The 56,423-nt window shown below is 51.8% G+C and carries 63 protein-coding genes and 1 other annotated feature (2 of these 64 only partly in view); of the genes, 9 read left to right on the plus strand and 54 right to left on the minus strand.

Annotated elements, in window-relative coordinates:
- Positions 1-175 (minus strand) — a binding site (T-box leader) (it extends 82 nt beyond the left edge of the window).
- A gap of 202 nt (positions 176-377) precedes the next feature.
- The 9 genes from ACKGJP_RS22440 to ACKGJP_RS22480 form a co-directional block, all read right to left on the minus strand.
- A complete protein-coding gene (locus ACKGJP_RS22440) occupies positions 378-1,019 on the minus strand; it encodes a hypothetical protein (protein ID WP_409341025.1) in 642 nt (213 codons plus the stop codon).
- Positions 1,020-1,283: 264 nt separating this feature from the next.
- The gene (locus ACKGJP_RS22445; RefSeq protein WP_409341026.1) at positions 1,284-1,790 is read right to left on the minus strand and encodes a DNA topology modulation protein FlaR; all 507 of its coding nucleotides are present in this window, start codon (positions 1,788-1,790) and stop codon (positions 1,284-1,286) included.
- Positions 1,791-1,880: 90 nt separating this feature from the next.
- Positions 1,881-1,928: an excalibur calcium-binding domain-containing protein gene (locus tag ACKGJP_RS22450; protein WP_409347232.1), complete on the minus strand. Its 48-nt coding sequence runs from the start codon at positions 1,926-1,928 to the stop codon at positions 1,881-1,883.
- 30 nt (positions 1,929-1,958) lie between these two features.
- Positions 1,959-2,240 (minus strand): copper amine oxidase N-terminal domain-containing protein, encoded by a 282-nt coding sequence (locus tag ACKGJP_RS22455; protein WP_409341027.1) that lies wholly within the window; start codon positions 2,238-2,240, stop codon positions 1,959-1,961.
- Between the two features lie 262 nt (positions 2,241-2,502).
- A complete protein-coding gene (locus ACKGJP_RS22460) occupies positions 2,503-3,069 on the minus strand; it encodes a hypothetical protein (protein ID WP_409341028.1) in 567 nt (188 codons plus the stop codon).
- Entirely contained in the window at positions 3,066-3,593 is a 528-nt protein-coding gene (locus ACKGJP_RS22465) for a hypothetical protein (protein ID WP_409341029.1), read from the minus strand. The genes ACKGJP_RS22460 and ACKGJP_RS22465 overlap by 4 nt, the downstream gene beginning before the upstream one ends.
- Positions 3,550-4,746: a hypothetical protein gene (locus ACKGJP_RS22470; RefSeq protein ID WP_409341030.1), complete on the minus strand. Its 1,197-nt coding sequence runs from the start codon at positions 4,744-4,746 to the stop codon at positions 3,550-3,552. Before ACKGJP_RS22470 ends, ACKGJP_RS22465 begins: the two co-directional genes overlap by 44 nt.
- 180 nt (positions 4,747-4,926) lie before the next feature.
- Positions 4,927-5,067 (minus strand): hypothetical protein, encoded by a 141-nt coding sequence (locus ACKGJP_RS22475; RefSeq protein ID WP_409341031.1) that lies wholly within the window; start codon positions 5,065-5,067, stop codon positions 4,927-4,929.
- A 250-nt stretch (positions 5,068-5,317) separates the two neighbouring features.
- Positions 5,318-5,824: a hypothetical protein gene (locus tag ACKGJP_RS22480; RefSeq protein WP_409341032.1), complete on the minus strand. Its 507-nt coding sequence runs from the start codon at positions 5,822-5,824 to the stop codon at positions 5,318-5,320.
- Between the two features lie 548 nt (positions 5,825-6,372).
- Here ACKGJP_RS22480 and ACKGJP_RS22485 point away from each other — a divergent pair.
- Entirely contained in the window at positions 6,373-6,897 is a 525-nt protein-coding gene (locus tag ACKGJP_RS22485) for a GIY-YIG nuclease family protein (protein ID WP_409341033.1), read from the plus strand.
- Between the two features lie 709 nt (positions 6,898-7,606).
- Here ACKGJP_RS22485 and ACKGJP_RS22490 read toward each other — a convergent pair.
- The 13 genes from ACKGJP_RS22490 to ACKGJP_RS22550 form a co-directional block, all read right to left on the minus strand.
- Entirely contained in the window at positions 7,607-8,218 is a 612-nt protein-coding gene (locus ACKGJP_RS22490; RefSeq protein ID WP_409341034.1) for a hypothetical protein, read from the minus strand.
- Between the two features lie 14 nt (positions 8,219-8,232).
- Positions 8,233-8,544 (minus strand): hypothetical protein, encoded by a 312-nt coding sequence (locus tag ACKGJP_RS22495; RefSeq protein ID WP_409341035.1) that lies wholly within the window; start codon positions 8,542-8,544, stop codon positions 8,233-8,235.
- 67 nt (positions 8,545-8,611) lie between these two features.
- Positions 8,612-9,100: a type IV toxin-antitoxin system AbiEi family antitoxin domain-containing protein gene (locus ACKGJP_RS22500; RefSeq protein ID WP_409341036.1), complete on the minus strand. Its 489-nt coding sequence runs from the start codon at positions 9,098-9,100 to the stop codon at positions 8,612-8,614.
- 252 nt (positions 9,101-9,352) lie between these two features.
- Positions 9,353-9,586, minus strand: a complete 234-nt coding sequence (locus ACKGJP_RS22505; protein WP_409341037.1) for a hypothetical protein — start codon at positions 9,584-9,586, stop codon at positions 9,353-9,355.
- Between the two features lie 215 nt (positions 9,587-9,801).
- The gene (locus ACKGJP_RS22510) at positions 9,802-10,050 is read right to left on the minus strand and encodes a hypothetical protein (protein ID WP_409341038.1); all 249 of its coding nucleotides are present in this window, start codon (positions 10,048-10,050) and stop codon (positions 9,802-9,804) included.
- A 415-nt stretch (positions 10,051-10,465) separates the two neighbouring features.
- Positions 10,466-10,759: a hypothetical protein gene (locus ACKGJP_RS22515; RefSeq protein WP_409341039.1), complete on the minus strand. Its 294-nt coding sequence runs from the start codon at positions 10,757-10,759 to the stop codon at positions 10,466-10,468.
- 93 nt (positions 10,760-10,852) lie between these two features.
- Complete coding sequence (locus ACKGJP_RS22520; protein ID WP_409341040.1) at positions 10,853-11,248, minus strand: ArpU family phage packaging/lysis transcriptional regulator; 396 nt, start codon at positions 11,246-11,248, stop codon at positions 10,853-10,855.
- Between the two features lie 13 nt (positions 11,249-11,261).
- A complete protein-coding gene (locus tag ACKGJP_RS22525) occupies positions 11,262-11,945 on the minus strand; it encodes a helix-turn-helix domain-containing protein (protein ID WP_409341041.1) in 684 nt (227 codons plus the stop codon).
- A gap of 9 nt (positions 11,946-11,954) precedes the next feature.
- Complete coding sequence (locus ACKGJP_RS22530) at positions 11,955-12,155, minus strand: hypothetical protein (protein ID WP_409341042.1); 201 nt, start codon at positions 12,153-12,155, stop codon at positions 11,955-11,957.
- Positions 12,156-12,455: 300 nt separating this feature from the next.
- Entirely contained in the window at positions 12,456-12,821 is a 366-nt protein-coding gene (locus ACKGJP_RS22535) for a helix-turn-helix domain-containing protein (protein WP_409341043.1), read from the minus strand.
- Positions 12,822-12,876: 55 nt separating this feature from the next.
- A complete protein-coding gene (locus tag ACKGJP_RS22540; RefSeq protein WP_409341044.1) occupies positions 12,877-13,128 on the minus strand; it encodes a hypothetical protein in 252 nt (83 codons plus the stop codon).
- Positions 13,129-13,293: 165 nt separating this feature from the next.
- On the minus strand, positions 13,294-13,596 hold the full coding sequence (locus ACKGJP_RS22545; protein WP_409341045.1) for a hypothetical protein: 303 nt from the start codon (positions 13,594-13,596) through the stop codon (positions 13,294-13,296).
- A 205-nt stretch (positions 13,597-13,801) separates the two neighbouring features.
- Positions 13,802-14,035 carry a helix-turn-helix transcriptional regulator gene (locus tag ACKGJP_RS22550; RefSeq protein WP_409341046.1) on the minus strand — a complete coding sequence of 78 codons (234 nt, stop codon included), beginning with the start codon at positions 14,033-14,035 and terminating at the stop codon, positions 13,802-13,804.
- A 146-nt stretch (positions 14,036-14,181) separates the two neighbouring features.
- Here ACKGJP_RS22550 and ACKGJP_RS22555 point away from each other — a divergent pair, with 146 nt between their 5' ends.
- The 4 genes from ACKGJP_RS22555 (at position 14,182) to ACKGJP_RS22570 (ending at position 18,015) form a co-directional block, all read left to right on the plus strand.
- Entirely contained in the window at positions 14,182-14,628 is a 447-nt protein-coding gene (locus ACKGJP_RS22555) for a helix-turn-helix domain-containing protein (protein WP_409341047.1), read from the plus strand.
- Positions 14,629-15,155: 527 nt separating this feature from the next.
- Positions 15,156-16,364, plus strand: a complete 1,209-nt coding sequence (gene xerC / locus ACKGJP_RS22560; RefSeq protein ID WP_409341048.1) for a tyrosine recombinase XerC — start codon at positions 15,156-15,158, stop codon at positions 16,362-16,364.
- Positions 16,365-16,869: 505 nt separating this feature from the next.
- Positions 16,870-16,956: a putative holin-like toxin gene (locus ACKGJP_RS22565; protein WP_409347233.1), complete on the plus strand. Its 87-nt coding sequence runs from the start codon at positions 16,870-16,872 to the stop codon at positions 16,954-16,956.
- Positions 16,957-17,235: 279 nt separating this feature from the next.
- On the plus strand, positions 17,236-18,015 hold the full coding sequence (locus tag ACKGJP_RS22570) for a M55 family metallopeptidase (protein WP_409341049.1): 780 nt from the start codon (positions 17,236-17,238) through the stop codon (positions 18,013-18,015).
- A 161-nt stretch (positions 18,016-18,176) separates the two neighbouring features.
- On the opposite strand, the gene ACKGJP_RS22575 is transcribed toward ACKGJP_RS22570, so the two are convergent.
- The 8 genes from ACKGJP_RS22575 to ACKGJP_RS22610 form a co-directional block, all read right to left on the minus strand.
- Positions 18,177-19,310, minus strand: coding sequence for a glycoside hydrolase family 88 protein (locus tag ACKGJP_RS22575; protein WP_409341050.1), 1,134 nt, complete (start codon positions 19,308-19,310; stop codon positions 18,177-18,179).
- Between the two features lie 71 nt (positions 19,311-19,381).
- The gene (locus ACKGJP_RS22580) at positions 19,382-20,044 is read right to left on the minus strand and encodes a bifunctional 2-keto-4-hydroxyglutarate aldolase/2-keto-3-deoxy-6-phosphogluconate aldolase (RefSeq protein WP_409341051.1); all 663 of its coding nucleotides are present in this window, start codon (positions 20,042-20,044) and stop codon (positions 19,382-19,384) included.
- A 62-nt stretch (positions 20,045-20,106) separates the two neighbouring features.
- Positions 20,107-21,063, minus strand: coding sequence for a sugar kinase (locus ACKGJP_RS22585; protein WP_409347234.1), 957 nt, complete (start codon positions 21,061-21,063; stop codon positions 20,107-20,109).
- A 27-nt stretch (positions 21,064-21,090) separates the two neighbouring features.
- Complete coding sequence (gene kduD / locus ACKGJP_RS22590; RefSeq protein ID WP_409341052.1) at positions 21,091-21,846, minus strand: 2-dehydro-3-deoxy-D-gluconate 5-dehydrogenase KduD; 756 nt, start codon at positions 21,844-21,846, stop codon at positions 21,091-21,093.
- A 13-nt stretch (positions 21,847-21,859) separates the two neighbouring features.
- On the minus strand, positions 21,860-22,612 hold the full coding sequence (locus tag ACKGJP_RS22595; protein WP_409341053.1) for a DeoR/GlpR family DNA-binding transcription regulator: 753 nt from the start codon (positions 22,610-22,612) through the stop codon (positions 21,860-21,862).
- Position 22,613: 1 nt separating this feature from the next.
- On the minus strand, positions 22,614-23,447 hold the full coding sequence (kduI, locus tag ACKGJP_RS22600; RefSeq protein WP_409341054.1) for a 5-dehydro-4-deoxy-D-glucuronate isomerase: 834 nt from the start codon (positions 23,445-23,447) through the stop codon (positions 22,614-22,616).
- 295 nt (positions 23,448-23,742) lie between these two features.
- A complete protein-coding gene (locus ACKGJP_RS22605) occupies positions 23,743-24,534 on the minus strand; it encodes a type II CAAX prenyl endopeptidase Rce1 family protein (protein ID WP_409341055.1) in 792 nt (263 codons plus the stop codon).
- 136 nt (positions 24,535-24,670) lie between these two features.
- The gene (locus tag ACKGJP_RS22610; protein ID WP_409341056.1) at positions 24,671-26,647 is read right to left on the minus strand and encodes a stalk domain-containing protein; all 1,977 of its coding nucleotides are present in this window, start codon (positions 26,645-26,647) and stop codon (positions 24,671-24,673) included.
- Between the two features lie 259 nt (positions 26,648-26,906).
- Between ACKGJP_RS22610 and ACKGJP_RS22615 the strand changes: the two genes are divergently transcribed.
- From ACKGJP_RS22615 to ACKGJP_RS22625, 3 genes are all read left to right on the plus strand, one after another.
- Positions 26,907-27,776 carry a class I SAM-dependent methyltransferase gene (locus ACKGJP_RS22615; protein ID WP_409341057.1) on the plus strand — a complete coding sequence of 290 codons (870 nt, stop codon included), beginning with the start codon at positions 26,907-26,909 and terminating at the stop codon, positions 27,774-27,776.
- Positions 27,776-28,492: an RluA family pseudouridine synthase gene (locus ACKGJP_RS22620; RefSeq protein WP_409341058.1), complete on the plus strand. Its 717-nt coding sequence runs from the start codon at positions 27,776-27,778 to the stop codon at positions 28,490-28,492. Before ACKGJP_RS22615 ends, ACKGJP_RS22620 begins: the two co-directional genes overlap by 1 nt.
- Positions 28,493-28,608: 116 nt before the next feature.
- The gene (locus ACKGJP_RS22625) at positions 28,609-29,289 is read left to right on the plus strand and encodes an SOS response-associated peptidase (RefSeq protein ID WP_409341059.1); all 681 of its coding nucleotides are present in this window, start codon (positions 28,609-28,611) and stop codon (positions 29,287-29,289) included.
- A 119-nt stretch (positions 29,290-29,408) separates the two neighbouring features.
- On the opposite strand, the gene ACKGJP_RS22630 is transcribed toward ACKGJP_RS22625, so the two are convergent.
- The 5 genes from ACKGJP_RS22630 to ACKGJP_RS22650 all read right to left on the minus strand — a co-directional run bounded on the left by ACKGJP_RS22630 (position 29,409) and on the right by ACKGJP_RS22650 (position 35,054).
- Positions 29,409-29,696 carry a stage VI sporulation protein F gene (locus ACKGJP_RS22630; protein WP_409341060.1) on the minus strand — a complete coding sequence of 96 codons (288 nt, stop codon included), beginning with the start codon at positions 29,694-29,696 and terminating at the stop codon, positions 29,409-29,411.
- A gap of 185 nt (positions 29,697-29,881) precedes the next feature.
- Entirely contained in the window at positions 29,882-31,933 is a 2,052-nt protein-coding gene (gene recG, locus ACKGJP_RS22635; RefSeq protein WP_409341061.1) for an ATP-dependent DNA helicase RecG, read from the minus strand.
- Positions 31,930-32,796 carry a DegV family protein gene (locus ACKGJP_RS22640; protein WP_409341062.1) on the minus strand — a complete coding sequence of 289 codons (867 nt, stop codon included), beginning with the start codon at positions 32,794-32,796 and terminating at the stop codon, positions 31,930-31,932. The genes recG and ACKGJP_RS22640 overlap by 4 nt, the downstream gene beginning before the upstream one ends.
- 60 nt (positions 32,797-32,856) lie before the next feature.
- Complete coding sequence (locus ACKGJP_RS22645) at positions 32,857-34,635, minus strand: DAK2 domain-containing protein (protein WP_409341063.1); 1,779 nt, start codon at positions 34,633-34,635, stop codon at positions 32,857-32,859.
- A gap of 59 nt (positions 34,636-34,694) precedes the next feature.
- Positions 34,695-35,054, minus strand: a complete 360-nt coding sequence (locus ACKGJP_RS22650; RefSeq protein ID WP_409341064.1) for an Asp23/Gls24 family envelope stress response protein — start codon at positions 35,052-35,054, stop codon at positions 34,695-34,697.
- A gap of 282 nt (positions 35,055-35,336) precedes the next feature.
- On the opposite strand from ACKGJP_RS22650, the gene rpmB reads away from it, so the two are divergent.
- Positions 35,337-35,525 (plus strand): 50S ribosomal protein L28, encoded by a 189-nt coding sequence (gene rpmB / locus ACKGJP_RS22655; protein ID WP_409341065.1) that lies wholly within the window; start codon positions 35,337-35,339, stop codon positions 35,523-35,525.
- Between the two features lie 513 nt (positions 35,526-36,038).
- On the opposite strand, the gene spoVM is transcribed toward rpmB, so the two are convergent.
- From spoVM to ACKGJP_RS22750, 19 genes are all read right to left on the minus strand, one after another.
- On the minus strand, positions 36,039-36,119 hold the full coding sequence (gene spoVM, locus ACKGJP_RS22660; protein ID WP_036658759.1) for a stage V sporulation protein SpoVM: 81 nt from the start codon (positions 36,117-36,119) through the stop codon (positions 36,039-36,041).
- Positions 36,120-36,513: 394 nt separating this feature from the next.
- Positions 36,514-36,804, minus strand: coding sequence for a hypothetical protein (locus ACKGJP_RS22665; protein ID WP_409341066.1), 291 nt, complete (start codon positions 36,802-36,804; stop codon positions 36,514-36,516).
- A 42-nt stretch (positions 36,805-36,846) separates the two neighbouring features.
- On the minus strand, positions 36,847-37,503 hold the full coding sequence (gene rpe, locus ACKGJP_RS22670; RefSeq protein WP_409341067.1) for a ribulose-phosphate 3-epimerase: 657 nt from the start codon (positions 37,501-37,503) through the stop codon (positions 36,847-36,849).
- 2 nt (positions 37,504-37,505) lie between these two features.
- A complete protein-coding gene (rsgA, locus tag ACKGJP_RS22675; protein WP_409341068.1) occupies positions 37,506-38,417 on the minus strand; it encodes a ribosome small subunit-dependent GTPase A in 912 nt (303 codons plus the stop codon).
- A 3-nt stretch (positions 38,418-38,420) separates the two neighbouring features.
- Entirely contained in the window at positions 38,421-40,481 is a 2,061-nt protein-coding gene (gene pknB, locus ACKGJP_RS22680) for a Stk1 family PASTA domain-containing Ser/Thr kinase (RefSeq protein ID WP_409341069.1), read from the minus strand.
- Entirely contained in the window at positions 40,478-41,245 is a 768-nt protein-coding gene (locus ACKGJP_RS22685) for a Stp1/IreP family PP2C-type Ser/Thr phosphatase (protein WP_409341070.1), read from the minus strand. Before ACKGJP_RS22685 ends, pknB begins: the two co-directional genes overlap by 4 nt.
- 6 nt (positions 41,246-41,251) lie before the next feature.
- Complete coding sequence (gene rlmN / locus ACKGJP_RS22690) at positions 41,252-42,301, minus strand: 23S rRNA (adenine(2503)-C(2))-methyltransferase RlmN (protein ID WP_409341071.1); 1,050 nt, start codon at positions 42,299-42,301, stop codon at positions 41,252-41,254.
- A 142-nt stretch (positions 42,302-42,443) separates the two neighbouring features.
- Complete coding sequence (rsmB, locus tag ACKGJP_RS22695; RefSeq protein ID WP_409341072.1) at positions 42,444-43,823, minus strand: 16S rRNA (cytosine(967)-C(5))-methyltransferase RsmB; 1,380 nt, start codon at positions 43,821-43,823, stop codon at positions 42,444-42,446.
- Between the two features lie 83 nt (positions 43,824-43,906).
- Complete coding sequence (gene fmt / locus ACKGJP_RS22700; RefSeq protein WP_409341073.1) at positions 43,907-44,857, minus strand: methionyl-tRNA formyltransferase; 951 nt, start codon at positions 44,855-44,857, stop codon at positions 43,907-43,909.
- 5 nt (positions 44,858-44,862) lie between these two features.
- Positions 44,863-45,345, minus strand: coding sequence for a peptide deformylase (gene def / locus ACKGJP_RS22705; protein WP_409341074.1), 483 nt, complete (start codon positions 45,343-45,345; stop codon positions 44,863-44,865).
- Between the two features lie 58 nt (positions 45,346-45,403).
- Entirely contained in the window at positions 45,404-47,944 is a 2,541-nt protein-coding gene (gene priA, locus ACKGJP_RS22710) for a primosomal protein N' (protein ID WP_409341075.1), read from the minus strand.
- Positions 47,944-49,155 (minus strand): bifunctional phosphopantothenoylcysteine decarboxylase/phosphopantothenate--cysteine ligase CoaBC, encoded by a 1,212-nt coding sequence (coaBC, locus tag ACKGJP_RS22715; protein ID WP_409341076.1) that lies wholly within the window; start codon positions 49,153-49,155, stop codon positions 47,944-47,946. The genes priA and coaBC overlap by 1 nt, the downstream gene beginning before the upstream one ends.
- 212 nt (positions 49,156-49,367) lie before the next feature.
- A complete protein-coding gene (rpoZ, locus tag ACKGJP_RS22720; protein WP_409341077.1) occupies positions 49,368-49,580 on the minus strand; it encodes a DNA-directed RNA polymerase subunit omega in 213 nt (70 codons plus the stop codon).
- Positions 49,558-50,223 (minus strand): guanylate kinase, encoded by a 666-nt coding sequence (gene gmk / locus ACKGJP_RS22725; RefSeq protein ID WP_409341078.1) that lies wholly within the window; start codon positions 50,221-50,223, stop codon positions 49,558-49,560. The genes rpoZ and gmk overlap by 23 nt, the downstream gene beginning before the upstream one ends.
- A complete protein-coding gene (remA, locus tag ACKGJP_RS22730) occupies positions 50,213-50,473 on the minus strand; it encodes an extracellular matrix/biofilm regulator RemA (RefSeq protein WP_009672664.1) in 261 nt (86 codons plus the stop codon). Before remA ends, gmk begins: the two co-directional genes overlap by 11 nt.
- A gap of 270 nt (positions 50,474-50,743) precedes the next feature.
- Positions 50,744-51,625 carry a YicC/YloC family endoribonuclease gene (locus tag ACKGJP_RS22735; RefSeq protein ID WP_409341079.1) on the minus strand — a complete coding sequence of 294 codons (882 nt, stop codon included), beginning with the start codon at positions 51,623-51,625 and terminating at the stop codon, positions 50,744-50,746.
- 37 nt (positions 51,626-51,662) lie between these two features.
- The gene (locus ACKGJP_RS22740) at positions 51,663-53,582 is read right to left on the minus strand and encodes a bifunctional homocysteine S-methyltransferase/methylenetetrahydrofolate reductase (protein WP_409341080.1); all 1,920 of its coding nucleotides are present in this window, start codon (positions 53,580-53,582) and stop codon (positions 51,663-51,665) included.
- Position 53,583: 1 nt separating this feature from the next.
- The gene (gene dapF, locus ACKGJP_RS22745) at positions 53,584-54,420 is read right to left on the minus strand and encodes a diaminopimelate epimerase (RefSeq protein ID WP_409341081.1); all 837 of its coding nucleotides are present in this window, start codon (positions 54,418-54,420) and stop codon (positions 53,584-53,586) included.
- 790 nt (positions 54,421-55,210) lie between these two features.
- Positions 55,211-56,423: the end of a calcium-translocating P-type ATPase, SERCA-type gene (locus tag ACKGJP_RS22750; RefSeq protein ID WP_409341082.1), read on the minus strand. 1,571 nt of this gene lie beyond the right edge of the window; 1,213 of the gene's 2,784 nt are visible here — the last part of the coding sequence; its start codon lies off the right edge, out of view — the gene reads right to left on this strand; it ends in the stop codon at positions 55,211-55,213.

The raw sequence follows: 56,423 nt of genomic DNA on the forward strand, positions 1-56,423 counted from the left end.
ACTATGTTTGAATGCGCGTCTCTTGTAACGACGAGACTTTCGCCAAAGCCTACTCAATGAATTTTCGGTTTGGATGCTCAGAAGCCCACTTCAACATAATCCCTACACTGATTCACACCAACCATCAGCTCTCTGGAGTATTCGTTATGCTTACTCTCTTCATCACCGCAAAGTTATATATAATTATATTACTTAATTTTTACACCACAATTGAGTTTTTGTCAAATACTAGGTGATTACCTTAAATCAAAAATAAAAAACATAACTTGACCCCACCAAGCTGCTACCATGCAAAACTGCCCGTTAGTTGAGAAACGGCAGCCGATCGTTCTGGCGGGCTGCCGTCGTGTATCTATTGAGCTAATGTACCCGTTAGCTTAATCGACCAAAGCATTTTCATCGAACCAAATATCTTGTTCTTTTTCTGATATATAAAATCTATATCCATAAGGTAAAGCGAAATATTTGATTATCTCTGGCCTCATAAATGCTACATGGTGATAATGGACCGTCATCAAAGATTCCACGTTATCGTCATACAGGTCAGTTGTAAGCCACCATCCCGACATATGCTCTGGTGAAGGATATCTCAATGCTTCGACCGCTAGTCCTTCATACACACCTTTAGAAATAACAATCATTTGATTAAATATCGGAAATATAGGCGTTGCCCCGTACTTCTGACATAATTGTTTTTGTTCTTGAACTACTTTAATTGCATAGTCGGCACCTTCTACAAAACCTTCACCATTACTTTGAACTTCCCTTATCTCATAATAAAGTTCAGAAAGTACACAACATTTCACCAGCCAAGAATGGTATGCAATGGTTTGGTCAGGCGTAATTGTTGGCTTAGAATCAATTACGTAATTAATTAAGTATCTGATTAGCTCGATATACTCATCTTGTAACATTTTTTTAATAGATATCATGAATTCTTTATCAATCAATTTATACAGTCCATTTGTCCGAATGTATCCATTTTCAAACAAAATTTTTATTCCACGATATTCAATCATTCATTTTCCCCTTATATCAATGTCTATGCTCTTTTACCCTTTTTTACAGTTGATTAGTAATTCTAGTTCCATTTCAAATTTCCCTTTTCATTAAACTAATCTGCCCGTTAGCCATCCATGCTGCACAAAGCGCAGCACCACAGAGAGTGAAAGTTAATCCGTTCTTTCATAGTAGTTGAGAAACGGCAGCCGGTTGTTCTGGCCGGCTGCCGTTTCAAGTTTTATTGAGCTAATGTACCCGTTAGCTTAACAAGAAAAACCAAGTCACATCAATTGAAGTTCAAGAAGATCCAAATTATTGCGAACGAGGATCATTTTGTCCTTATCTTCCCAATGGTCGATCAAGTTGGGTAGCTTCGTCAGATTGTAGTCTTTATTCCATGCCAACAAGTTGTGGATGCCTTCAAGCGTCTCGCGCTTCTTGCTTGGGACGATGCCCGCAATGCGCTCTTCATAACGCTTCCAGATTCGTTCCTCCTGAACGGACAACGGCGTCATCAGTACGACGATCTTATCTGCAGCGGCAAAACTCGGCCCTACCCACGACCTGTATACGCCTTCTGCGATCCACGAATCGAGACCGATGATTTCTCTGAGCCGGCGGTCACGCTCATCCTCCGGTGCCTTTACGCCATATTCGTTGGATTGATGATCCCAGAAAATATCGTCTAGATCATAATGCGGGATCCGGAGCTTATCGCTCAACAACGCCGCAATATAGGATTTACCGCTTCCTGAGCCGCCGATGATATGGATTCGGATTGCAAACACCTCTTTCTTCCAGTTCTTTCGTGGAACTACCTATGTTGAGAGTATTTCGTCGTATTGTTTAAACTATCCTGCCCGTTTAATGGGCATATATTATTTCTCACAAGCAATGCTGTCACCGTCTCGATCGAGCTTCGGCAGTACTCTGGATCACCTTTATAGAATGAAGCCTTACCGGAATCCTGCCGAGCTGATAGTAATGGTCTTGGAGGATCCTTCCCATCCGACTGTAGCCCCGAGAGATTCCCCTACTAAGCGGAGAGGTACAAGCGTCGATCCGTCTTTTACATGTCCAGTAACCACTATTGGGTTTGCTTTTCCATTCTTTGTGTAATAATCATGCCCAACCGTATAAACGATTTCAGTTGTATCTTTCGTAGCTGTTACCGTCTTAGATTCTTGTTCCCAAGCTACCGTAGCGCCAAGTGATTCAGATATCTTCCGAAGCGGCACAAGCGTCTACCGTCAACTATCCTATGCTCCACTTCAAATTCAAGCTTCTTGCCGTCCAAGAACACGGCGGGAGCAGCCTCGCCATCTGCGTAAAACAACGGTACAGCAGTTAATATCAAAGCAAGACATAATGTATCTGCAAATAATCTTCTGAACATCGAGTATACAGCCCCTCCATAAATTTGTTTGCGGGTTCCAATATAAACACATATGGTTTTCTTTTATTGAAAAAATAATAACCCCACTACTCGGAGCAGTGGGGTTATTTGTTTGCTCTAATAAATTCATCAAGTTTTCTAGTGCAGTCATCACATTGAAATTTCAATCTTTTTATTTGGTCAATAGAAATATCGCTTTGTATTTCATCGTGTGGCATCGTTTGAAACAATTGTATCTTCCTATAGAGAGTATTCAAACTTATAAAAAGAACCTCATCAAGTTTATGTACGAATTTTGATGAGAAAAACATCCATGCTTCTCTTGTAAGGTTATACTTTATTAAAGACGGGTCTAACTCACCGCTATCAACGATAGATTCCAGCGTCATTGAATTATTTTTTAATTCTTCCTTCAGTATCACAGCTACATTATTCGCTTCTGCACGTTCCTGTTGAAGGTCGCGCGCCCTTGCCTCGTCAATCTGATACTTTGCAACAAAATATGCGATGAACCCTCCGAGAACTCCCCCTATTATATTACCTAATGACCCAATTAACGAGCCTACCCAATCTTTGTTCGCTTTTGCATAAGCCACGATTAGTGCATTACTTGTGCTAATTACTACAACCAAAAGAATTAACCCAATTATACCGACCATATATTTTCTCATTGTGCTGCCTCATATCGATTATCTAATGAAGTAAATAGATGCCTTCGAGCACTACTAGGCTTTTTTACAACATCAGATACCCGAAGGCTTTGCGCATTTCCCGAATTAGTCATTTCATACTTTTTTATAGGGGCATTTACCAATGGTTCATTCGGCTCTAGAGTTCTTTCAAAAAAAATCTCAACATACTCCAATCGGTCGTGTGGATTAAAAATTCTTTCACAATCTTTGCAGCAAACATTGTTTGGAACAACCGATAGTGAACTATATGATCCATTATGTCTATCACAATGTGGACATATAACCTTGTACACTGCCCGTAGTACACCTATTTCTTCTAATGATGCCAATGCGAACATATCAATTGCTAAATCTGTATCTACTTCAGTTTGTATTGAAAATTTAATTGGAGATAGATTGGCAAGGACCGCTTTCCTTTGAATAGCAAGCCAATCATCAAGCAAGTCGATAGCCATACCGCTAATTTGGTACTGCCCTAAACGTCTCAATGGAGGAAAATACATATTCTTGTTCCACCTCTGAATGATAACTATAAAAATGTATCACAAAATATTTTGTGGTCGCTTCCAACTTTGTATATGTCTTTTTTCCAACTGAAGCTCCAGGAATAAACCAATTGATCCAGAGCTTATTAAAGGTCTTTTGGTCGTCAATTGTCTCTCTTGTATCAAAATATATATCACAAACTTCGATTCCTTCACCATCATTTGCCGAAGCGTTTACACGAGCGCCAGTATCATCTGAATAAAAGAATTTCTCAACGGTTCCTATCTTCCCCTCTGAGTACCCTTTAAAGTTGAAAAAATCGTTTTGAATTAAGGCCCTCTCTAAAAGTCTGCGAATTCTAAAAGGCAAGTTCACAGGATTGTTGCTACTTGGCAACCCTAAAAAAGTAGCGTACCTATCACTTAAATCAGATATTTCCGATAGTAAAGGCTCTACTTTCTCAACGTATGGTTTCTCTGCTTTTGTGGTCAGCTCTCTAAATATATTATACAGGGTGTTTTTCATTTCGTCGTTTGAAAGATACCTCAAAGAGAAAACCTCAGTCAAATACGATGTATAGATTTCGAAAACTTGATACGACCTAGTAGATGTTTCATTAGTGTTACTTCTCGGCCTTACTGATATAGTTAATTGCCCCTGTGGAACATCGATTGTAATCCAAACATAATCTGTATCTTCGACTTGTATGGATTCATTTTCATCAGTTATTTTACTGATCATTACCATGGACGCAAAGCACATTATTACTCTTTGAACCCCATTTTCAATTTCCGACTTTTCAAAATGGACTAAAACTGGCTCATCAGAGTCCGGTGTAAAGTGAATATTATTTATGATTTGGCATTCCGACAAGCCAGCCGTCATCATGGCCTGTTTAATTAGTTTACTATTTTTTACTTTAAATAGGGAAGCTGGATTAATCCTTGTGCAATATAAAGTACGATTATGACCATATCTAATTTCATTCGCTAGAAATGATTCAAAATCATTTTTATCTAACTCCCCCGATGAAATCCCCTCTTCAATCCTTTGTATAAGTTCAGGTTTTGTTCCAGATGAATTCAACGGAGATGACCTTAAGTACCTTCTTAAAGAATCAAAATTCAAATACTCTCTTAATCTGTGATTCAATCTGAATATAGAATTCAAAAAAATCTCTCCTAAATAGTCAATATCCCGTATTTTTCGACATATTTTCCCTATTTAGATAATCACTTATATTGTAAATAATTTCAATCGGAACATACGTACTAATCACAGGTATATCTCTAATCCACAGGCAAATTGGGATCCAATCTAAAATGTTACTGAAGCGACGAACTCATTATTTTACTCTCCCGACAAGTTCAGGGCCTTGTCCCACTTCAGCTGGCGTATCCATTGAGGCGTTTTGCCAACGATTGCGGCGAGTTCAGAGGTTGATACTCCCTTGATTTGCAGCTGCTCGGCATGCGATTTTGGTTTCGCCAATTTAACCCACCTCACTTTCGCTTTTCGCTCATTCTCAAAAGTAAATGAAGTTTATCGCATTAGATGAAGCGGTAAATTAAAATCGCCCTGCCAGTTATCCGGCAAAGCGAAAGGGAAAGTAAATTTTCAAAATAAAATCTAGCTATATTTCGCGCTCATACGCACCCGCAGGCAAAACTCTCTAAGGAAGGACCCATAAACCTGTGTCACCTGACTGACTTTTATACCTTAAAGTTAATCTATGCGATAGTTAAACATATTCAAGTAAAACAGCCATATTTCCCTGCCCTTTTTGGTAATATGCTTTTGATATCGTAGCTACCCCTATTAAGTCTAAATCAGGAATATCTTTTAATTTATTAAACAATTTTTGACCATTCTCATTATCCCTTGCTACGTATACATACCAAGCTTCCGAATTATCATATGGAGTAATTTTGATACTAAAAGCATCTTTTTCTAAGTTTTTATAGCCATAATTATAATATTTACTTAATGAAGCTTTACCCTGTATGATAAATTTTTTTCCAATACTGTTCTCAATGTCGAATTCTATATCTCGGTGTATTAAATTTACACCTGTAGCCTTTTTATAATTTTTTAAATTCTCATCTTGTAACTTGATTATTTCTTGTTTTGTTGCTTCATATTCCTGTTTTAATTTAGCGGTATCCTTATCGAGAGTTTTATCTCTAGTGTTACAAGCAGTAATAATAAAAAGTACAAGTACAATCATGACGATAGAAAGTTTCCTCATTGATTCCTCCTGGTTGAATATGTCATCCCAACTAACATTACCATAAATAGGGATTGTTGTGTACAAATAAGGCTAACACATATACAAATCCAGCACAGGTTGCCTCCATGTTCTTCAGTTCGCTCCTATCACTTATCGAATGAGCATTAATGTTTTATTTAATTTCCTTTCTCTTTCCTTTCCTTTCCTTTCCTTTCCCCGTTTATTCCGGTTGAAACATCGTTAAATGATAGTTTCCGGTGGAAGAAACTCCGAATAAGGTACGTTTCCGGTGGAATTAACCCTGTTATGGTAAACTTCATCATCTTGTCAAAATGTACTCGTTTGCACCGTTTGAATAGATTCAAGAGGCCAATATCGGGCTCAAAACCCACCTGTTCTTGATGGTAGAATCATTTACGCGTCGGAAACTCCAGATTATCGAGGTTTCCGTCTTCCGAATTCGACCAAAACTACATCTTGTGGCTTGTCGAAAAACTCTTCTCTACATGTTGATTATTTTATGGTAAAATATCACATAAAGGTATAGGAAGGAGGTGAACAAGTCAATGAATGTTACTTTTAGCGAACCATTATTTTTTGCACCATTTTCGAAGAAGTTGCTACCAGAGTCGGCAGGTTTGTACATGCTCTTAAGCGAGAAACGTCTGAACGGTAAATATGATGTTCTCTATGTTGGCCAATCAGACGATTTAAAGCGGCGAATCGGCGAACATTTGAATAGCGAGGACTCAAGAATCCGGCAGCACGTCAAACATTTCACCGTTTCATTTGAGCCCTCGTCCAGCCTAAGAGATAGTAAAGAAAGAGAGTTAATAGCATTTTATGGCCCGCCTATCAATAAGCAACTATTGGGGCTTTCGGCCAAAAATGTTCCTAGTCCGGTACCGCCTAGACTCGAATCGAAACTGCCGAGGCTGCCGTTCCGCTCCGAAATGCCAGCAGATAAATCGGCTATTCCTACTCCACCCAAACCAGATGATCTGATTCAGAGATTAGTACGGGCAAGGATGGAAGAGGAAAAAAGAAAGCAAGAAACATTAAATTCCGTACTCAAAAAGCTAATGGGATAGGGAGTTCAGGACATGTACACTAGCGGTTACATACTGCGTACCTCTGCCGATTTCGACAATGCCGTCTTCTTTCAAAAAGCTGTGACCGTTTTGCAGAACGGTACAATTTTGAGTTCCGGCGAAAAAATACAAGCCCATTCTGACTTATCTGTTACTATGGAAGATGGGAGATACCTAAAAGCCGCTTGCGTGTTCAAAATACGCTAAGCGGCTTTCTTTTGTCATTTGATGCTCCAAGCAAACCATATCCGGCAATGTCGCAGTAGGGCGATTCTCCGAAAGCATCCATTCGCGATACTATCCGCATCTGCTTGTAAAAATTGCGAACCATGCATTGAGCAACCGTGTACTGCTCCGGCTGGATGCCGTTCGAATAGAACAACCTGAGGAAATCGCTGGCTTTCGCAAATGCTTGACCCTTGGCCACATTCTTTTCTTCGGCGAGCTGCCCAATAACCGGAAGGCAATCCCATTCAAAGAATCTCCCTGCACTGTCTTATAGGTCATCATGCCATCGTCACCCATCTTTGCTGCTGGAGCATCGGCTGGAACCGTCGCTCGAAGTCATCCTGAGATTGCTACTATAGCATGTCTAGGAGCAGCGATATAAGTAGACTTCCCTCCCTAATCCGCCCTGGCATTGAGTTTTCATCCTCGGATTAAGTAGGGCCCCTATCGATTTTGAAAGGGGCCAACTCTGAGAGTGTAGTCAATATCTGAGATTGGTATCGAAATATTCTTCCGAGCTCTGTCCTTGAATCCAGCCGCGCAGGAATGATTCTGTATCATAATACGCAGTACCCGGCTTTGCCAAGCGAGGTTCAATCAATGGCAAAATCTTTGTAAGGACTGGTACCTCCCTATCTATATTGGCTTCCTGGTACTCTTGTTTCACCTGTTCAATACGCCGCTCCAGCTCCTTCACTTGCTGGTCCAATTTATTTCGTTCGGTCTGAATCTTGGGGATTCGATCCAAGCGTTCTTTATTGATTTTTGCCGCCACTTCTCGTATCCGGGAGATTTCTTTTTCCCGAGAAGGATTGATTTCCAACTGTCTCATATAGCCGGCAATCCAATCCTCAGTTTCAGCCAAAGACGTCCGAAGCTCACGAATCACCCTTCGACAATTGTCGACCTCAGCCTCATTTTCGCTTAATTCATATTCGACCATGATGCTGGTCTGCTCAGTTATCTTTGCTTGAATACCTCGGCTGCTTTGCTCGAGCTCCGCAATCTTCGTATCGATTTTACGCTTCCGTTCTCTTTCCTTGTCCAAAAACTCCATTACGACCTGGTTCAAATCGTTGTTTTTACCGAACATCTGCAATCACTCCCTTATTGGAATTTGTCTCTATTTTTGTTCATGGCCGCGGCTATCATGTCCACGTCTGAGCTGCCTACTTGACGCCCTGATCGATCGGCGTTAGATAACGGACCGGTCTCTTGCTTGCGGCCGGCATTCATCGCATCTACGATCGCTTGCACGGATTCCCCTTCTTTTGCTCGGTTCAACAGAATTTCATGAGCCACTTGACCAGCGGTCCTGCCGTCACGCTTGGCAGCCTCAATCATTTCTGCATTTTCAGTGTTTTTGATCATGTCGAGTTCTTGGATCCGTTGTTGCTCTGCTTGAGTTGTTCTATTCAAAGTCCTGACACCTCTCAATATGGGGAAGTTGTACCCCATCAAATTTTCCAGTACCTGTCTGTGATTGCTACTCCGGAATATATTCCGCCAGCGCTGTCAGGCATAATCGAATTTCTTCTGTCAGCATGTCCGTCATGACAGCCAAATCATGGACATGAACCGCGTGCGGACCGATAGCCATAGGCAGAGCAAGCAAGCGAGAACGTATTGAATTGAGCATATCGTTCATGACCGCCTTAACATCCTCGGCCCGATGCAATTCCCCGCGCATCACCGCTAAATCCAACTCCGCCATTTGCCTCTTTATCTGCGTCAGCTGCGCCCGCTCGTCGTTCAGGCGCGGCCGATTGTCCTCTGTAGCGCCGCCAGATGCGTGCTCGATGTATGCTTTGACTGCCTCACCGAGCAAATATTTTCCGCGCCCGACCTGCTTCAACACGCCATCACTCGTTAATTGCCGTATCCAACGGTCAGATTTGCCTACGATCGCGGCCAGTTCGCCAGTTTGAACTACTTGTTTATGCTGTGCGATTCCTTCCGCTTTTGCTTTCGCCATCGTCACACCCCTTGTTTCGCTTCTGCGATGAAAATACGCAGGTTCAATTTCAGGGCATTAATTCGAAGCTAAATTTCATATCCATTCCGTTCCTCCGGCCCCACATCGGAAGCGGAAGTTAAATTTTAAAATTGTGCCTAGCCAGATTTCGGGCTCATACGCACCCGCAGACCTATAGGGTTCCAGAAGGACCCACACTTTGCAATGGCCTGCCGAGTCGAACCTTACAGCTGGATACCCGCTGCCTCCTCTTTACTCAGCACGAAAACCCTCCATCTTCCCAACTCGAATGCCGCCCTTGTTAAGGCTGGCCAGACGGGCCGCTTCCATTTCAGAATTCTTGTAGTAACTAATGATGACCGTGCCGCCGTATAACCGTGCGTTCTCGATCGTGCAGTCCGGATGTTTCTTTGCCCATTCTGCTACCACTTCGGCCTTTGGCTTATCGGTAAAGAATGTGGATTGGTGCACTTGTGCAGCCTCCATATGCTCGTTCACCCCCTATGTTTTATGCCGTGATAAACCATGACCTGCAGGCGGTGCACGCCCTCTTATTCGCAAACGCTCGCTCAGTTCATATCACCTCGCACCAACATATTCACGCCTATAGAACCTAAATCGTTTATAGATTTAAACTATGGAGAGAACAGATAACCCCCTTTACGGTCATTAATTCCATGTGATACAATGATGCCAATGGGTTAAACGTTGACGCCTCCGCTGTTCGCTGCAGCTGGGCGTTTTTCTTTTGTCTCGATCAGCCCCAACAGATAGCCCTCTGGTAAACCGAGCACGATTTCGAGTTTGTACAGGTCTATCACCTTCCGGCCGTGCTCGTCCGTCTCGGATACCTGTGTATGAGCTTGTACGAACTCGGTCCGGCCTATGCCATTTCGGGATAGCCTATTCGTCAGTCCCTTCACTTTCGCTTCGAAATCGATCAACTCCATGGCGCTCCCTCCCTTATATCCTCCGGTTCAAATTGCCGCTGAAAAATGTTCAGCAAATCCGGCTCGATTGGTGCTGACGTTGATGATCCGCAGCGCATGCAGCGTAACGACAGCTGAGGATTCATTTTCACGCCTGGCTCGTCCGGTTCAAATGATACGATTCTTCGCATTGATGCTCCGCAACATTGCATGGTATGACCTCCTCGAAGTTGGCTATAATCTCGTCACGCTCACGCCGGAGCTGGTCCAGACGATCAATTAACGTCGACATTTCTTTTATGCCCATTGACCTAAACTTTCGGGCGTCGCTGATCTGCCTCGCTAGACTTGTGTGCTCTCGAGCAATTTCGACCAGTCTATCGCCCTTGTCGCTGTTGACTGCAATCCAAACGGCGCGTTTACTGTGTGACAATCTTCATCTTCCTTCCAAGTACCTTTTTAGGCGTCTATTGGTTACATCCGGCGCATTCATGACGGCCTTATTAGCTGAAATCAAAACGGCATCATCCGGAAGACCGAGAATTTGTTGTAGCTCAGTTGTAAATGTCAATGCGTCGCGCAGGTTGACGCGCTCCGGAAACGTCTTGCATTTGCCGTTCGGGTGAACTTTTGAATGAATAGAATAAAGTCCGTCGTCGTGCGCTTCCGCTATTAACCAGATATGGTCGGGGAAGCTGCTAAAAATCGATTTCGATTTATTTTGTTCCATGGTTATCCCCCCTTTATGAAATTTTGACCACGTTTGTTCAAGGCTGGGCATGCGGTCCGCAGGAGAGGGGTGAAATTTTTCGCCCCCCGTGCCTTACGTTCCATTTGCACCTAAATCAATTTGATGTTGGATCCCGAGCAATTCCGCCAGCTTCAGGAATGCGCGTTTTCTGTATTTCATGAACGTGCCTTCACAAATCTGCATTTCCGCATAGACTTGATAGTCGCGTACATATTCGCTATCGCATTGCATGTAGCGCTTCGTTATGAGCTCCTGTTCTACTGGTGCCAAGCATCCTATAGCCCTTTCGATACGTTCAACAAAAGCTCTTTGCTGCTGCCGTGTCAGTGCATACCTTTGCTGCTTTTCTTCATCCGCAAAGCCTATGAATACATCGGGCACACCATCGTCAAGAATGGTTTTAATGAATTGAGCGCGAACTAACAGTTCCTCGACCTTCTTCTTAAATGTTTTGCCCAGCGTAATCACCTCCCGGCATTATTCAAATTTCAAAGTGCCGTCTCCACGCGTGGAGAAAGGGGAATATCTTGCCATCGTTCTTTTCCGGAAGGTTTTCAAAGTGACGTTCGACTGCTTCCGTAAATGTTTCATTGTCGATATCGATGCTTTCCAGTTCTCTGCATTGACTCAGAATGGAGTCTCTTTGCTCCTCGGTAATAGGCGGATGATTTTTGTTGAACTTCTCCCAATAACCGAATCCATAGATTTCGAGAAAAAAATGCGCGTCGATTGGGAAATCGATGTATGTCTTTTCTTTATCTGTTGGTTCTTTATACAGTAGTTCTTTATACAGTGCATGTGGTGCATGGGGGGGGTGCATGTCATGCATGGGGGTTAGTGCATCATGTGCATTCACCTGTTCCGAATAACCCCCTCTATCACTAGGATCGATGACCACATACATATTACTCTCGCTGCCCTTATCTCCCCAACGTCTTTGCTTTTTCAGAAGCCCCATGCTCACCAATTCGTTAACGACATCTTTTGCCTTTCTCTCTCCCATCCCACTTTTCTCTGCAATCGTAGGAAAGCTCGGGAAAGCAGCCCCCGAGTTATTGTTACAACGGGTAAGATAAAGATAAATTGACAATTGATAGGTATTCAGGCCAAGATCGAAAGCGCTGTTTGGTGCCATGAAGAAACTGACTTTTTTCTTTTTGTTCAATCACCCCACCTACTCTCTTTCCACCAGCCTGACGTGAACTTCAATATTTTGATTTGCATCGAGCTCTTGTTTGACCGCCATTTGTAATACGCCGGTTTCATCATGATTCATCCAGGTAGCGGAGAAATACTTCACTTCTCCGGTCACCTTGTCTAGGAGCATGACCTCCATTCGTTCAATTTCCGGGTATAGTTCATGCTCGTTCTTCACCGTCCCGCCTCCTCTGCCTTTTCATCCGGCGAACCTCGATTAATCGTTCCTGCAGTTGCTCCATACACTCATGCAAACTACAGTCGCCATACACCCACCAAGTCATTGGTTCACATAGCCAACAAACGGATTCGTCATTCCGGCCGACGCCGTTTACTTGAAGAACTGTAAGCATCAGCTCCGCTTGTGTAGATTCCAGTGATGACACGGTTACACCGCAGGCCCCTAGCCGCCTCATATCGGTTTGCATCTGTTTTGCCAGCTTGAGCAGACTGATCGTGACGCGCCGATTTTGATAGGTCATGATTGCCGCCCTCTCATTTGTTCTTGAACCCATTTTTCGATTTCCCGCCTTCTGAAAAAGATACGGGACCGGACGCGGAAAAACGGTAATGAACTCTTGCGAACCATATCGTAAACAGTCCAAGCGGAAATTCTGAGGTACTCAGCTACCTCATTTGCGTCCATCGTTTCTTTCTCCGGCGCAATTGGTTGTTCATCAATCGCCGGTATCGCCGGTACCGCCGCTTGCTGCTGGGACTGGAGCAGCTGAATAACCTGTAAGAGAAGCATTTCTACGCTTGGCTTTGCTGGTTGCATTTCGAACAATTGCGGCATTTGAATGACGGTCGATGCCTTGTCTGCTATTCTTGCTTGTCTGCTCATTTGTACTTACCTCCCTAGTGGACTGTTATAGCCTGTTTAAGGCGTGTTACAGACGTTAAAGCGATATCTTGCTATGGATGTATTCTTCGATGCGTTGAATATCACTAACAAGCTCCTGCAGCGTCGTAGCCGTCGATTGCTTCACTTTCATTTTCACAAGATGCTTCGCTGCGCCGGCAAGACTGAGAAAATACCCGTGAGTGGTGACTCTCTCGGCCTTACCATCATTCCTCGTTTTGTACTCCCGAATCATGAAATTATGAGTATCGCTCTCGATGAACAAATTCTCTTCGATTTGAACCTTCATCTTTGCTTTCTCCCTTCTACCATTCGTTTCAAAGCTGTTTTGAGCTCATTTGAAGCTGTTCAGATCGCTCGTGTGCCAATCAAGGCGGATTGTACTAACCGGAACAAATAAGCCCTCCAACAGCTCATAACACGCTAAGAACAGCCTTTTATTTAATGTTTCGAACTACCCGAACCTCAGCCGGATCGCCTCGAAAGCAAGCTCCTTGTTTCTTGTATCCAAATAATCCATGATGTGAAGGTTCACAAGGTGACGCTCATTAAATAAGTGCAAAGCAAGCTCGAGCATGAACCGTTCGGATTGGCTCCAAGGCTTGGTAAGCTGCCTCAACCCCGTGGTCCTTATCTCGCCTTCATCGAAATCAAAATATTGCGATGTCATACAGCGCTGCAGCTTATCGTGCTTCGTAAACAAGTGCAGCGTCCCCCGCCAATAGCGGTCTTTCAGCAAATGTGCCGGTATCTGCATGGTGACTGTACCTCCTTCTGTTTCAATTTAAAATTTGCGGCTAAGGCAGCCTGAGTCGATTGTTTGTCGCGCTTGATGCGGGGAATGATTCGAAGCTTAATCACTTTCCTGCCAGTAGTTGCAGAGCGATAAGATTGCCGGATCAGGTGCGGACGTAAAGCCGGCCGCCGATCGATACGTCGAAGTAGGTCATGCGATGGCCTCCTTACTTTGCAGATGCTGCCGGTGCTCGCTCAATCACGAAAATATCATCGAACTCGACCTCCAACACTTCGGTCATACGCTTGGCCGTCTTCGGGCTTGGGCTGCGGTCACCGTTTACGATCTGGATCGTCATCGGCTGCGACATTCCGATCTCTTTGCTGAAATCGGTTTTGGTGAAGCCTTTCCGGATGATTAGTTCGTTTAAGCGGTTCGCGTCCTTCACTTTGACTTTCATTGTATTCATCACCTCATAACACTTGTTATTGATTGCTTGTGTTATGAGTATAGTTTATCTCAAGAACAATTGCAATGGGTTTTCGTAAAAAATAATTGCAATCGTTATGACTTGGATATACTATTGAAGTGAGGAAGGTGAACGAATTGGAAGCGAAAGATTTTGGAAGATATTTAAAGAGACTACGGGAAAACGCCGGCTTATCAATGGGGCAACTATCACGATTAGCAAAACTATCACAACCGTACATTTCACAAATCGAAAGTGGTCAAAGAGGCATACCTTCACCAGAAACATTAAAGAAGCTTGCTCAACACCTTGGAAAGACTCATGCTGAATTGATGGTAGAAGCAGGACACTTTAACATCTACGACTGGATACTAACACCCGAAGAAGAAGCGGAATTGGCAAAGAAGGAGCGAGCAGACGCATACTCAATAGAGAATGCCGAAAATGAACGAAAACAATTGGATTACGAGCTAACTGATATCCTTCAAAACAACAATATCACCTACCACGGCCACCCTCTCACCGATGACGACCGCCGGCGCATTCTCGACATGCTGGCCGTTCTGTTTCCGGATCGGAAATAAAGCTCAAACGGGGTTTCTACCTACGGAAACGTCATACAAGCAGGGTTTCCGGCGCGGAAACTGTTCCAAAACGGGTATACTCCAAAACGCGGACGGTCCGACTAAAATCCGACTCTCCAAAATCGGCGGCAAAATCCGCAAGGGGTGGGTCAAGTTAACCAATTCTGAGCTTCGGAAGTCGTTCTCAATCTGTGCAATTTTGCGTCGGTCGGTGGTATCTTGAAAGCTCAAGACCCCCGAAATCTGGGGTAGTTAAGCAAGGGGATCGTTCCAAATGAGGTCATCCCGGGAGGGCCTCCCCAAAGTTGGTGACACCCTACTGACCCTAAATTTCGGGGTAGCTAACCAATTCAGAATTGGTTAGGTTAGCGGCGTGCAGGAGTCGATCGGTAAAACCGAAACTTGTCGTAACGCAGTTTTGCGTTTTAATCACTCAGCGCAAAATTGCGCTTACTCGAGAACGGAATTTTTCGTTTTCAAAAAAGAATGTATGTTCAAAATACCCCCTTAAAGGAGGAGTCAGTACAATGGCAAGCATCCAGAAACGCGGTACCAACTCATGGCGCCTAATCGTGGAACTCGGATACGACGCCAAGGGTAAGCGAGTCCAAGAGAAAAAAACGATTAAGGTGGACGATCCCACTTTGCTCCGGGCGCCAAAGCGGCTCGAGAACTATCTCGACTTAGAACTCAAGAAGTTTCAAATCGAAGTTGAGGCTGGAACGTATGTCCGGCTGGAGAAGATGACGTTCGAAGCATTTGTTGAACATTGGATTAAAAAATTCGTGGACGTTGATCTAGAGGAAAAGACCATAGACAATTACATCTATCACACAAACCGACGAATCCTCCCTTACTTCGGCCATATGCACCTCGATCAAATCAAAACCATGCACATCAACGACTACCTCGAATATTTACGAAGCCCTGCAGCTCGTCTTGACGGTAAAGGCAAGCCGCTCGGATCGGCCACACTCGTCTATAATTACCGTGTGCTGCGAAGCATCTTTTCAAAAGCAGTCGAATGGCGCGTGATAAAGGATAACCCCATGATCGGCGTTAGCAAGCCCAAAGAAGACGATGTGAAGGAAATGGAAATTTATGACGAGAAGGAAATTGCCACTCTGTTCCAAGCGCTAGAAGGCGAACCACTGCATTTGCGCGTATTGGTTATGCTTGCAGTCACAACAGGACTCCGCCGTGCTGAATTAGCTGGATTAGAGTGGAACAAGCATATCAATTTAGAGCAAGGAACCTTAGAAGTAAAACAGACCATCCCCAAACTAAAGGACGGCGCGCCAGTAATAAAGGGACCGAAGAACAAAAAGTCCGCTCGGAAAATCGCGCTCTCCCCTTCTGTCATTAAAGAACTCGAAGATTATTATTTCGAATGGCGGAAGGATCGCCTTCAAATTGAGGATAAATGGGAAGGCGGTCAATATGAGTTTCTGTTTTGCCACGAAAACGGCAAACCTTATGATCCACAGCGACTAACGAAACGATGGATTGAATTCCACCGCGACCATAAATTAAAACCGATTAGGCTGCACGACCTCCGGCATACATCCGTGTCATGGATGATATTCAAGAAGGTCCATTCCGAGGCTATCGCCAAACGAGTCGGTCATTCGAATACAAAGATGATGGAGATATACGGCCACATCTTCGAATCGGTTGATAAGGCAGCCGCGAGCGTCTTCGACGATATCGTTGTACCTATGCGGAAAAAGGCGTAAAAAGCGGGCACCGAAATGGGCACCGATTGGGCACCAAATTCGCAAAACCAAACAAGTGTTCCCCCTTTTCCCACTACTAGCCTTTTTGACAGAACCCGCATATAATAAGGCATTCCAACTTTCACCCAACCCCAAAATGAGCCGAATTTCACATCTCCCATGAAAGGGTCTCGTCGAAAGACGGGGCCCGATTTTTTTTCACCGAAAACCCTGAAACTCTTATCCATATCCTAAAATAGCGCCTCAAGATCTCTCATCCGCTCGTGATGACCACGCCTTTTTCCCGTCCGAACACGACAAAAAGCCCCCAGCCTCAAACCGGGGACATCAGGATTCCTATCGAACGCAATCCGTTTAGCGAATAAACAAGGAATTCATCGAAAAATAAAACGGCATTCTCGCCAAAAAAGTACTTTAGACACTGCTAAACTTTTCCACGCCGTCATATATTCCTAGTACAACTACCTCTGCCGGTGGAGCACCTTCTGAAAGGAGGCGCCTCTCCATGGATGCTTTCCAAACGATTACGGTTATGTTTGCGTTCGGGATGTTTATTCTCACGTTGCTAACTTACATCGATAAGAGAAAGTAATCCGCTTTCGTTCGCCGGCATTCGTTCCGGTTTCTCAATCAGCTGCCCCACCGAAAAGGTTAGTTGCATTAGAGTTAGGTCTGCCCACCTGACTCTATTTTTATTGTGGCCGCCTTCAAAATATGACTCCCGATTCCCCATTTCGGATTGCCGACGTTAATCGTCCATGCTTGAACCGCACCAACAGGCAAAAACGGTTGACAAATGATTTCTAATGATGTTTATTGTAAAGTTATGCCAAGCAAAATTCGGTAAATCTAGACATGGCGGGTGTTTCGGATGAGGAAATTTTTCGTATTGACCGATATAGAAGGCGCAGCCGGTGTGGACAGCTTTACGCAGACACGGCCGGGAGACGGCTTTCCGGAGCGGTATGAAGCTGCCAAGAAGCTGCTGGCAAACGAGGTGAACGCATGCGTGGAAGGCATTCGCTCCGTATATCCGGATGCGCACATCGATGTTTGGGACGGGCACGGTCCCGGCGGACTGAACCGTGAAGACATACGGGACGCCAACTATTTGCGCGAAGGTCAGCCATACAAAAAAATAGCAGGTTACGACGCCATGCTGTTCGTAGGGCAGCATGCGATGGCGGGCACGTTTCACGCGCCGCTTAACCATACCTACTCCTCCAAAACGGTCGCCTATTACAAGCTGAACGGCACGTTTATCGGCGAGTTTGCGGCGAGAGCGTACATTGCGGGCGTTCAAGGCGTACCGACCGTTTTCTTGTCCGGCGACGATAAAGCCGCCTTGGAAGCGAAACTATTCGTTCCGGACATCGAGGTTGCCGTCGTCAAGCAGGGATTGGGTACGGAAGCCGCAAACCATTTGGAGGCCGGCGAAGCATGCTCGGTCATTCGCGACGGCGCGGCCCGGGCAGTAAGGCGTCTGTCCGAAATCGCCCCTTTCACCGCATTTCAGGCACCCTACGAAATCGAGATCGGGTTTCTTGCGGATGAGAATCCGGATCACATCAAAGGCACCGGCGTCGAATGGCTGAACAGCCGGACGGTCAGCATTCGCGAGCGCGATATCATGAGCTTCCCTTTTTTATAACCCCTTGCCGTACAGGCTAGGTTTTGCCAGAATCTATCCTTGTCGCAACATAAGGTTTTTTGATTAGCATTCCTCAACCATAACCGTAACTCGTAACGGACGAAAAGGCTGCTCCTGGTCAAGCGACCATGAACAGCCTTTTTTCGTAAATCCCGATTATTTTATCGATTATACCAATATCCCTTGATCCCTTTTTCGATGCGCATTAGCGCCTCGAGATAGTAATAGTCGCCCCAGATCATGAAATCGTCCGGCGAGCTGTTGCCGCGAACATGATACGATCCGCGTTTGATCAAGCCTTCCGCATCCGCTTCGCCGACTGTCGAGTAGTTGTCGACAAGCGATTTCAGCGAGCGCTCCAGCCATCCCTCGAAATAAGCGCGCTCCGGATCGTTCGCGTCCAAGTGATCCAACAGTTCGAGCAGCCCGGCGCAAACGATCGCGGATGCCGAGCTGTCGCGGTACGTCTGCTCGTCTACAGGCACATTGAAATCCCAGTATGCGACATTGTCTTCCGGCAAATGCTGCAGGAAATAGCGCGCCAAACGGCGGGACGTTTCCAGGAACGCCGGATCTTTCGTAAATTTATAAGAGAGCGCGAAGCCGTAAACACCCCAGGCTTGGCCGCGGGTCCAGGTGGAGCCGTTCTGATACCCTTGATGCGTCGTGCCGCCGATCGGTATACCGGTGTCCTGCTCGAAATAGAACGTATGATAGGAAGAATCGTCTCCGCGCACGAGGTAACGGCGGCTTTTCTCCGCATGCTTAACCGCGATTTCGCGGTAACGGTCGTTGCCGGTCATTTCCGACGCCCAATAGAGGAGCGGCAGGTTCATCAGACAGTCGATAATGATGCGCCCGCCCTGTTTCTCGTCGCCCAAGGGGCCCCAAGCCTGGATCAGCTGCGCTTCTTCGCGCCAGCGTCCCAGAAGCTTGTCGGCCGCCCGCAGCGCCAGCTGCTTGGCCGCTTCGTCCCGTTCGATAATCCAGCCCGCTTTGGCCGATAACGAATACAAAAAGCCGATGTCATGATGCCCCAGCGCGACGTCGCCGGCGAGGCGTTCGTCGAAGCTTTGAATGTTGCGCTGCGCCGCTTCGCGGAACGCTTCGTCTTTCGAGTACTCGTAGCAGAGCCACAGCATGCCTGTCCAGAAGCCGTCCGTCCAATCCGTATTCGGATTCAAGTTTTTCGTGTAACCGCCGCCGTCCAAGCCGACATGCGGGAATTGGTCGCCGAACCGTTCTATATTTTTGCGCGTTTTGGCAATGGCATCTTCAATCGCTTGTTTCCACATGGGTTCGATACACTCCTTATTGTAAGCACGAGTCTTTTCAAGCAACGGAAATCATTTTTCCTCTTGAAAGCTTATCGGACAGCCGCTCGGTACGCTTCCATATATTGCGCCGCCCGCTTCGCGACCAGCGAGAAATCGTTCTCTTTCACGGCTTCCGCGGTCAAATCGGAGCCGATCCCGACGGCAACCGCTCCCGCTTTGACCCACTCGCCCAGATTTTGCAGGGAAACGCCGCCCGTAGGCATAATGTTCGCTTGCGGAAGCGGGCCTTTGATCGCTTTGATCATCGCCGGCGAGAACATATTGCCCGGGAACAGTTTGACGATGTCGACGCCGAGTTCCAGCGCGGTCTGGATTTCCTGAACCGTCATGACGCCGGGCATGACCGGCACGCGGTAACGGTTGCAGAGCGCTATCGTTGCAGGGTTCAGCGACGGCCCGACGACGAATTCGGAGCCGCTCAGTATCGCCGCTCTTGCCGTTTCCGGATCGAGTACGGTGCCGACGCCGATGATCGCAAACTTGTCCGGGTCGGACGCGGTGCTGGAGTAGCGGGTCGCCAGACGCTCGATCGCTTTCAAGGCGAACGGAACCGTCATCGTCACTTCGATCGTCTTCAGACCGCCGGCAATCGCCTGCTCCGCCATTTCCACCACTTCATCCGGCGTTTCTCCGCGAAGTACCGCTACAACGCCTTCGTTAACGATTTTTTCGATCAGCTTCAATTTTTTCATAGGTTCCATCCGTTCCTTTCGATCAATCAGCCATCTCTCATCTGCCTGACTATGCTGCAGATTTAACGTTCCACATGCTTCTTGTTGCCGAGCACGGCTTCAACCTGCTCCCAAGTCGGCAAGCCTTGCCAATCGCCTTCCACTTGTACGACCATAGCCCCGATCAAACTGCCGATTCGCACGGCTTCCTTGCTGCTCATCCCCCGAAGCACGCCGGCCAGAAATCCGGCGCAAAAGCCGTCCCCTGCGCCAACCGTATCTACGACTCGCTCCACCGGGAAGAAAGGGACGGATTCGACTGCGCCGTTCTCCACGACGAACGTTTCCGCTTCTCCGCCCTTCACGATACAGACGCTGCCGAGCTGATGCAGGTGGCCGAAAATTCGATCCGTATCATCCGTATCGTACAGCAGCTTGAGCTCGTCGAGTCCGGGCAGGAAGTAATCGGCTTCCTTCGCGATCGGCAGCAGCGTCTCGCGGGCTTCTTCGATCGTCCACAGCTTAAGCCGCAAATTAGGGTCGAAGCACACTTTGACGCCGTTCCTTTTGGCCATGCGCACAGCTTCAAGAACCGTTTCCCGGCACGTGTCGCTGAGCGCCGTCGTGATGCCCGTTATATGCAGCAGTTTGGCTCCGGCAATGTACGATTCGTCAAGCTGCGCCGGCGTCATCGTGCTCGCCGCGGAAAACTTGCGGTAATAATAAACGGATGTCTTGCCGGCGACAGCCTCCCGCAGCATAAGACCGGTCGGCGAGCCTGTTACGCGCGAGGAGCGGCTGACGTCGACGCCTTCGCCCCTCAGGCGCTTCTCGATGATGTTGCCGATCGGATCGCTGCCGAGCAAGCCGAACCAGCCGATGCGGTGGCCAAGCCGGGCGAGCCCGATGGCGAGATTGCTTTCCGCGCCGCCGAACGATTGCTCGAGCAGCGGGCTGTATTCAAGTCCTTTGGAGCCGGTCGGAAACAGGAGGCCCATCGTCTCGCCAAAGGTTACCACTTCAGGCTGGTATTGCCGCATATCCGTCATGGAACGTTCCACCTCTTTTTATCTTGTCATCCAGCCGCCGTCTACGCATAATACTTCCCCGCTCATATAATCCGATGCCCGCGATGCCAGGAATACTGCTGGACCCTGCAGGTCCTCCGGCGTACCCCAGCGGCCGGCCGGGATTCGCACCATGATTTGCGAGTTGCGCTCGGTATCCGCCCGCAATGCGGCCGTATTATCGGTTTCCATATAGCCCGGCGCTATCGCGTTCACATTGATGCCCTTGCCGGCCCATTCGTTGGCGAGCGCCTTCGTAAGGCCCGCGACGCCATGCTTCGAGGCGGTGTAGCCGGGGACGTTGATGCCGCCCTGGAAGGTGAGCATCGATGCGATATTGATGATTTTGCCGGAGCCCTGCTTCAGCATTTCCCGTCCGGCGAGCTGGCAGAGGAAGAACACGCTGTTCAGATTCAGATCGATCACGTCATGCCAGTCCTGCGCCGCATGATCGGCTGCCGGCGTACGGCGGATGATGCCCGAATTGTTAACGAGAATGTCGATCTTGCCGAATACGGACAAGGTTTCGCTTACGACGCCCGGCAAATTTTCTTCCTTGCTCAAGTCCGCTACGATAATATGCGCTTTACGGCCCATAGCGAGTATTTCGTCGTGCACCTCGCGATTTTTGCCGCTGCTTGTCACGATGGCGATGTCCGCTCCGGCTTTGGCCAAGCCGATCGCGATCGCTCCGCCGAGACCTTTGGCGCCGCCGGTCACGATCGCCGTTTTCCCTTGCAAATCAAACAAGCTCATATGGTCACCCCGTTTATTTTTCAATCGTCAACCCGTTGGCTCTGTACCTGTCCGCCACCTCATCCGCCAGTCCGCTGTCCGTAATGATCGTATGCACCTCGGACAGCTCGGCGAACGTCATCAGCGCGTACTTGTCGAATTTGGTCCTGTCGGCAACGCAAATCGTTTCTTTGGCGCAGGCCATAAGCGCCCGCTTCTGCTCCTGCAGCTCGCTTGTATAGATCGTAAAGCCGTAGTCCGCATGAATGCCCGAGGTCGTCAGAAAGGCTTTCTGAATGTTCAGCTTGCGAATGAAACCGATTGCGTCGGCGCTGATCAGCATATTGCGCTGCCGGTATCCCCCGGGCACGACCAGATGAATGCGGTCCTTGCGGGCGAGCTCGCTAATGATAAAGAGGTCGTTCGTAATGACCGTAAGCGGCGCGTTGTCGAGCAGCTTGGCGATTTCGAGCGTCGTACTCCCCACGTCAAGCGCGATGATATCGTTCGGTTCGATCAAACGCACCGCCTTGGCCGCAACCTCCGCTTTCTCTTCCAGCTGCTTGGCATTCGGCTCATGAGATGGAAGCAGGCCGCGGTCGGCGTCGTTCTTTAGAACGGCGCCGCCATGTATGCGCACAAGCAATCCCTGCTGCTCGAGCTTCTCCAAATCTTCTCGTACCGTTTTGCCGGTTACCTGAAGACGCTCGCTAAGCTCCGAAACCTTGACCTCCCCTTCTTGAAGAAGAACGGCCATAATGCTTTCATGGCGCTTCAAGCTCGACATGCTACTTCAATTCCTTCATCGCGACGGCGTCCATATCGGCAAACTCTTGGTTTTCGCCGGCCATTCCCCAAATGAACGTGTAGTTGCTAGTGCCCACACCGCTGTGAATCGACCAGCTAGGAGAAATAATCGCTTGCTCGTTGCGTACGACAACATGACGGGTTTCCGTCGGCTCGCCCATCAAGTGGAAAACGACGCCGTCCTCCGGCATATCGAAATAGAAGTACACTTCGGAACGGCGGTTATGCGTGTGACAAGGCATCGTATTCCACATGTTGCCCGGCTTCAGCAGCGTCATTCCCATTACGAGCTGGCAGCTCTTGATCCCTTGCTCGTGAATGTATTTGTAGATCGTTCTTTCATTCGAGTTGGTGATGCTGCCGAGATGATTCGGCTCCGCTTCGCTAATAGCCGCTTTAACGGTCGGATATTCTTTATGCGCGGGAGTCGAGTTCAGATAGAAACGGGCCGGATTCGCGTTGTCGGCGCTTTTGAACAGCACTTCGCGCTTGCCTAGTCCGACATAGAGGCAATCTTTCGTTTCCATAATGAATTCTTCGCCGTCTACCACGACCGATCCGCGAGGACCTACGTTGATGATGCCGATTTCGCGGCGCGCCAGGAAAAATTCCGCTCCCATCTCTTTGCGGTCCGCTTCCAATGCAATCGTGCCGTTCGTCGGAATAGCGCCGCCCGTTATGATCCTGTCGACATGGCTGTATACGAGCTTCAGTTCGCCGGGGACGAACAGCCCTTCTATTAAATACTCGCTTCTCAATTGTTCGGTATCAAATGCCTTTGTTGCAGCAGGGTTCGTAGCGTAACGGATTTCCATCGTTCGTACCTCCATATAAGTAAGTTTTAGTTCCATTTCCTAAGCAAAGTATAATACATCGGTACGTTTATGTACATATATTTCCGAAATATCAAGTTCATTTACGTTCGTTTTCGTTCTTTTCCATGAAAAGACACTCGAGAATTGAACAACTTACGATTGACTTGAACCGCTCCTCCCAATCTTGAACTAGCATTCCCTGAGCGGGTAACCGATTATCCTGTGCATGAAGGCCCTATCGGCATCCGTACTCATTAATGGCAAAAACCCGCTTGCCGCGGGTCCAAGGTCGGTTCTATGAAGCTGTCGAGTCACCGAAATCCTTCCGGTAATACCGGCGATCGAACGGGTACCACATCACGTGAAACACGATATGTATGACAATGGCCGAAATCAGGCCGAATTGCAGCAATGCATATCCGCAAAAAATAGCCACCCACAAATTGCCGAAAAGCGAAGTGACTACTAGGAGAGGCGTCTTCTTGCACCCTTCCGCGACCAGTCCGGGAATATGAGCAAGTCCGAAAACGACACCCGTCACCACAAGCGAAATCCACACGACCGCTTCATTGAGCGGAGCGATAAGCGACGCCAGCCACAGCAAGAGCGTAAGCAGCCCGAAGCGGAACATGACCTCCTCGTTGATTCCTCCGGACGTTATCCTGGCGAGCAGCCCCAATCTTAAACGCAGCCGTTCCGTCAGCATGACGCTTTCTTTATCCATCCGCTTGCGAATGTAGCCGTAATAGGCGAGCAGCCAGACTCCCGTACAAACGACGCCCCAAAGCAGGCCGTACCCCGTTTGCCTCCACAACGACTGGACGTCGGCCGTTTCGCCGTAAAACAGACTTTCCAGAAAAGGCTCTCGAATCCCTACGAGCGGTCCGAAATACGTGCCGATTATCGCAGGAATGACGATAAGCAGCACGTTTTGCATAATCATAATCATAAGAAGCTTCGGTTTGCTGACCTCCGTCATGCCGAATTCAGGCTTATGGCGAAGCTGTTCCGCCGAGAAAGCGCTCATCAGCACGACTCCCGGCAAGCATAATGCAACGATACTGACAAATAATGCCCATTGAAACATATGGATAGCTCCTTCTCGAACATTTTCCTTGAAACGGCACTGGCAGCGGCATTTCTGAGATTTCAAAAAAGCCGCGAAACAAGTCCGCAGCTTAATTGTCATCGATTCCTATAGGAAATGCAAACGGGAAATACGGCTATCCGCCTGTCTTAATCGACGCCGTGCGTGTCCGGCCGTCCCATTCCACCTTGCCGCCGAACGCTTCTCCAATCCACCTGACAGGAGCCATCGTAAAGTTGTTTACCAACTCTGCGGGCTGTTCCAGCTTTTCGGAAACGCCGTTCTTTACGGCTGTAGCTTGACCAATGGCAAGAGAAACGGTCATTCCGGCTTTTTGACCCTTTGCCGTACGGGTTGCGTTGTCATAGTCGACGGTTGCGCCCATCGCTTCGAAAATCGCCCGCAGCGGCGCAAGCGTGCTTCCGTTTACGATAACCGGATGCTGCTCCACATCCAGCTTCTTGCCGTCGACGACAACGGATACGATCGAGGACAGCGCAATCGATTTGTCGGAAGCCAAAGCGCCGTCGGCGCCGTAAACGCGAACCCCGAACGAAGAGCCTTCCGGCACGTCCCCAGCCGATAGTTCCAAGTAAAAAGGTGCTTTCGTCTGCGACCCGATAACGGTTCCATTTAGCACGTACTCGATCTTGCTAATGAACGCTTCGGGAATTTTTACGAAAGGCACGATTCTCGTAGATTCGGCGAAGGACGCGCTCCCTTCCGCTTTCGTATAGGCTTGCGGCTTTGCCGGGTGCACACCCTGCTCGATCTTGGTCAAGAAGTTCGGCCCCGCGATAAGCGTCTTATAAGCTTTCAGCATCTCGTCATTATCACTGAGCAAATAGTTGTTGCGCGAATCCTTTTCCTTCATGTCTACATTAAAATAGGTAATGGCCTTGAGCCGCGGATATTTCATTGGCATTACTTCATAAAGCCGGGCCAAATTCATGAGCGCCCAATCGGTATAATCCTCGCCGTCCGCATTCGTAAAATGCGCGACCGCCGTTTCGCTGATCATGATCGGCTTGCGGTCCGCATACAAGCCATACAGCTCGTCGAGACGCTCGATCGGGGTTTGGCCGAACGCCGGCTTGGCCGGATCCCCATGTTCGTACGGTTCCGTATATAGGCTTATGCCAACCCAATCGACATAAGCGTCGCCGGGATAATAGGCATCCATCGAATAGCGCGGCACATCGCCGGGACTCCAAACCATCGCGACATTCGGCGCTTCCTCGGCCATGATGTCATGGATCATCCGAAACTTTTCGATATAGGCTTGCGGATCGCCGTTCCATTTCGTCCAGGCGCCGTTCATTTCGCTGGCATAACGAAGAAATATCGGAATGCCGGACGCTTTGGCGTCACGAGCCCACTGACGGACGTAAGCGCCGTCGACGACGGCATCAAGACCTTCCGACGGCTCCCAGCCGATTTGCAGGCCGGCGCCCGCTTCTTTGGCGTTCTTCGCGTGACCGTTCGGAAATTTGGTTCCCCATGGCGCATAAGCCAAGTAAATCGCATGTTTCTTGCCGTAAAGCTGTTCGGATTTCGTAAAGTAATTGCCCATTTTCGGATCGCGTTCGGAATAGAGCCCAAGGTATACGCCCGATTCCGGTTCGTATTTGGCCAGGCTTCCTTGTTCGGGCGCCGCCATCCGTTTCGCGAGCCCGGCATCGTTCGAGGAAAGATAGATATCCGTTACCGTCCGCAAATGCTCGGCACGCTGCAGGTCTCCCGCTCCCCAATCTCTGCCGGCCTTCAGCCAATATTCGTTTTCCAGCTCGTAATATTTGATGGCGTTCTCGTAATCCTTCGCTACTTTATCGTAGTATTCGTCGATGTTGCCGGCATAGACCGCCGCGTTCTCCCAGTTTCCTTTCCCCGCCTCATATTGCATGAGCTCGTCCCAGTACGGAATAGCCCCAGCCGTATTTCCGGCGCCGTTCAGCGACTCGGCTTTCACGTGCAAGTCCCAATAGTAATCGGCGTGAGCCGTTTGCGGCACCGCCGTTCCCGTCAGCAGCAAGCCCGCAATCGCCGTTATAGCGGTGATCCGGGATACGCCCCGGCTTTTCATGCCGCTTACTTCTGCGTATATTTTCTTCATCTGAATTCCCCCCGCCTTGTTCAATGCGCTATGTATGGACAAAAGTTCCACACTTATTATAGCGGATATTGCCGTAAACTGGCATCGTTTTTGCGGAATTCCGTTTAAAATGGCGGACCGCGCTCGCTTCTCCTCCCTTGATGTTGTAAAATAACGAAGGAACGGCCTGCGTCTTCCGGGTGCAGGCAAGCGTTTTTCTAAATGAATCGCAATCAACGTTACGAAAACCAATAGACGAATCGAAGGATGGGACAAGCACATGTTTTCCGCAAAAGACTGGCAAGACTACGAATTAATCGATACGGGCGGCGGCGAAAAGCTGGAACGCTGGGGCGGCTATACGCTTCGCCGGCCGGATCCGCAAATCATATGGCCGCTGGAGAAGGAAACCGGCCAGTGGCTTCATGCCAACGCCCACTACCACAGAAGTTCAAGCGGCGGAGGTCAATGGGAATATAAACAGCAATTGCCGGAGCGGTGGACCATTTCATACGGCAATCTGAAGTTCCACATTAAACCGACCGGCTTCAAACATACCGGACTTTTTCCCGAGCAAGCGGTCAACTGGAGCTGGATGATCGATAAAATCAAAGCGGCGCGCCGTCCGATCAAGGTGCTCAATCTGTTCGCCTACACGGGCGGAGCCTCGGTCGCTTGCGCTTCCGCAGGGGCTGAAGTCTGCCATGTCGACGCAGCCAAAGGCATGGTCCAATGGGCCAAGGAAAATCTTCAGCTTTCCGGGCTCGGCGATCGCCCCGTCCGCTTCATTACCGACGACGTGTTCAAGTTCGTCCAGCGCGAGCAGCGGCGCGGCAGCCGGTACGACGCCATCATCATGGACCCTCCGTCTTACGGACGCGGACCGAACGGCGAAATGTGGAAGCTTGAGGAAGATCTCTTTCCGTTCGTACAAACCTGTATGTCCATTCTGACGGACAGGCCGTTGTTCATGCTGATCAATTCCTATACGACGGGGATCTCGGCTACGGTGCTTACGAATATTTTAACGATGACGCTCAAGAAAAAATACGGCGGCGCCATAACCTCCGGTGAAATCGGACTGCCGATAACGGAGTCCGGCATGCATTTGCCTTGCGGCATTCTCGGACGCTGGGAGGAAAAACAATAATGGCCTCCGGATCCCGATCCGCGGTTCCGGTATTGTTCGAAGACAATCACCTCCTCGTCGTCGAGAAGCCGGTCAATATGCCGACCCAAGAGGATGAATCGAAGGATCCCGATTTATTGAGCGTACTGAAGGAAGACATCAAGCAACGCTACGGCAAGCCCGGCAACGTGTACCTCGGACTCGTCCATAGGCTCGACCGTCCGGTCGGGGGCGTCATGGTTTTCGCCAAAACGTCCAAGGCGGCCTCCCGCTTGTCCGATATGGTGCGCACGCGCGCTTTCGGCAAAACGTATGTCGCAGTCGTCCGCGGCAAGCCAAAAACGCCAAGCGGCCGGCTTGTCCATTATTTGCGTAAGGATAGCCGTACCAATATGGTACGAGCCGTACCTAAGGGAAGCGCGGAAGCGAAGGAAGCGATTCTCGATTACGAGGTTGTGGCCGGCGCCGAAGGCCTGTGCCTGGTAAAGGTCAAGCTGCAAACGGGCAGGCCCCATCAAATCCGGGTACAATTTGCCTCGATCGGCTGCCCACTGTACGGCGACCAGCGCTACGGCGCTCATGTCAACGAACCGGGCCAGCAAATCGCCCTTTGGTCGATTCGCTTATCGTTCGAGCATCCGACGCAGAAGGAGCAGCTTGCCTTCGTCTCGCTGCCGCCGCGCGACTATCCTTGGGTGCTGTGGGACAGCCCGGTGCTGGACGCCATAAGGGATTAGCGGGAAGCGATAAGCTTCAGCGCAATCCTTCACTTTGTGGGGTGATTCTTTCGGGGCTCCCCGCAAAGTAATCGGAATACGCTTCAACGCAATACTTCACTTTGTGGGGTGATTATGTGTGCGGAAGATTTACGATCGTCGTCAGCTGGGATGAGCTGATGCTAAGGTTCATGCTCGAGCAGGTCGCTCCTCCCTTCCACCGGCCGCAATACAATGTCGCGCCGAGCCAGATGATCATGGCGATCATTAACGACGGGGAGAAAAATCGCCTCGGAGAGCTGAAATGGGGACTCATCCCCAACTGGGCTAAGGAAGAGAAGATCGGCAATCAAATGCTGAATGCGAGAGCCGAAACAATCGCGCAAAAGCCGGCCTTCCGTACCCCGCTCGAGAAGAAGCGCTGCCTCATTCCGGCCGACGGCTTCTACGAATGGAAACGGTCCGGCAGCGGCAAACAGCCTATGCGGATTACGCTAAAATCAGGCAGCCTTTTTGCCATGGCGGGCTTGTACGAAACATGGCTCGCCCCCGACGGACGAAAAATCAGCAGCTGTACGATCATCACGACAACGCCGAACGAGCTGGTCAAGGACATTCACGACAGAATGCCCGTCATTTTACGACCGGAGGACGAAGCCATGTGGCTGAACCGCGAGGTGCGGGAGCCTTCTCGTCTGCTCCCTTTGCTGCAGCCGTATCCTGCGGAGGACATGCATGCTTACCCGGTATCGCCAATCGTCGGCAACGTCAAGAACGACAGTCCGGCATGCATGGAACCGGTCGCCGGGCTGCTGTGAATAAGTCTCATACCCTTTCCACCGAATTGAGAATCTCTTTGCCCCGCCCTGCCGGCAAATCAAAACGGAACGCAGCGGTCTCCTGCCGCCCGTTCCGTTTTTTTGCTGCACGACTTCTGCTATCGGAACATTCCCCATAGCTTCAGAAGATGAAACGTGTTGTTCGGATCGATTTTTTGATCGATGACGAATGCGATAATATTTTCCTCTTGCCTCTGCGTAATATTTTCACCGAGCACCTTGGCCGCCTGTCTAAGCAGTTTGCGAATTTTCTCCCTATCCTGCAGATCCGCTTTGGTCACACCGTATAAAATGTACTTGACCCGCTCCTTCGTCGCCGGATTTTTCATTTTCAGCTTAATGCGTTCGACAAGCTCCCGCTCTACGCCATAGCTCAGATAGTTCACGCTTCGACACCTCCGTCAGTACCCTAAGCTCCGAAGCGAATGCTTCGTGCGGACACAAGCCCTCTCTTTCAGCATATGAGGGGCTGGGCGAAAATGTTCCGGCAAATCGTCGAAGCTTGTCTAAACGAACCGCTGCGCGCATGCAAAAAAGCCCCGCACGGCATCTAAGCCTGCGAGGCTATTCCCTAATCCAGCAATTCGCCCGTCAATACCTGCTCCCGCTGCAAATACTGGCGCAGCGGCAAATATTCGACGGACGTCCAAAACTCGCTTTTGGCGACGAGCTCCGCTGCGTCGTCGCGCGCCAGCTCCAGCGTTTCGAAGTCCGCCAGCATGTCGGCGACCCGAAACTCGGGTACGCCGCTCTGCTTCGTCCCGAAAAAATCGCCGGGGCCGCGAAGCTCCAAGTCGCGCCGGGCGATTTCGAAGCCGTCGCTCGTCTCCACCATCGCGCGCATGCGCTCCTTCCCGACTTCAGTCTTCGGATCCGCTAGCAGCACGCAGAACGACTGATGCTGGCCTCGCCCGACCCGCCCGCGCAGCTGATGAAGCTGCGACAATCCGAATCGGTCCGCATCATATACGACCATCAGCGTGGCATTCGGCACGTCGACGCCGACCTCGATGACCGTTGTCGAGACGAGCACCTGAAGCCGGTTTGCGCCGAACTCCGTCATGATCTCTTCCTTCTCCTGAGCGCTCATGCGCCCATGCAGAAGTCCGACGCGCATAGACGGAAAGTGATGCGTCAGCTGCGTATGCACATCGATCGCATTTTGAACGTCAAGCTTCTCCGATTCTTCGATCAGCGGACAAATGACATAAGCCTGTCTGCCCGCCTTCACTTCCCGGTCGATGAAACCAAGGACGCGCTCCAGCATATCGTGCTTGACGGCGTAAGTCTTGATCGGTATCCGGCCTTTCGGCAGCTCCCGAAGGGTCGAAACGTCCATATCGCCGAATGCGGTAATCGCCAGCGTCCTAGGGATCGGCGTCGCCGTCATCGTCAATACATCCGGCGTCATTCCTTTGCGCCGCAAAATGCTGCGCTGATTGACCCCGAACCGGTGTTGCTCGTCGGTTACGACGAGTCCGAGCTTGCGGAAGTAAACATCTTCTTGAATGAGCGCGTGCGTGCCGACGAGAATATCGATAAGTCCCATTTGCAGCGACGAAAGCACTTCACGTCTCTTCTTGTCCGTCAAACTGCCGGTCAGCAGACTCACTTGGATGCCGTATGGCTCGAAGAGCCGTTCCAAGGACCGTCTATGCTGCTCGGCCAATATTTCGGTCGGCACCATCAGCGCGCCCTGCGATCCCGCCTTTACGACAGCGTAGAGCGACACGGCGGCTACGACCGTTTTCCCCGCGCCGACATCGCCCTGCAGCAGCCGGTTCATCGAGAACGGCTTGCGAAGGTCCTCCAATATTTCGGCGATGACCTTTTTTTGCGACTCGGTCAGCTGAAACGGCAGCGCTCGCACGAAGCCTCTGACGGCCTCCGAATCGACAGAATGCGCGACGCCGTCGGCACGGCTTTTGTTCATCGCCCTGTAAGCCTGCAGCTTGAGCTGAAACAGAAACAGTTCCTCGTACACCATCCGCCTTCGCGCTTCCTTGCCTTCCGATACGTCGGAGGGACAATGGATCAGCGCTACGGCACGCTTACGCGGCATTAGCCGGTATTTGTTCATCAAATCGCGAGGCAGAAGCTCCTCAATCATTTCCCCGTATTGCGTGAGCGCCTGAGCGATCATTTTGCGCAAACCGTATTGCGTTACCTCGCCCGCCAAGGAATAAATGGGCTGCAGCGTACCGACTCTGGAGTTTTCCTTGCCGACGAATTCGGATGTGGAAACGGTCATCTGCTGGCGCTTTCCTTCCCATTTGCCGGTCAGCACAATCTCGAGTCCGGGCTTGAGCTGCTCCTTCAAATAAGGTCGGTTAAACCATACGGCGGTAATAAAAAACTTGTCCGATACGACCTTGCACGAAAGCTTCGCCTTGCCTTTTCCGAATCGCTGCAGGACGGGCTCGCTATAGATCGTACCTTGTATCGTAATCTTCTCGCCTTCCTTCGCTTCCGTTAAGTCGCGGATATGGTAATCCTCATATCGGAACGGAAAGTATTCCAGAAGGTCCGATGCCGACCGGATGCCCAGCGCACCCAGTTCTTCGGCTTTTTGCGTCCCGATGCCGCGAACTTGGCGAACGGGTATTTCGTGCAAATCGATCATGCCGCTTCGGGAAGCATGAATACGGCAACCGTACCGGGACCGACATGCGTGCCGATTACGGGGCCGAGCGTCGTATAGGTTAGCTCTTTGACGTCAAAATGTTCGCAGATAACGGAGCTGAATTGCTGGGCATTCTCCATCGAGCTGGAGTGTGCAATGACGATGCGCACCGGTTTGCCGCCGAAGCCCGACTGCTCCTTAAGCAGTTCGACGATACGAAGCGTCGCTTTTTTGTGACCCCTGACCTTGTCGACGGATATGACCCCGCCCTCGGCGTCCAGGGATAAAATCGGCTTAATATTAAGCAGCGATCCGACGAAAGCGGCGGCCCGTCCGATTCGCCCGCCTTTTTGCAAATATTCAAGCGTGTCCACCAAAAAGTAAAGTCCGCAATGATCGCGGATCTTCGCGATCGCTTCCAGGCACTCCTCTTTGCTTTTCCCTTGCCGGGCGGCTTGAGCAGCCGCGATCGCCATTAAGCCGATACCGTAGGAAGCCGATTTGGAATCGACGACCGTAACGTCCGTCTCGTCCTCCAGCATCGATTTGGCAAGAACGGCCGACTGGTAGGTGCCGCTCAATACGGCAGCCAAATGGATGGAAATGATTTGCGTATCCGGCCGCTCCGCAGCTATTCGCTTGTACGTTTCCAAAAACTCCACGGGAGAAGGCTGAGAAGTCGTCGGCAGCACCGGCGAACCCGCCAGCTTCTCATAAAACTGATCGGATTCGATCGTAACCGAGTCGTGGAACGTTTCCGTTCCGAAATGAACCTTGAGCGGCACCATTTCAATACCGAGGGCTTCGCGCAACTCGCGAGGGATGTCAGCTGTACTGTCTATTACGATTCGAATATTGGTCAAAAACGATCACCCCGAAACTTATTTATCTCCATAGCTTGCGGACATGTTGCGAAAAAGCCGCTATTCGACGCCGAACAAGTAAGCGTAAACCGGCTGCCCGCCTTGGTGAACCTCGACTTCCGTGTCGGGATAAGCGCCTGTCAAGTACGCTTCAAGCGCATCCGTCTCTTCCTCCGCCGCATCCGAGCCCGAGAGGACGGTTACGAGATCTCCGCCTTCCGCCAGCATACAATCGAGCAGTTTGCGGCACGTTTCGCCGATTTCCGGACAGGAAGCGACGATTTTGCCGTCCATGATGCCGAGAAAATCGCCTTCTTTAATGTCTACACCGTCGATCGACGTATCGCGGACGGCGTTCGTCACTTGCCCCGATTTCACCTGCCGGACCACCCGGTTCATCGCTTCCGTGTTGACGGCTTCCTCCTCCGCAGCGGCCTGGAACGAGAGAGCTGCCGCAATGCCTTGGGGAATCGTTTTGGAGGGGATGACGATAAGCTCCTTATCGTCGACAAGCTCTTTGGCCTGCTCGGCGGCGAGGACGATATTGGAGTTGTTCGGAAGTACGTATACCCGTTTGGCCCCAACGTTTCGAACCGCTTTGACGATATCTTCCGTGCTCGGATTCATCGTCTGCCCGCCCGAAATGATCTCATCGACACCCAAGCTGGAAAAAATCTTCGAGATGCCTTCTCCGATCGCCACAGCAACCATACCGTTCGGCTTCAAGGCGTCTTTAACAGGCGTTGCCGCACTAGCTCCGGTCATTCCTTGGATTTGAGACGATTGCTCGAGTCCGCCGTTCCACGCGTGGGCGTAGGCCTCGTCATCATGCGTGACGATATGGGAATGCTGCTCGCGCATATTTTCGATTTTGATTTTGGTCAAATCTCCGTATTGCATGGCATAGTTCATCACTTCGCCCGGATATTCCGCGTGAATATGGATTTTAACGAGTTCGTCATCCGCTACGACCAGCAGAGAATCGCCGAATTTGGACAGGGCGGTGCGGAACGCCGTTTCTTCGAATGCGGCTCCTTTATGTTTACCTGGGACGAGCTTCACCATAAATTCGGTGCAATAGCCGAACTCAATGTCTTCCGCCGACATTTGAGCTTGAGCGCTTCGGCCGGATGATGCGTGAGGAACCGCAGCCTCTCCATGAGCCGCGGCGCTGCCTGTGAAAGCATGAGACGAAGCCGCCTCGACCGCTTTCCCCGACAACGCGGCAAGAAACCCCTCATAGATGAACATGAGCCCTTGTCCGCCCGCATCGACAACGCCCACCTGCTTCAAGACCGGGAGCAAGTCCGGCGTACGCGCTAGCGACTGATTGCCTGCCGCAAACGTTTCCTCCATTAGCTCCGTGACGTCCGAGGTTCTGCGTGCTTGTTGAATGGCGTGCTTGGCCGCCTCTTTGGCAACGGTCAGGATTGTACCTTCAACCGGCTTGACGACCGCTTTGTAAGCTGTATCGACGCCCTGCTGCAGGGCAGCGGCGAATTGCTGCGCGTTGATTTCCTCGCAAGACTGGACGGATTTCGCGAACCCGCGAAACAGCTGCGACAAAATAACCCCGGAATTACCGCGAGCCCCCATCAACAAACCTTTGGACAGCGTTTCCGCTGCGTGCCCGATATGGTCTGTTTGCTTTTTGCGAAGCTCCTCGACACCCGAAGTCATCGTTAAGTTCATATTCGTGCCCGTGTCTCCGTCCGGAACGGGGAACACGTTCAACGCGTTCACGCGGTTTACATTATCATGCAAATATCGAGCTGCCGTAAAAACCATTCGGATAAAATCCGCACCGGTCAAACGACTAAAGCGCTTACCCAAATCCATTCTCCTTCCTATTGCTGCTGATCGTTGTTTGCTTACCGGATGGATGGCTGAGCTGATGATTACTTCGCGACACGGACTCCCTGGACATAAATATTGACGGAATCCACATCAAGGCCGACTACCTGGCTAAGCACGTACTTTACTCGGTTTTGGACATTATGCGCGACTTCCGAAATTTTTGTGCCGTAACTGACAATAATATAAAGATCTATATGAAGCAAGTCCTGCTCTCTGCGCACGACGACGCCGCGGCTGAGGTTCTCCCGGCCGAGGATCTCAGCAAAGCCGTCCTTCAGTTGGTTCCGGGAAGCCATGCCGACAAGTCCGTAGCATTCTACGGCAGCCGATCCGGTAAGCGTAGATATGACTTGGTCGGATACGTGCACGGACCCGAGTTCGTTCTTCACTTGTATGGGCACCTGAGTTCATTCCCTTCATGTTGATCGCCTATATCGCTGTCGGATGTAATACGTGTTTGTCCCGGTTTACATGTTCAATGGAATAGTTCGTCCCTAAATTGTCACTTGACTTCCGGGATTACCTTACATTGTACTATAAATTCTTATAAAAACCTAGACGGACGCCGGAAAAATTGAACGGGTTCATTGACTTGCCTCTTTTTACTATGCTATTATATTGAAGTATGTTTAACGACTGCTTATGGCATTAAGCTCCGAACGCTTACAGAGGAGGTGTAATTCATGTCTCGCAAATGCTTTATTACAGGGAAGTCCCCTAAACAAGGTAACAACGTTTCCCACGCGAACAATAAAACCAAGCGCACATGGGGTGTCAACGTACAGAAAGTACGCATTCTCGTCGACGGCAAACCAAAGCGCGTTTATGTGAGCACCCGTGCATTGAAATCCGGCAAGGTTACACGCGTGTAGTCGAACGGATACAAGCGGGAGCGACTTTCGTCCTTCGAGACAAGCCGTTCCGCTTTGAAAGATAAGCATCTCTTATCTTTTAAAAAAAGCACCTGGGAACCAGGTGCTTTTTTGTCGTTGCATAAACGGTTTTGCGCCTCATGTTCCGCAAGGTCCCTTCCTCATCTCTTCAAGCGATCGACCGATCCACAACATCACGCAAGGCCTTTTCAGCCGAGCAGCAACATGCAATCCAGGCATGCGCCAGACGCACTAGGAACCGGAAATGTTGACATAGGAAAAAGGCGGATGAACGATGGCTCCCGCCAAAACGGAATATACGGGGACTGCTTTTCAACTTAGAGGGAAGCGGCTGTCCGGCATCATAAACCGTTATGGACGGCTCCGGGCTAAAAGCGCCGGATCGTATGGGGCAGCCCTATGTCCGGATGAAAGATCGACAAGAGCGGCACCGCTTAAACGAAGCGTTGCCGTGCTGTCTTCCCGGTAAGTACAATGATGCCGCCCCGTCAATCAGTTTTTGCTGAACGTATTCAAGATGGCCTTAACGAATCCACCCAAAAATTTTGGCAGCTTTACCGTATAAAATTTCATTAGTACCCCTCCCGAGAGTTTGCGTTACTGTCAGTATATTCCCCGTTCGCCGGAAAAGTGCCTACCGTTTCGGAAAAAAAACGGTTCGCCGCAAACAAGAACCCTCCGTCAATGGGCTTGACGATTTTGCCCTTACAAGGATCGAAGACAGCAGTGCTGCTCTACGCACGTTGATTCCCGCCCGCCGGGATTGCTTCCCGGCATTTCGGGAACACAAGGATAAACGTCTAACGGCGTCTTTTGATGCCGTGCGTTTGCCGAGATGATGAACAATCAGCGGAGATATACTTTCTGAATCATAAAAATAAGGCTACAAAAGCTCGCGCTCTTGTAACCTATAGTATGATAGCGATTTTTCTTTTATGCGGCTCGCCCCGATTTTCTGCGCGTCGCTTTACTTCTGCTGAACGCCCTCCAGATAAGCCGGATTGATCGGCCAATCGTACGCATAGGCAAGCGTCACATAAACCGCGGGCAGTATCAACGCGAAGACGACGACCAGCGCTACAAAGCCGATTCTAGCTCCTATTGAGGCATACATCCGAAAAAATTTGATTCCGATTACGATTGCGCCAAGCGAAAACGCATACCGGAACACGCCTTCCACTAAAATAAAAGCGGACATCAGCACGCCGCACAGCAAGCTAAAAGCTATAAATATAAGAACGTTGCGCAAACCCGCCACTGTATATCCCCCTTTAGAGCCCCGGAGCCCTGCAATCTATAATCACGATCCCCGAATGAGCCGGATCGCCTTCGCCCGGTCGGGATTCTTGAATATCGCGTTGCCGGCAACCAAAACATTCGCCCCGGCTGCTTCAACGAGCCTTGCCGTCTCTTCATTCACGCCGCCGTCCACTTCAACATGTACGCGTTCCAGCCCGCGTTCGGTCAGCATACGCTTCAGCCCCTTGATCTTATCCACCATCGGCGCAATGAACGACTGTCCGCCAAACCCCGGATTGACCGTCATTAGCAGCACGAGATCGACATCGCCGAGCACGTGCTCAAGTGCGGTCAAAGGCGTTGCCGGATTGAGTACAACACCCGCCTTTACGCCTAGCTCGCGGATCAAGTGTATCGAACGGTGCAAATGCGGGCAAGCCTCCGCATGGACGGAAATATAGTCCGCCCCTGCCTTGGCGAATGCCGGTATGTAAAGATCCGGATTTTCAATCATCAAATGTACGTCGAGCGGGAGCTCCGTATGGGGACGTATCGCTTCCACGATTAACGGACCGAGCGTGATGTTCGGGACAAAGTGCCCGTCCATCACGTCTACATGTATCCAATCCGCGCCCGCACGCTCCACATCGCCGATCTCCTCGGCAAGCTTGGCAAAATCAGCCGATAAAATAGACGGCGCCACCAGCAGGTTACCCATCGTCAATACCTCCGTTTTCTGTCTCGCATCTCGGTTAAGAACGCCATATAGGACGAGTATCTGGAGGCCGCAATTGCACCCGACTCCAAGGCTCCCCTAACCAAGCAGCCGGGCTCCTGGTCATGCAGGCAGCCGCGGAACTTGCATCCGGCCGCATAGCCCTTGAACTCGCGGAAGCAGGAGCCCAGCTCCTCCGGCTCCAGCTGAACGAAATCCAGCTGGCTGAAGCCCGGCGTATCGGCTATCCAGCCTCCGCCTTCAAGCGGCACCAATTCGACGTGGCGCGTCGTATGCTTTCCCCTGCCGAGCTTGTTGCTGATTTCATTCGTCGCCAGGTTCAAGCCGGGTATCAGAGCATTGAGCAGCGTAGACTTGCCGACGCCGGACTGACCGGATACGACGCTTATCGTGCCTTCCAGCAGTCCTAGAAGCGGCTTGACGCCTTCTCCTTGCAGCGCGCTTGTCACGAATACGGAATAGCCGATCGATTCGTACAGGCGCGCGGCCTGCTCGGTTTCGATTCGCTCTTCCTCGTCCAGCAGATCGTGCTTCGTTAAGCACAATACCGCATCCAGTCCCGCATGCTCGACGAATACGAGGAATTTATCAAGCAGAGGCAAGTTCAGATCCGGCTCCGCGAGCGAAAAGACTAGAACGGCCTGCTTCACATTGGCAACCGGAGGGCGGATGAGCTCGGTCGTACGCGGCAGCAGCTCGTCGACCATACCTTCGCCGTTCTCGGTCAACTCGAACTTGACGCGGTCGCCGACGAGCGGCGACACTTTATTTTTCTTGAAAATGCCGCGCGCCCGGCACTGGACAAGCTGCTCCTCGACGCCTCCATCTCTGGTGTCGTCGTCAGACAGGACGTAGTAATAGCCGCTTAACGCTTTTACGATTAAACCTTCAGGCATTCGTTACCTTCCTCCAGCCGAAGGGCTTGTGCTAGCCTTCGGGCTCTGCGTAGGGCCGTCTACCGGCTTGGCCGAAGGTGAAGCGGTCGGCGAAGGACTCGGGGACGGCGAATTTTTTTTCAAATAATCTTGATAGGTGATCGTTTGCGTATCGTAGAGCGTATTGTCGCGGGTCACTTGAACGACGGCATTCTTATCCGGCGTAATCGTAACTTGAACCGACACGACTTCACTTTTGTTTACCGACAGCGTCTTGTACTCGAAGTTTTCTTTTGTTGCGTCGCTAATGACGATAAGGAAGTTAGACGCTTTGCCTGCTACAGCGGGCTCGAACGGCTTGTTCAGCGTAAAGGTTTCCGTTACGGCATTTGCAGGTCGGCCGCTGCTGACGAACAGCACGATATTCCCCGCTCCGTCATCGACATCTTCTCCGGGTTTATACGGATGCTGGCCGATAACCCGGCCCTTCGGCTGATCGAAGCTCGGTTGTTCGACCACCCCTTCCGCCCCCGGCGTGAGGCTCAAGTTCATGCTGGTCAGTAGGAACTTCGCTTCATTCAGTGTCTTTCCTCTCAAATCGGGCATTTTTTTCTTCTCCAGGCCCTTGCTGATCGTAAATTTAAACTGCGCCTTCGTCGGATCGAATTCCTCGTTCACGTTAGGTGTCTGGGCGACGATCGTATCCTTCTCATCCTTATGGAATTCCTCTTTGGTTTGAAGCTGGGATTCCTGAAAGCCGGCAGAAATCAACTCCTGCTTGACGGCTGTCCACTTTTTGCCGACGTAGCTTTGCATGATCTGCTTCTCGATCCCTTTGCTGACCGTAAGGGTAATCGCCGAGCCTTCTTTAATTTTCATCCCGATCGGGCTTTGTCTGATGACCGTGTCCTTAGCGATGTCTTTATTGAATTCGCCATTAATCTTATAGATCAATCCCGCATCCGTCAGCTCCGCTTGCGCTTGTTCCAGCGGCTTACCTTCGACATTCGGGATTTGCACGTCCTTCGGCATCGAATCCTTCACGTACTTGACCCCGAACCACATGCCGACGATCGTCGCGAGCAAAACGACGGTCCATACGACCGGGGCAATCCATGATTTGCGCTTTTTGCCGCGGGCTGGCGCGTTCTCCTCTTCGTCTTCATCCTCGCCGAACGATTCGGAGCGGATTGCCGGTATGACGCGCGTCCGTTCCTCGTCCCACTCGTCGGCGTCGGTAAACGCCAGCTTCGGCTCGTTGCGCCGTTCAGGCTGCATGCACGTTTCCAGATCGCTCATCATTTCTTTGGCCGATTGGTAACGTTCGTCCGGATTTTTGCGCATCGCTTTAAGAATAATATTCTCGACGCTTTGCGGAATGAGCGGATTTACTTTGCGCGGCTCCTCGACATTCTCCTGAAGATGCTTGAGCGCTACGCTGATCGGGCTCTCTCCGAGAAACGGAAGCTTGCCGGTCAGCATCTGGTACAGGACGATGCCAAGCGAATACAGGTCGCTTTTGGCTCCTGCGGCGATTCCCTTGGCATGCTCCGGCGAAAAGTAATGGACGGAACCGATCACAGAACCGGTCTGCGTAATGGTAGAGGAGGTCGCCGCACGCGCGATCCCGAAATCGGTTACCTTCACACGTCCGTTTTTGCCGATCAAAATATTGTGCGGTTTAATGTCGCGGTGGATGATCTGGTTCGTGTGGGCATGATCGAGCGCATCGCTGATTTGAGTGGCGATATGAATCGCTTCCTCTACCTGCAGCGGCGCTTTTTCTTTGATCAGATCGTTCAGCGTCATGCCTTCGATATATTCCATTACGATGTAGTGGATGTCTTCTTCCTGGCCCACATCGTAAATGCTGACAACGTTCGGATGGGATAACGATGCTGCCGATTGGGCTTCCCGGCGAAAGCGGCGAATGAACTCCTCGTCGTGCACGTATTGCTGACGAAGAATCTTGACGGCCACATTCCGGTTCAGAAGCAGGTCGTGCCCTTTATAGACGATGGCCATTCCGCCTCCGCCAACTCGGTCGAGCAGCTCATATCTTCCTCCGAGTTCTTGTCCGATCACACGGCATCACCTCCCTGATCGTCAGACTGCTCCTGTACGTTCGCCATAAGGACGACCGTGATGTTATCGTCGCCGCCCGCTTCGAGAGCTTTCTCGACAAGCTCGTTCACTTTCATATCCAGTTCGCCGTCCGCCCGCAAAATCGAAATCAGCGTTTCCTCGTCCACAAGTCCGCTTAAGCCGTCGCTGCACATCAGGACGATATCCCCTTCCGTCCAGTCGAAATGATGAACATCCACAACGACGTTCGGCTCGGTCCCGAGCGCCCGCGTCAGCACGTTGCGGCGGGGATGATGCTCGGCCTCTTCCTTCGTAATCTGCCCGTTTCTCACAAGCTCGTAAACAAGCGAGTGATCCTCCGTCAGCTGTTCCAGCTTCTCGCCGTGAAGCTTGTAGGCGCGGCTGTCCCCGATATGCCCGATGACGAGCGCTTTCTCGGTTGCAGCCGTCACGACGACCGTCGTTCCCATTCCGTGATACTGCTCTTTAGCGGAAGCCACGTCAAAGATTCGTTCGTTAGCTTGCTCGATTGCAGCGCGAACAGACGTCTCCAATTGCACGACGTCCATTTCGCGGGAAAGCTGCTTCAATTGTTCGGCGATCGTTTCAATGGCCATTTGGCTGGCAATATCGCCTGCTTGATGGCCGCCCATACCGTCAGCGACGATCGAAACGGTAATGCCGTCATGCTCAGGAAGCACGACAGCGCGGTCTTCATTAATGTGCCGGATACGTCCGACATCGGTACGGCCTGCTGTTTTCATTTCCCATCACCTCGCACTTGACTCCAAATGCTTCGCACGAAGCTGTCCGCAAGCCGCTGCTATATCACTACCGTGCTCTCTTCGAATCGTTGCATTCACTTTGCTTTTCTCCAAAATACGCTGGAACCGGAAAATATGCTCGCGCGGCGTCCGCACGTAATTGCGTTCCTGCACGTAATTGACCGGAATGAGATTGACGTGGGCTAGAGGCATTTCCTTCAGCACCTGCGCCAGCTCTTCCGCATGCTCCGGCTGGTCGTTGACGCCGCCCATCAAAGCGTATTCGAACGTAATGCGCCGGCCGGTCTTCTCCGTATAATACTTGCACGCCTGAATCAAATCCGCGAACGGAAAGCGGCGGTTGACCGGCATCAGCTTGGAGCGCAGAGCATCGTTAGGCGCGTGAATCGAGATCGCCAGATTGATCTGCGTATCTTCGTCCGCAAACCGGTAAATGTTCGGCACGATGCCGCTCGTCGACACGGTAATGTGGCGCTGGCCGATGTTCAGCCCTTTTTCGTGAATCATCACTTTCAGGAACGTCATCATCGCATCGTAGTTTTCGAACGGCTCGCCGATCCCCATGATGACGATGCTGCTGACGCGTTCGTTCACAGCATCGAGCAGCTGCTGGGCTTTGACGACTTGGGCGATGATTTCGCCGGGAGCCAAGTCCCGCTTCAGTCCGCCAAGCGTGGACGCGCAGAATGTGCAGCCGATCCGGCAGCCGACCTGTGTCGTGACGCAAACGCTGTTTCCATAGTTATGCTTCATGATGACGGTTTCGATCGCGTTCTTGTCTTGAAGCTCGAACAAAAACTTGACCGTGCCGTCTTTCGATTCGTAGCGTGTGATTTCATCCAGCGTGACGAACTGGAACTGCGATTCTAGCAGCTCTCTCAGCGATTTCGGCAAATTCGTCATCTGCTCGAACGTCGTCACTCTTTTTACATAGAGCCAGTCGAAAATTTGACCTGCGCGGAAAGCCGGCAGTCCGTTCGATTTGGCCCAGTCGTGCCATTGATCGAACGAATAATCGTAAATAAACGGTTTCATTTCCATCACAACCTGTACTTAGACTCTTATATCCTGTAAAACGTTTCGATTAAAGCTTATTTTAACATAAAGCGGATGAGATCGGAAAGCAAGCCGTCTGCAGCGGCCAAATGCAGCCTGACGGCGTTGCCTGAACGATCTTCTACGCTTTGCGCAGCCGTGCGATGAAGAAACCGTCGGAGTGATAGTGATGCGGCAAAAGCTGTACCATGCCGGTACGCCCTGTCTCCGCCAGCCCTACCGGCAAGGCGCCGCTCGGAAAAGCTTCAAGACTGAACTCCGGATGCGAGGCGAGAAAGCGTTCGACCATTTCCTCGTTCTCGCTGCGTTCGATCGTACAGGTACTGTAAACGAGCAAACCGCCCGGTTTCAACAGATTATGCACAGACTCGAGGATGGCGTGCTGGATGCCGCAGATGTCCGCGATGTCCGTCTCTGCCTTCGCCCACTTCAGATCCGGCTTTCGGCGAATGACGCCGAGCCCGGAGCAAGGGGCATCGAGCAGAATGCAGTCGAACGAACCGGCGGCAAACGTCCCGTCCAGCTTCTCTGCATCGCCGACGATCGTTTGAATGGCCGAAAGCCCCAAGCGATCGGCTTGCTCGCGAATCAGCTGCTCCTTGTGCGGATGCAGATCGCAAGCGACGATCGTCCCGCTATCGCCCATCTTTTCGGCCAAATGCGTCGTCTTTCCGCCAGGTGCCGCGCAGCAGTCCAGTACCCGCATTCCCGGCAGCGGGGCAACAGCCTCGCCGACGAGCATCGAGCTTTCGTCTTGTATCGTAATCTCGCCGCCGGCATACCAAGAAGTAAAAGCGAGATTCCCGCCTCCGCTCGCAATAATGCCTCTAGGAGCGAGCGGGGACGGAACGGCCTCGATTCCCGCTGCGGCAAATGCTTCGAGCATCTCCTCGCGCGTCCGTTTCAGCCGATTGACCCGTACGCTTGCATGCGGGGCTTCATTGTTAGCCGCGCACATTTGCGCGGTCGCCGCCTCGCCGAATTGGCGAATCCAGCGGGCTACCATCCATTCGGGATGCGAATGGAGAAGTGAAATACGGCGAACCGGCTCCATGTCTTCGGCGATCGTCAGCGTCGATTTTTGCCGCAGCACGTTGCGCAGTACGCCGTTTACCATTCCGGAAATGCCCTGATGCCCTTTCCGTTTCGCTATGTTTACCGCTTCGTTGACCGCGGCGTGAGCGGGTATGCGCTGCAAATAATAAATTTGATAAAAGCTCAAACGCAGCAAGCTGCGCACCCAGGGCTCCAGTTTATGGATCCCCTTCGCCACAAAGCCTGCAAGAAAATGATCGATCGTATTGAGCCGTTGAATCGTACCGTACACCAGTTCGGTCGCAAGGCCTGCATCATGCCGCTCCAGCTTGTGCTTCTGCAACAGCTGATTCAGCAGCAGGTTGCTGTAAGCCTTGTCTTTCTCTACGCGAGTCAAAACGTCCATCGCCAGCTCGCGCGCCGACTTGCTTGCGGATCCGCCCGATTTGCTCGAACGTTCGTTCAAATCGAACTCCTCCTTTATGTTTCCGCGAACCGGCTATCGTAAGCCATGCTTCTTCCATCCGTCCAGCCGGTCCGCCGTTAAAACTACTTGCCTAGCACGGCGCCGCTAGTCAGCGTCGTTCCGCGTCTAAACTGGGATACGTCCATCGCTTTTTTGCCTGCCGGCTGTACGACGGTCAGCCAAAGCGTACCGCCGCCGGTCTGTACCTCGATACCGTCGTCGGTCAGCTGAAGCACCGTTCCGGGCTCCGCCTTCCGGTCGTCGCCGCGCCTTTCCGTTTCGGATGGCTTTTGGCTGGCCCATACTTTGAACACTTCGCCGTTAAGCGTCGTGAAAGCGACCGGCCAAGGATTCAGCCCGCGAATCTGATTGAATAGCTCGATCGCCGGACGCTCCCAGCGAAGCAGCTCATCCTCGCGTTTAATGTTCGGCGCGATCGTCGCCTCCGCATGATTTTGCGGCATGGCCGTAAGTTTGCCGTCCAGAAGCTCTGGCAGTATGCGCTTCAGCAAATCCGCACCGGCTGCGCTCAGTTTCTCGAACATCGAGCCGCCGGTATCTTCATCCGTAATCGGGACTTCAACGGCCGCAAGCATATCGCCCGTATCCAGTCCTTCGGCCATATACATGATCGTAACGCCGGTCACGGCCTCGCCCTTCAGGATCGAATGCTGGATCGGCGCCCCACCGCGGTATTTCGGCAGGAGCGACGCATGCACATTAATACAGCCGTGCTTCGGCAGCTCCAACACGGCCTTGGGCAATATTTGCCCGTAAGCGGCCGTAACGATTAAATCAGGCTGGTAAGCCGCAAGAGCGGCGACCGATTCCGGACTGCGCATTTTTTCGGGTTGGAGCACGGGGATGCCATGCTTCTCCGCCTCGACTTTAACGGGAGGCGGGGTCAGCACCCGTTTCCGGCCCTTCGGGCGATCCGGCTGCGAGACGACGGCGACAACATCGTAGCCTTCATCCAGAAGCGTGTTCAGCGACGCCACGGCAAAATCCGGCGTGCCCATAAAGACGATCTTCATGCCGATCACTCCTCGTCTTCTTGCTCTTCGCTGCGGTACACCTTCTCTGCGAGGTCCGTAAACAGGACGCCGTTCAAATGGTCCACCTCATGCAAAATGCAGCGCGCGAGCAGCTCCGTTCCTTCGATTGTAATCGTCTCGCCATTTCGGTTCAGTCCCTTGACTACGACCTTCTCTGCCCGGCGAACGTCACCCTGCAGGCCGGGAATGCTCAAGCAGCCTTCCGGTCCGAATTGCTCGCCCTCGGTCGACACGATCTCCGGATTGACCAGCTCGATCAATCCGCCGTGCTCCTCCCCGCAATCCATGACGATGACTCTCTTGGAAATCCCGATTTGCGGAGCGGCCAAGCCGACGCCTTGGGCGTCGTACATCGTATCCGCCATATCTCTCAGCAGCTTTTGGATGTTGGGGGTGACGCTCGACACCGGCTTTGCCTTCTCGCGCAGCACAGGATCGGGGTCTTTTACTATCAAACGTATCGCCATATCGTTAACCACCTTTTTTGTCTCGTAACTAATCTGCCGGATGCGGAACGGTATTCCGTCACATCAGCAATTGGGGATCGACGTCGATGCCGATCTGAACGTTGTGCTGTCTGCACACGTCGTCGAACGCTTCTACGGCCTTCGCGACAAGCGAAGGAAGCTGCGAATCCCCCCGATATTTTATCATGCATTGGAAACGATATCTATCTTTGATTCTCGGAATCGGCGACGCTACCGGCCCGAGTACGTTCGAATCGTCGTGGATGCCGTATTCTTGCGCCAGCAATTCTTTGATCCGCCCGACAAGCGATTCGGCTGTTCTGACTAGCATGGGAATCTGCTCGTGCGAAATCGTAATCAAGATTAGCCGGTAATAAGGCGGGTACCCTCCCGCTTCGCGCATACGAAGCTCTTCTTGCAAAAACGCCTCATAGTCGTGTCCGCTCGCGGTGACGATGCTGTAATGCTCGGGCGTATACGTTTGGACGAACACCTCGCCCGGCAACTGATGCCGGCCTGCTCTTCCCGCTACTTGCGTCAATAACTGGAACGTACGTTCCCCAGCGCGGAAATCCGGCAAATTCAGCACCGTATCCGCCGCAATGACTCCGACTAGCGTGACGTCAGGAAAATCGAGTCCTTTGGCGACCATCTGCGTCCCAAGCAAAATATCGGCCTCGCGATTGCGGAACATCGTCAGCAGCTTCTCGTGAGAGCCCTTCTCCGTAGTCGTATCGACGTCCATCCGAATGACGCGGATACCCGGAAACAGCTTGCCGAGCTCTTCCTCGACCTTTTGCGTTCCCGTTCCAAAAAAACGGATATGCTCGCTGGCGCAGCTCGGGCAAGTTTTCGCTTGGGGCTCCGCGTAGCCGCAGTAATGGCACCTGACCGTATGCGAGCTTTGATGGTACGTAAGCGAAATATCGCAGTGCGGGCAGCCCAGCGTATGGCCGCACTCCCGGCACATGACGAATGTCGAATAACCGCGCCGGTTCAGGAATAAAACGGCCTGTTGTTTCTTTTCTAACCGTTCTTCGATCGCTTTATACAAGGCTCTGCTGAACATGGACCGGTTTCCCTGCTTCAGCTCTTCCCGCATGTCCACCACATGCACGGGCGGAAGCGGCCTCCCCTGCACGCGCTCTTCCATCGTGAGAAGCCGGTAAGAGGAACCAAAAACGCTTTTCGTTCCTTGCGCCAGACCGGCCCGAACGACCGCGCCGCTCCGAGCAGGAGACTCGGACGCCCGGTAGTAGCTTTCCAGCGAAGGGGTCGCCGAACCGAGCACCACGGCGGCATTATGGCGGATCGCTCTTTCGATGGCAACTTCCCTGGCATGATATTTCGGACTGTCCTCTTGTTTATAGGACGTTTCATGTTCTTCATCGATAATGACAAGTCCAAGCTTCGTAAAAGGCGCAAATATCGCCGAACGGGCGCCGATAACGACTCGCACCTGCTTGAGGGCGATTTTACGCCATTCGTCGTAGCGTTCGCCGTTCGACAACCGGCTGTGCAGAACGGCGACTTCGCTGCCGAAACGGCCTTTAAACCGTTCCACCATCTGCGGAGTCAAAGAAATTTCCGGGACGAGCACGATCGCTTCGCGATCTTGATCCAGGCATTGTCGGATAGCCTGCAAATAGACTTCGGTCTTCCCGCTGCCGGTTACGCCATGCAGCAAAAACACCTCGTGCCGGACTGCCGCGAGCGCATCCTGAATGGGTTCGAACACGTTTGCCTGCTCTTCCGTGAACGGGAGCGGCTGCGTCCGTTTAAACTCGCGTCCCGCGTAAGGGTCGCGGAACACTTCCGTCTCGCGGAGCTCGATCCACCCTTTGTCGGCAAGACCTTTGATCGTGCCGGCTCCGACGTTCAGCTCCAGCGCCAGCTCGGTCAACCGAACCGGCACCGGATGGCCGATCAAATATTCGAGCACTTCCTTTTGCCGCTTTGCGCCGGCGGGAAGCATGCCCACGCATGGCTCAAGCACGGCCGGATCCTCGGGCGGAAAGACGACAAGCACTTTTTTGGCCGAAAGCCGGTCTTTGATCGTCTGTACTTCCCGCAGCTCGCCTCCCTTGATCATCTGCTGTATTAGCGCTCCGTCTTCCGCGAATCGCTCAAGCAGCTGTTCAAGCGGCACATGTCCCTTCGACCGGACAAAACCCGCGATCTCCGCCCGGTTGTCAAACGACAGCTGGCCGAACGACATAACCGCATCGTCTTCTCCTGCCGAATCGCCCGCCGTCACATACCGCTCATATTTCGCTTTAAGCGCCCCCGGTATCATGGCTTGGAGAGCCGTAATCTCGTGACACAAGTACGTCCGGCTGATCCATCGAGCCAGTTCGACCAGCTCCGGCGTAAGGGGCGGTACCAAATCCATCACTTGGGCGATCGGCTTAAGCTTGGACGCGGCAACGTCCGCCGTTTCCGACAAACCTACGACGAATCCCTGTACGACGCGCGGCCCGAACGGCACGCCTACGCGGCTGCCGATCCCCACCCAGCCTCGCATCGAATCCGGAATCTTGTAATCGAACGTCCGATTCGTCTGCTTGGCCGGCACATCGACAATCACATTAGCGAACATCAGGCCTCGCTCCCGGCGCCCGAGAGACGATTCGCGACAAGCCGAAGCAGACGTTCCGCCACCTCGGATTTCGATAAGATCGGCATCGCTTCCAGCAAACCGTTCTTGTCGTATACGTTTACGATATTCGTATCGCTCCCGAAGCCTGCTCCCTCCTGGGAGACGTCGTTCACGACTAGCAAGTCGCAATTTTTCCGCTGCAGCTTATCCATGACGACCTGTTCGGTTGGCGCCGTTTCGGCGGCAAAGCCGACGACGAATTGATGGGTCCGGTTCGCGCCGACCGTCTGCAAAATGTCTTCATTCTTAACAAGCGTGAGCGTCATCGTTTCTTCGTTCTTCTTGATCTTTTGCTGCGCCTGAACGGCAGGACGGTAGTCCGCTACGGCAGCCGATTTGATAATGATGTCCGTCTCGTCGAGCCGCGAAATCACCGCCTTTAGCATGTCTTGAGCGGAGACGACCGGCACGGCTTTTACCCTGTCCGGAACCGCAAGCGCCGTTTTGGCGGAAACAAGCGTGACGTCCGCTCCCATGCGTTTGGCCGCTTCCGCGATGGCGTAGCCCATTTTGCCTGAGGAATCGTTAGTCAAATAACGCACCGGATCGATTCGCTCGATCGTGCCTCCTGCGGTGACAAGCACCCGTTTGCCTGCCAGCAGCTGGCGTTCGGCAAACATCCGTTCGATATAGGCGACGATCTCTTCAGGTTCCGCAAGCCGTCCTTTGCCGACATAACCGCATGCAAGCTGGCCCTCGCCGGGCTCGACAAAACGAACCCCGCGCTCCTGCAGCAGCTTCATATTGTGCTGAACGGCAGGATGCGCATACATATGTACGTTCATGGCAGGCGCTGCGACAATCGGCGCCATCGTCGCCAGCAGCGTTGTGCTCAACATGTCGTCGGCTAATCCGTACGCCATTTTGGCCAGCATATTTGCCGTCGCCGGCGCGATTACGACTAGATCGGCATGATCCGCCAGATTGATATGGGAAACGACGGAAGCATCCTTCTCGTCGAAGGTGTCCGTGAACACGTCGTGGCGCGAAAGCGTTTGGAACGTTAACGGCGCGACGAATTGCGACGCCGATTCCGTCATGATGACGCGAACTTCGGCGCCGGCCTGGGTCAGCTTGCTGCATAAAGCCGCCGCCTTATAAGCGGCGATTCCGCCGCATACCCCGAGCAGAATCGATTTGCCTTTCAGCATTTTCCGGCCTCCTTCTATAGCCTTGCAACGCAAAATATCCCGCAGCAGCGGTTGCCGCCCGATTCGAACGGCTGATGCAGCGTATCTGCACCTGCCGAATGTTCGGTCAATTTCTTCAACAGCTGCAATCGAGAATGAACTAAGGCGTTGCAAGGCGCCCCAAAATGATTGATTTCTAAAAAAATAACAACCTCGCGGGTTGTTATTGTTCGTTACTTGGTTGCTTCCTTGTGAAGCTTCTCGTAATGGATATAATCCTGGTACAGCTCTTCAAGCGCTACGCCTACTTGCTTATGGGACTTCGGATTGCGGAGTTCGGATTTCGTTCCCTCGCGGAGTTTGCGCGCCCGTTTGGACACCGCGACGACGAGCGAATATTTACTGTCGACCTTGTCGAGAAGCTTATCGATCGAAGGATACAACATTTTCTGCCACCTCTTCCAGCCATTTTTGAATTTTTGGCGATACGCGTTCTCTCTTGCAATGCTCAGCTGTAATAATAGCCTGAATGCGGTCGCAAGCTTTCTGCACCTCGTCGTTGACGATCGCATAGTCGTAATGCTCAAGCAGAGCCAGCTCTTCAACGGCAACGTTCATCCGGCTGCGAATGGTTTCCTCGCTCTCGGTTCCGCGCGTTTGGATCCGGTTCTGAAGCTCGTCAAGCGAAGGCGGGAGCAGAAATATGAAAATGCCCTCGGGGAACTTTTGTTTGACTTTAAGCGCCCCCTGGACTTCTATCTCCAAAATGATGTCTTTCCCCGACGCCAGCGTCTTCTCTACGAAATCGCGGGGCGTCCCGTAGAAGTTGTCGACGTATTCCGCCCATTCGAGCAGCTCGTCGCCGGCGATCATGTTCTGAAACTGTTCTTTCGTCTTAAAAAAATAGTTGACGCCGTCGACTTCCCCTTGTCTCGGAGATCGAGTCGTTGCGGATACCGAATAGACGAGGTCTTTGGCGCATTGCCTAAGCTGTGCGCATACCGTGCCTTTGCCTACGCCCGAAGGGCCGGAAAGCACGATCAGAATGCCTCTTCCCTCGTTATTCAGCTGGCCATAATTATTCGTCATGATCATCGTCCTTGTTGGAAAGTCGATGAGCCACCGTTTCCGGCTGCACCGCGGAGAGGATGACATGATCGCTGTCCGTAATGATGACGGCGCGAGTACGGCGTCCATAAGTCGCGTCGATCAGCATATGGCGGTCGCGCGCCTCCTGAATGATCCTCTTGATCGGCGCGGATTCCGGACTGACGATCGAAATGATCCGGTTTGCGGAAACGATGTTTCCAAAGCCGATGTTAATAAGTTTGATGGCCATTGTTTTCCTCCTAAAAGTTTTCCGTTAGGAAAGTCGACGTCTTGGCATGAGCTAGGTTTTTCTTATTGCCAGAAAAACGGCGTCGTCAGCGTCAACTCGAACCTTTCCGAAAGGAAAGTTGGCGTCGTTTGCGTCGAATTTGAATGAAATGAAGACAATGATTCAGTGTTGCCGTTCGCTGTTTGGCCTATACACGGTTGAAACGAACGATTTTGCGAACGTACAAGTATATACGCTGAAATCGGAAAAACGTTCCATGTTTCCGATCGTTTATTCGACATTTTGCACTTGCTCGCGCATTTTCTCAAGCTCCGCTTTCATGGCGACGACATATCCGGCAATGAGAGCGTCGTTCGCCTTCGAACCGATCGTATTCACTTCGCGGTTCATTTCCTGCAGCAAGAAATCAAGCCTTCTGCCCGGCGGTTCTCCCCCGTCGATCAATTGCGCAAACTGAATGAAATGGCTCGCAAGCCTTGTCAGTTCCTCGTCAATATTGGATCTGTCCGCAAATACGGCCGCTTCGGCGATAACCCTGCCTTCGTCCAGCGGAATGCCCTCTAGCAATTCCGCCAACCTGCCGCGCAGCCTGCTCCTGTACTCGTCAGCCACCTGCTGAGCTCTCCCCCGCACCGAACGGCATAGTTTCTCCATTTCGGCAAGCCGGCTCCTCAGATCCGTTCGCAAGTGGAGGCCTTCCGCTTCGCGCATGCTCATCAGTTGGCCGAGCGCTTCTTGCAAGCAAGCCTGCAGCTCAGATTCGAGAACGTCTGCGTCCGAGGTTTCCGCTTCACCCAGTCGAAGGAGCTGCGGAATTTGCAGCAAATCGGCAATGCGAATCGTTTCCGAAAGTCCGAACCTTTCCTTTAACCGTTCGGCCGCTTGAACGTATGCATCGGCAAGCGACCAGTCGATGTCGACCTTCTGACCGGCAGAAGCTTCCCGCTCCACCGTCACGTAAACGTCGACGCGCCCGCGCTTGATCGACTGCTGAACGGTCTTCTTCAAAGCATCCTCGAAGGGCTGCGCCTCACGGGGCAGCCTGATGACAATTTCGGCGTACCGGTGGTTGACCGAACGCGCGTCGATATGCAGCCGATAACCGCCGGCATTGCGCGTCGCTTGGCCGAACCCGGTCATACTGACGATCACCCGCATCACATCCCAACCATTTTAATTCATTTTACCTCTAGGGACAAGAGGAAATCCGTTTTGCGCCCGTCTTCTCCCAAATGTACTGCGTCAGCTCCGCCGTCATCTCGTAGAACATCATCGGAGTCATTAAATAAATGCCTTTGAAGTAAGGGATAATTTCATCGATCAGTTCCTTGGCGATTTCCACCCCGGCGCGCCGGCCTTCCTCACCCTCAAGACCGGCCATCCGTTTGCGCGTCGCTTCCGCGATGCGGATACCGGGCACTTCGTTATGCAAATATTCGGCGTTGCGCCCGCTGATGAGCGGCATGATGCCGATATAGATCGGCGCCGAAATATGTTTGGTCATATTGTACAGTTTTTCCACGATTGCGAGGTCGTAGACCGGCTGCGTCATAAAATAGTCGGCGCCGGCTTCGATTTTTTTCTCCATCCGCTGGACCGCTTTCTCCAAATATTTCACATTCGGATCGAAGGCCGAGCCGACGACGAATTTCGCTTTCTCTTTTAGCTGCTTGCCGGAGAAGGCCAGGCCGTCGTTCAACTGCTTCGTCATGCGGATCAAGTCGAAGGAGGTCATGTCGTAAACCGAGCTGGCGCCCGGTAAATCGCCGACACGTGCCGGATCTCCGGTTATAGCCAGCACGTGATCAATGTCGAGCGCATGCAGCCCCATAAGATGCGACTGCGTCCCGATCGAATTGCGGTCGCGGCACGCGATGTGCAGAAGCGGACGTACGCCCAGCTTCTCCTTGACCAAGTACCCGGTCGACACATTGCTCATGCGCGTTTGCGCAAGCGAGTTGTCGGCCATCGAAATGGCGTCCACGCCGGCGTCGCGAAGCGCAGCCGCGCCCTTCATGAATTTCTCGACCGACAAACCGCGCGGTGAGTCGAATTCGACGATGACGGTATGCCGTGTTTTCGCAAGCTCCACCAGCGACAGCTCGTCGTCATGCTCGTCTCCGCAAACGCAAGGCTGCGGCGCAGCTTCTGCATTCGGCTCTGCCGAGACTTCGGCCGGCACGGCGGGTTCCGCCTGCGGCGAGGCCGTCTCGGCAGCCGATTCCTGCACGGGTGCAGCCGGGACGCCCGCAGCCAGCGCCTGCGCAATCGCCGCGACATGATCGGGCGTCGTTCCGCAGCAGCCGCCGATAATGCGCGCGCCCAGCGCTGCAAAACGGCCTGCCATCGAGCCGAAATACTCCGGCGGCGCCGAATACGTATAACGGCCGTCCACCAGTTTCGGCAGTCCCGCGTTCGGATAAACCGAAAACGGAACGCCCGGAATCGGGGTCAGCTTCTCCAGCGCCCGGAGAATGCCGTTCGGTCCGCTGTGGCAGTTGAAGCCGACAACGTCCGCCCCCTCGCCGGCAAGCTGCGCGAAAGCCGTATCCAGCTGAACGCCGTCGCGCGTCACACCGCTGTCTTCCGTCACGAACTGGCAAATGACCGGCAGCTGCGTCAAACTTCTGGCGATCCGCAGCGCAGCCAGCATTTCGTCGTGATCGTAAAACGTCTCGAGCAGCAGACCGTCGGCCCCGGCATCGAGCAATGCGGTCATCTGCTCGCGAAAGTCGTTCTCGAGCTGCTCGTTCACGATGGAGCGGCGTCTGCCCGAACGAATCGAGCCGATGGCGCCGACCACATAAGCATCGCTCCCTACAGCTTTACGTGCCAGTTCAACGCCTGCGCGGTTAATTGCGGCAACGTCTTGCTCGAGTCCGAACTTGGACAGCTTCTCCCGATTGGCGGTGTAAGTGTTCGTTTCAATCAGCCTCGCGCCCGCTTCATAGTACCTGCGGTGAACATCGGCTATAACTTCAGGCTGGGTAATGTTCAATTCCTCATACGAAATGCCTACCGGCAAACCCAATTGGTACAAATACGTACCCATCGCTCCGTCTCCGGTCAATGTGCGCTCCTTGAGCGCTTGGCGCAAGTCCTGCTTCATCTTACGATCCTACCGTTCCGCGGAACACTTCTTGAGCGGGTCCGGTCATATAGACGTGGTTGTCTTCCTCGTTCCATTCGATGAACAAGTCGCCGCCTTTCAATGAAACGGTCGCCTTGCGGTCCGTCAAACCGTTCAGAACCGAGGAAACGAGCGTTGCGCACGCCCCGGTTCCGCATGCTAGCGTCGGCCCCGCACCGCGCTCCCAGACGCGCATATCGGCATAATCGCGCGATTTGACCGTAACGAATTCAACGTTGATTTTACGCGGGAACAGCGGGTGGGTTTCCAGCTTCGGTCCCCAAGCGTTCAAATCGAAATGGACGGCATCGTCGACATAAATGACACAGTGCGGATTCCCCATGGATACTGCGGTAAACGTGAATTCGCGTCCGTCCACTTCGATCGGATGGCCGAGCACGACGTCTTGATCGATCGTCGTCGGCACCTGGGTTCCTTTCAGGATCGGTTGCCCCATATCGACGCGTACCGTCGCCACTTTGCCGTTCTGCACGCTAAGCTGCACCCTTTGCACGCCGGCGCCGATCGTTTCGATCGTAATTTCGTCTTTGGCGATCATCCCGTGATCGTAAACGTATTTGGAAACGCAGCGGATCGCATTGCCGCATTGCTCCGCTTCCGAACCGTCGGAATTCATAATGCGCATCATAAAATCGGCCTTCTCCGAAGGCAAAATATAGACCAGTCCATCCGCCCCGATTCCGAAAAACCGGTTGCAGAGCTCGACGGCGAGCGCGGACGCGTTATCCGGAAGCTTCGGTTCCCCTGCCACTACGATAAAATCATTGCCCAATCCATGCATTTTCGTAAATTCCATCGTTCCCCACTCCCATGTGCGTTCTTCTTACAAGTATGCTTCAGCCGTTGCCGGCGATGGCGTTAAGCAGTCATTCAACCTAATCGTAACGCAGTTGATTTAGCCATAATCATACCGCAAATCCTACTGCTAGAGTAGCCTTTCGCCCGTATATTTTCAATAGTTTTTCATAAATGCGCTTGGCCGCAGGGGCGGTTAAGCTTCAGCAAGCGGACATACGGCGGGACGAGACTCGTAAGTTTCCTGCAATTATAGCACAAAAGAGCGACCGCAATACTCGGAAAAAGGCTATGCCGCCCTTGACATGCATCGTAACGGATGACGAGATAGACAAGGCTGCTGCGAAATCCGGCAGTCCCAATGATTAGAATCACTAGAAGGATTGCGCTTGTTAAGAGAGGAGGAAAGGATCCCGAGCCGCGCTTGTCATTACGGATTTTAAAGGCGCTATTTACGGCCAGTTGGGTAAATCGGACGGGATAGCGGAGTTTCGCGGCCTTATTCAGCCTCTTGGAGCAGATTCCTGCCGGAAGTGGCGAAATAACGCCTCCAAAATCCGCTATATCCCAGACGAGGTAAGTTGAAGGGAAATAAGCGCCCGAAAGTCCGTTATCCTATCGTCTCACACCGAAAGCTCCATTGGCATGTAATATCACCATGGGAATGGTATGTCAACGCTTATATTTCTGTAAATGGGATATTTTCATTTCACCAATAAAGCCGCCGCCGCAGCAACACTGCGAACGACGGCTATCCTTATCCGGGCATCCGTCAAAGACGGCGCCCCCCATTATTTGACCAGCGTGCGCGTGCCTCCGTAGGTAATGCGCTTCTTTTGCGAAGGCTTCTGAAGCACGCTGCCGATACCCATGAGGAACGTCGGTATGCCGCCGGCTATAAGCACAAGCACCCAATCCTTCCAGTGCAGGTCGACCGTTTTGAAAATAGGCTGAAGCTGATCGATGTAGAGTACGGCTAGCAGCAGAAGAACCGACGAAATGACCGCAAGCACCAAATATTTGTTTTGCAGCGGGTTCCGGTGGAAAATCGAACGCGAGCTGCGGCAATCGAAAACATGAATGAGCTGCGCCATGACGAGCGTCGCGAACGCTACCGTCTGCGCCTTGGCCAAGGCGTCTCCGCCGGTGCCCGGATTTTGCTGCAAGGTCAGCCAAAAAGCGCCGAGCGTGCATAAGCCGATCAGAATGCCGCGGCTGACGATTTTCCAGCCGAGCCTCCGGGCAAATATATTTTCTTTCGCGGGACGCGGCTTATGCTGCATCAAATCCTTCTCCGCCTGGTCCACGCCGAGCGCCATTGCCGGCAAACCGTCCGTCACCAGATTGACCCACAAGATCTGTATCGGGAGGAGCGGAAGCGGAAGCCCCGCCATCATGGCGAAGAACATCGTCAAAATCTCGCCGACATTGGATGCCAGCAGGTATCGGATAAATTTCCGAATGTTTTCGTAAATGCCGCGGCCTTCCTCGATGGCGGCAACGATCGTCGCAAAGTTGTCGTCGCTCAAAATAAGCGCGGACGCTTCCTTCGAGACGTCGGTGCCGGTGATCCCCATCGATATCCCGATATCGGCGGCCTTAATCGCAGGGGCGTCGTTCACGCCGTCTCCCGTCATCGCGACGACGTGTCCTTTGCGCTGCAGCGACTTGACGATGCGAAGCTTATGCTCCGGTGCGACGCGGGCGTACACGCTGATTTCTTCGATCCGCGAGTCGAGCTGGTCGTCGCTCATCTCCGCAAGCTGCTGACCGTTCAGCACGAGTCCGTTAGCCGGGAGCATGCCGAGCTGCCTTGCGATCGCTTCTGCCGTCGCTTGATGATCGCCGGTAATCATGACCGTGCGGATACCGGCTTTCTTACATCTGACGATGGCGTCGCGAACTTCCTGACGCGGCGGATCGATCATTCCCGTCAGCCCGACGAATACGAGATTGGATTCAAGCGCCTCCCCGTCCTCGGAAGCGCGCTCAGCCGGCTTCAGC

Source organism: Paenibacillus litoralis (genome assembly GCF_046244365.1).
In the GTDB taxonomy this organism is placed as follows: domain Bacteria; phylum Bacillota; class Bacilli; order Paenibacillales; family NBRC-103111; genus Paenibacillus_V.

What these genes read in the sequence shown, in the direction of transcription:
- def (WP_409341074.1), bottom strand. Translation starts at nt 45,345, where the DNA reads ATGGCGATACGTTTGATAGTAAAAGACCCCGATCCTGTGCTGCGCGAG.
- ACKGJP_RS22595 (WP_409341053.1), bottom strand. Translation starts at nt 22,612, where the DNA reads ATGTCGAGCTTGAAGCGCCATGAAAGCATTATGGCCGTTCTTCTTCAA.
- ACKGJP_RS22515 (WP_409341039.1), bottom strand. Translation starts at nt 10,759, where the DNA reads ATGGAACAAAATAAATCGAAATCGATTTTTAGCAGCTTCCCCGACCAT.
- ACKGJP_RS22550 (WP_409341046.1), bottom strand. Translation starts at nt 14,035, where the DNA reads ATGAAAGTCAAAGTGAAGGACGCGAACCGCTTAAACGAACTAATCATC.
- ACKGJP_RS22620 (WP_409341058.1), top strand. Translation starts at nt 27,776, where the DNA reads ATGGCCTCCGGATCCCGATCCGCGGTTCCGGTATTGTTCGAAGACAAT.
- kduD (WP_409341052.1), bottom strand. Translation starts at nt 21,846, where the DNA reads ATGAGCTTGTTTGATTTGCAAGGGAAAACGGCGATCGTGACCGGCGGC.
- ACKGJP_RS22505 (WP_409341037.1), bottom strand. Translation starts at nt 9,586, where the DNA reads ATGGAGGCTGCACAAGTGCACCAATCCACATTCTTTACCGATAAGCCA.
- dapF (WP_409341081.1), bottom strand. Translation starts at nt 54,420, where the DNA reads ATGGAATTTACGAAAATGCATGGATTGGGCAATGATTTTATCGTAGTG.
- ACKGJP_RS22645 (WP_409341063.1), bottom strand. Translation starts at nt 34,635, where the DNA reads ATGGATTTGGGTAAGCGCTTTAGTCGTTTGACCGGTGCGGATTTTATC.
- ACKGJP_RS22490 (WP_409341034.1), bottom strand. Translation starts at nt 8,218, where the DNA reads ATGTTCGGTAAAAACAACGATTTGAACCAGGTCGTAATGGAGTTTTTG.
- ACKGJP_RS22540 (WP_409341044.1), bottom strand. Translation starts at nt 13,128, where the DNA reads ATGAAGGTTCAAATCGAAGAGAATTTGTTCATCGAGAGCGATACTCAT.
- rlmN (WP_409341071.1), bottom strand. Translation starts at nt 42,301, where the DNA reads ATGAAACCGTTTATTTACGATTATTCGTTCGATCAATGGCACGACTGG.
- rpe (WP_409341067.1), bottom strand. Translation starts at nt 37,503, where the DNA reads ATGGGTAACCTGCTGGTGGCGCCGTCTATTTTATCGGCTGATTTTGCC.
- ACKGJP_RS22615 (WP_409341057.1), top strand. Translation starts at nt 26,907, where the DNA reads ATGTTTTCCGCAAAAGACTGGCAAGACTACGAATTAATCGATACGGGC.
- rsgA (WP_409341068.1), bottom strand. Translation starts at nt 38,417, where the DNA reads ATGCCTGAAGGTTTAATCGTAAAAGCGTTAAGCGGCTATTACTACGTC.
- ACKGJP_RS22545 (WP_409341045.1), bottom strand. Translation starts at nt 13,596, where the DNA reads ATGCAGATACCGGCACATTTGCTGAAAGACCGCTATTGGCGGGGGACG.
- ACKGJP_RS22685 (WP_409341070.1), bottom strand. Translation starts at nt 41,245, where the DNA reads ATGAAAACAGCAGGCCGTACCGATGTCGGACGTATCCGGCACATTAAT.
- ACKGJP_RS22570 (WP_409341049.1), top strand. Translation starts at nt 17,236, where the DNA reads ATGAGGAAATTTTTCGTATTGACCGATATAGAAGGCGCAGCCGGTGTG.
- ACKGJP_RS22460 (WP_409341028.1), bottom strand. Translation starts at nt 3,069, where the DNA reads ATGAGAAAATATATGGTCGGTATAATTGGGTTAATTCTTTTGGTTGTA.
- ACKGJP_RS22535 (WP_409341043.1), bottom strand. Translation starts at nt 12,821, where the DNA reads ATGAGCAGACAAGCAAGAATAGCAGACAAGGCATCGACCGTCATTCAA.
- coaBC (WP_409341076.1), bottom strand. Translation starts at nt 49,155, where the DNA reads ATGCTGAAAGGCAAATCGATTCTGCTCGGGGTATGCGGCGGAATCGCC.
- ACKGJP_RS22580 (WP_409341051.1), bottom strand. Translation starts at nt 20,044, where the DNA reads ATGAAAAAATTGAAGCTGATCGAAAAAATCGTTAACGAAGGCGTTGTA.
- ACKGJP_RS22465 (WP_409341029.1), bottom strand. Translation starts at nt 3,593, where the DNA reads ATGTATTTTCCTCCATTGAGACGTTTAGGGCAGTACCAAATTAGCGGT.
- ACKGJP_RS22565 (WP_409347233.1), top strand. Translation starts at nt 16,870, where the DNA reads ATGGATGCTTTCCAAACGATTACGGTTATGTTTGCGTTCGGGATGTTT.
- recG (WP_409341061.1), bottom strand. Translation starts at nt 31,933, where the DNA reads ATGATCGATTTGCACGAAATACCCGTTCGCCAAGTTCGCGGCATCGGG.
- gmk (WP_409341078.1), bottom strand. Translation starts at nt 50,223, where the DNA reads ATGACGAATAATTATGGCCAGCTGAATAACGAGGGAAGAGGCATTCTG.
- remA (WP_009672664.1), bottom strand. Translation starts at nt 50,473, where the DNA reads ATGGCCATCAAACTTATTAACATCGGCTTTGGAAACATCGTTTCCGCA.
- ACKGJP_RS22605 (WP_409341055.1), bottom strand. Translation starts at nt 24,534, where the DNA reads ATGTTTCAATGGGCATTATTTGTCAGTATCGTTGCATTATGCTTGCCG.
- ACKGJP_RS22440 (WP_409341025.1), bottom strand. Translation starts at nt 1,019, where the DNA reads ATGATTGAATATCGTGGAATAAAAATTTTGTTTGAAAATGGATACATT.
- ACKGJP_RS22500 (WP_409341036.1), bottom strand. Translation starts at nt 9,100, where the DNA reads ATGGCGAAAGCAAAAGCGGAAGGAATCGCACAGCATAAACAAGTAGTT.
- xerC (WP_409341048.1), top strand. Translation starts at nt 15,156, where the DNA reads ATGGCAAGCATCCAGAAACGCGGTACCAACTCATGGCGCCTAATCGTG.
- ACKGJP_RS22585 (WP_409347234.1), bottom strand. Translation starts at nt 21,063, where the DNA reads ATGCGGCAATACCAGCCTGAAGTGGTAACCTTTGGCGAGACGATGGGC.
- ACKGJP_RS22575 (WP_409341050.1), bottom strand. Translation starts at nt 19,310, where the DNA reads ATGTGGAAACAAGCGATTGAAGATGCCATTGCCAAAACGCGCAAAAAT.
- ACKGJP_RS22510 (WP_409341038.1), bottom strand. Translation starts at nt 10,050, where the DNA reads ATGGAGTTGATCGATTTCGAAGCGAAAGTGAAGGGACTGACGAATAGG.
- fmt (WP_409341073.1), bottom strand. Translation starts at nt 44,857, where the DNA reads ATGAAGATCGTCTTTATGGGCACGCCGGATTTTGCCGTGGCGTCGCTG.
- priA (WP_409341075.1), bottom strand. Translation starts at nt 47,944, where the DNA reads ATGTTCGCTAATGTGATTGTCGATGTGCCGGCCAAGCAGACGAATCGG.
- rpoZ (WP_409341077.1), bottom strand. Translation starts at nt 49,580, where the DNA reads ATGTTGTATCCTTCGATCGATAAGCTTCTCGACAAGGTCGACAGTAAA.
- ACKGJP_RS22480 (WP_409341032.1), bottom strand. Translation starts at nt 5,824, where the DNA reads ATGAGGAAACTTTCTATCGTCATGATTGTACTTGTACTTTTTATTATT.
- rpmB (WP_409341065.1), top strand. Translation starts at nt 35,337, where the DNA reads ATGTCTCGCAAATGCTTTATTACAGGGAAGTCCCCTAAACAAGGTAAC.
- spoVM (WP_036658759.1), bottom strand. Translation starts at nt 36,119, where the DNA reads ATGAAATTTTATACGGTAAAGCTGCCAAAATTTTTGGGTGGATTCGTT.
- ACKGJP_RS22740 (WP_409341080.1), bottom strand. Translation starts at nt 53,582, where the DNA reads ATGAAGCAGGACTTGCGCCAAGCGCTCAAGGAGCGCACATTGACCGGA.
- ACKGJP_RS22610 (WP_409341056.1), bottom strand. Translation starts at nt 26,647, where the DNA reads ATGAAGAAAATATACGCAGAAGTAAGCGGCATGAAAAGCCGGGGCGTA.
- kduI (WP_409341054.1), bottom strand. Translation starts at nt 23,447, where the DNA reads ATGGAAATCCGTTACGCTACGAACCCTGCTGCAACAAAGGCATTTGAT.
- ACKGJP_RS22485 (WP_409341033.1), top strand. Translation starts at nt 6,373, where the DNA reads ATGAATGTTACTTTTAGCGAACCATTATTTTTTGCACCATTTTCGAAG.